Annotated in this window: 49 protein-coding genes, 2 pseudogenes and 2 riboswitches (1 of these 53 running past the window's edge); of the genes and pseudogenes, 27 read left to right on the top strand and 24 right to left on the bottom strand. The window is 73.6% G+C overall.

Translation table 11 applies throughout. From position 1 onward, the window contains the following. The 3 genes from V6U81_RS09425 to V6U81_RS09435 all read left to right on the top strand — a co-directional run. A partial coding sequence (locus V6U81_RS09425; RefSeq protein ID WP_334486807.1) for an ATP-binding cassette domain-containing protein occupies positions 1-2,121 on the top strand: 2,121 nt, incomplete at its 5' end. Further along, positions 2,121-3,017, top strand: a complete 897-nt coding sequence (locus tag V6U81_RS09430; RefSeq protein ID WP_334486810.1) for an ABC transporter permease — start codon at positions 2,121-2,123, stop codon at positions 3,015-3,017. The genes V6U81_RS09425 and V6U81_RS09430, both read left to right, overlap by 1 nt. 621 nt (positions 3,018-3,638) lie before the next feature. After that, positions 3,639-3,872, top strand: a complete 234-nt coding sequence (locus V6U81_RS09435) for a winged helix-turn-helix domain-containing protein (RefSeq protein ID WP_334486813.1) — start codon at positions 3,639-3,641, stop codon at positions 3,870-3,872. 195 nt (positions 3,873-4,067) lie between these two features. Here V6U81_RS09435 and V6U81_RS09440 read toward each other — a convergent pair whose 3' ends face one another. Both V6U81_RS09440 and V6U81_RS09445 read right to left on the bottom strand, forming a co-directional pair. Next, positions 4,068-4,784: a hypothetical protein gene (locus V6U81_RS09440; RefSeq protein ID WP_334486816.1), complete on the bottom strand. Its 717-nt coding sequence runs from the start codon at positions 4,782-4,784 to the stop codon at positions 4,068-4,070. 175 nt (positions 4,785-4,959) lie between these two features. After that, a complete protein-coding gene (locus V6U81_RS09445; protein ID WP_334486819.1) occupies positions 4,960-5,280 on the bottom strand; it encodes an ArsR/SmtB family transcription factor in 321 nt (106 codons plus the stop codon). Positions 5,281-5,371: 91 nt separating this feature from the next. Here V6U81_RS09445 and V6U81_RS09450 point away from each other — a divergent pair, with 91 nt between their 5' ends. The 3 genes from V6U81_RS09450 (at position 5,372) to V6U81_RS09460 (ending at position 9,337) form a co-directional block, all read left to right on the top strand. Beyond that, positions 5,372-6,373, top strand: a complete 1,002-nt coding sequence (locus tag V6U81_RS09450; protein WP_334486821.1) for an EamA family transporter — start codon at positions 5,372-5,374, stop codon at positions 6,371-6,373. A 181-nt stretch (positions 6,374-6,554) separates the two neighbouring features. Then, positions 6,555-6,691: riboswitch (SAM riboswitch) on the top strand. Between the two features lie 10 nt (positions 6,692-6,701). Continuing rightward, entirely contained in the window at positions 6,702-7,988 is a 1,287-nt protein-coding gene (gene thrC, locus V6U81_RS09455; protein ID WP_334486824.1) for a threonine synthase, read from the top strand. A 329-nt stretch (positions 7,989-8,317) separates the two neighbouring features. After that, the gene (locus V6U81_RS09460; RefSeq protein WP_334486827.1) at positions 8,318-9,337 is read left to right on the top strand and encodes a GNAT family N-acetyltransferase; all 1,020 of its coding nucleotides are present in this window, start codon (positions 8,318-8,320) and stop codon (positions 9,335-9,337) included. A 9-nt stretch (positions 9,338-9,346) separates the two neighbouring features. Here the strand turns inward: V6U81_RS09460 and V6U81_RS09465 are convergent, their stop codons facing one another. Next, a complete protein-coding gene (locus V6U81_RS09465; RefSeq protein WP_334486830.1) occupies positions 9,347-11,533 on the bottom strand; it encodes a hypothetical protein in 2,187 nt (728 codons plus the stop codon). A 173-nt stretch (positions 11,534-11,706) separates the two neighbouring features. Here V6U81_RS09465 and paaN point away from each other — a divergent pair, with 173 nt between their 5' ends. After that, positions 11,707-13,380: a phenylacetic acid degradation protein PaaN gene (paaN, locus tag V6U81_RS09470; protein WP_334486832.1), complete on the top strand. Its 1,674-nt coding sequence runs from the start codon at positions 11,707-11,709 to the stop codon at positions 13,378-13,380. 95 nt (positions 13,381-13,475) lie between these two features. On the opposite strand, the gene V6U81_RS09475 is transcribed toward paaN, so the two are convergent. Continuing rightward, the gene (locus V6U81_RS09475) at positions 13,476-14,006 is read right to left on the bottom strand and encodes a GNAT family N-acetyltransferase (protein ID WP_334486834.1); all 531 of its coding nucleotides are present in this window, start codon (positions 14,004-14,006) and stop codon (positions 13,476-13,478) included. A 223-nt stretch (positions 14,007-14,229) separates the two neighbouring features. Between V6U81_RS09475 and V6U81_RS09480 the strand changes: the two genes are divergently transcribed. The 3 genes from V6U81_RS09480 to groL all read left to right on the top strand — a co-directional run bounded on the left by V6U81_RS09480 (position 14,230) and on the right by groL (position 17,565). Next, entirely contained in the window at positions 14,230-14,433 is a 204-nt protein-coding gene (locus tag V6U81_RS09480) for a cold-shock protein (RefSeq protein WP_334486837.1), read from the top strand. 96 nt (positions 14,434-14,529) lie between these two features. Next, positions 14,530-15,669, top strand: a complete 1,140-nt coding sequence (locus tag V6U81_RS09485) for a hypothetical protein (RefSeq protein WP_334486839.1) — start codon at positions 14,530-14,532, stop codon at positions 15,667-15,669. Between the two features lie 273 nt (positions 15,670-15,942). After that, positions 15,943-17,565, top strand: coding sequence for a chaperonin GroEL (groL, locus tag V6U81_RS09490; RefSeq protein ID WP_334486841.1), 1,623 nt, complete (start codon positions 15,943-15,945; stop codon positions 17,563-17,565). 62 nt (positions 17,566-17,627) lie between these two features. On the opposite strand, the gene V6U81_RS09495 is transcribed toward groL, so the two are convergent. The 3 genes from V6U81_RS09495 to V6U81_RS09505 form a co-directional block, all read right to left on the bottom strand. Next, positions 17,628-17,837: a hypothetical protein gene (locus V6U81_RS09495; protein ID WP_334486844.1), complete on the bottom strand. Its 210-nt coding sequence runs from the start codon at positions 17,835-17,837 to the stop codon at positions 17,628-17,630. 98 nt (positions 17,838-17,935) lie between these two features. Further along, on the bottom strand, positions 17,936-18,862 hold the full coding sequence (locus V6U81_RS09500; RefSeq protein WP_334486847.1) for a GNAT family N-acetyltransferase: 927 nt from the start codon (positions 18,860-18,862) through the stop codon (positions 17,936-17,938). A 46-nt stretch (positions 18,863-18,908) separates the two neighbouring features. Continuing rightward, entirely contained in the window at positions 18,909-21,431 is a 2,523-nt protein-coding gene (locus V6U81_RS09505; RefSeq protein WP_334486850.1) for a S8 family serine peptidase, read from the bottom strand. Between the two features lie 473 nt (positions 21,432-21,904). Here V6U81_RS09505 and V6U81_RS09510 point away from each other — a divergent pair, with 473 nt between their 5' ends. Further along, entirely contained in the window at positions 21,905-23,722 is a 1,818-nt protein-coding gene (locus V6U81_RS09510; protein ID WP_334487147.1) for a glycerol-3-phosphate dehydrogenase/oxidase, read from the top strand. A 268-nt stretch (positions 23,723-23,990) separates the two neighbouring features. Beyond that, positions 23,991-24,335 (top strand): hypothetical protein, encoded by a 345-nt coding sequence (locus tag V6U81_RS09515; RefSeq protein ID WP_334486853.1) that lies wholly within the window; start codon positions 23,991-23,993, stop codon positions 24,333-24,335. Positions 24,336-24,359: 24 nt separating this feature from the next. Here the strand turns inward: V6U81_RS09515 and V6U81_RS09520 are convergent, their stop codons facing one another. Next, entirely contained in the window at positions 24,360-25,760 is a 1,401-nt protein-coding gene (locus tag V6U81_RS09520) for an FAD-binding oxidoreductase (protein ID WP_334486856.1), read from the bottom strand. A gap of 35 nt (positions 25,761-25,795) precedes the next feature. Between V6U81_RS09520 and V6U81_RS09525 the strand changes: the two genes are divergently transcribed. Further along, positions 25,796-26,077 (top strand): DUF4031 domain-containing protein, encoded by a 282-nt coding sequence (locus V6U81_RS09525; protein ID WP_334486859.1) that lies wholly within the window; start codon positions 25,796-25,798, stop codon positions 26,075-26,077. Here V6U81_RS09525 and V6U81_RS09530 read toward each other — a convergent pair. After that, positions 26,049-26,717 carry an HD domain-containing protein gene (locus V6U81_RS09530; protein WP_334486862.1) on the bottom strand — a complete coding sequence of 223 codons (669 nt, stop codon included), beginning with the start codon at positions 26,715-26,717 and terminating at the stop codon, positions 26,049-26,051. The two genes, V6U81_RS09525 and V6U81_RS09530, sit on opposite strands and share 29 nt — an antisense overlap. A 92-nt stretch (positions 26,718-26,809) precedes the next feature. Between V6U81_RS09530 and V6U81_RS09535 the strand changes: the two genes are divergently transcribed. Beyond that, positions 26,810-28,042 carry an FUSC family protein gene (locus V6U81_RS09535; RefSeq protein ID WP_334486864.1) on the top strand — a complete coding sequence of 411 codons (1,233 nt, stop codon included), beginning with the start codon at positions 26,810-26,812 and terminating at the stop codon, positions 28,040-28,042. A 56-nt stretch (positions 28,043-28,098) separates the two neighbouring features. Here V6U81_RS09535 and V6U81_RS09540 read toward each other — a convergent pair whose 3' ends face one another. Next, the gene (locus tag V6U81_RS09540; RefSeq protein WP_334486867.1) at positions 28,099-29,355 is read right to left on the bottom strand and encodes an aminotransferase class V-fold PLP-dependent enzyme; all 1,257 of its coding nucleotides are present in this window, start codon (positions 29,353-29,355) and stop codon (positions 28,099-28,101) included. Positions 29,356-29,404: 49 nt separating this feature from the next. After that, positions 29,405-29,523: riboswitch (SAM riboswitch) on the bottom strand. A 65-nt stretch (positions 29,524-29,588) separates the two neighbouring features. On the opposite strand from V6U81_RS09540, the gene V6U81_RS09545 reads away from it, so the two are divergent. Next, on the top strand, positions 29,589-31,031 hold the full coding sequence (locus V6U81_RS09545; RefSeq protein WP_334486869.1) for a PrsW family intramembrane metalloprotease: 1,443 nt from the start codon (positions 29,589-29,591) through the stop codon (positions 31,029-31,031). 38 nt (positions 31,032-31,069) lie between these two features. Here V6U81_RS09545 and V6U81_RS09550 read toward each other — a convergent pair whose 3' ends face one another. Both V6U81_RS09550 and V6U81_RS09555 read right to left on the bottom strand, forming a co-directional pair. Next, on the bottom strand, positions 31,070-31,237 hold the full coding sequence (locus V6U81_RS09550) for a hypothetical protein (RefSeq protein ID WP_334486871.1): 168 nt from the start codon (positions 31,235-31,237) through the stop codon (positions 31,070-31,072). 87 nt (positions 31,238-31,324) lie between these two features. Next, complete coding sequence (locus tag V6U81_RS09555) at positions 31,325-31,672, bottom strand: GroES family chaperonin (RefSeq protein ID WP_334486874.1); 348 nt, start codon at positions 31,670-31,672, stop codon at positions 31,325-31,327. A gap of 160 nt (positions 31,673-31,832) precedes the next feature. Between V6U81_RS09555 and V6U81_RS09560 the strand changes: the two genes are divergently transcribed. Continuing rightward, on the top strand, positions 31,833-33,131 hold the full coding sequence (locus V6U81_RS09560; protein WP_334486876.1) for an AI-2E family transporter: 1,299 nt from the start codon (positions 31,833-31,835) through the stop codon (positions 33,129-33,131). A gap of 59 nt (positions 33,132-33,190) precedes the next feature. Here the strand turns inward: V6U81_RS09560 and V6U81_RS29155 are convergent. Beyond that, positions 33,191-33,877, bottom strand: a pseudogene (locus V6U81_RS29155) (ATP-dependent DNA helicase); the annotation flags it as partial. 135 nt (positions 33,878-34,012) lie between these two features. Then, positions 34,013-35,374 (bottom strand): annotated as a pseudogene (locus V6U81_RS29160) (ATP-dependent DNA helicase); the annotation flags it as partial. Positions 35,375-35,494: 120 nt separating this feature from the next. Here V6U81_RS29160 and V6U81_RS09570 point away from each other — a divergent pair. Next, positions 35,495-36,001 carry a DUF402 domain-containing protein gene (locus tag V6U81_RS09570; protein ID WP_334486878.1) on the top strand — a complete coding sequence of 169 codons (507 nt, stop codon included), beginning with the start codon at positions 35,495-35,497 and terminating at the stop codon, positions 35,999-36,001. A 31-nt stretch (positions 36,002-36,032) separates the two neighbouring features. On the opposite strand, the gene sigJ is transcribed toward V6U81_RS09570, so the two are convergent. Next, the gene (sigJ, locus tag V6U81_RS09575) at positions 36,033-37,019 is read right to left on the bottom strand and encodes an RNA polymerase sigma factor SigJ (protein WP_334486880.1); all 987 of its coding nucleotides are present in this window, start codon (positions 37,017-37,019) and stop codon (positions 36,033-36,035) included. Between the two features lie 167 nt (positions 37,020-37,186). Between sigJ and V6U81_RS09580 the strand changes: the two genes are divergently transcribed. The 3 genes from V6U81_RS09580 to V6U81_RS09590 all read left to right on the top strand — a co-directional run bounded on the left by V6U81_RS09580 (position 37,187) and on the right by V6U81_RS09590 (position 39,943). Then, positions 37,187-38,176 (top strand): PPK2 family polyphosphate kinase, encoded by a 990-nt coding sequence (locus tag V6U81_RS09580; RefSeq protein ID WP_334486882.1) that lies wholly within the window; start codon positions 37,187-37,189, stop codon positions 38,174-38,176. 131 nt (positions 38,177-38,307) lie between these two features. Then, the gene (locus tag V6U81_RS09585) at positions 38,308-38,934 is read left to right on the top strand and encodes a DUF47 domain-containing protein (protein WP_334486885.1); all 627 of its coding nucleotides are present in this window, start codon (positions 38,308-38,310) and stop codon (positions 38,932-38,934) included. Between the two features lie 4 nt (positions 38,935-38,938). Further along, positions 38,939-39,943, top strand: a complete 1,005-nt coding sequence (locus V6U81_RS09590) for an inorganic phosphate transporter (RefSeq protein WP_334486888.1) — start codon at positions 38,939-38,941, stop codon at positions 39,941-39,943. 48 nt (positions 39,944-39,991) lie between these two features. On the opposite strand, the gene V6U81_RS09595 is transcribed toward V6U81_RS09590, so the two are convergent. Beyond that, positions 39,992-40,960 carry a Gfo/Idh/MocA family protein gene (locus V6U81_RS09595; RefSeq protein ID WP_334486890.1) on the bottom strand — a complete coding sequence of 323 codons (969 nt, stop codon included), beginning with the start codon at positions 40,958-40,960 and terminating at the stop codon, positions 39,992-39,994. A gap of 71 nt (positions 40,961-41,031) precedes the next feature. Between V6U81_RS09595 and V6U81_RS09600 the strand changes: the two genes are divergently transcribed. Continuing rightward, positions 41,032-41,859 carry an NUDIX hydrolase gene (locus V6U81_RS09600; protein WP_334486893.1) on the top strand — a complete coding sequence of 276 codons (828 nt, stop codon included), beginning with the start codon at positions 41,032-41,034 and terminating at the stop codon, positions 41,857-41,859. A gap of 99 nt (positions 41,860-41,958) precedes the next feature. On the opposite strand, the gene pstB is transcribed toward V6U81_RS09600, so the two are convergent. The 7 genes from pstB to V6U81_RS09635 all read right to left on the bottom strand — a co-directional run bounded on the left by pstB (position 41,959) and on the right by V6U81_RS09635 (position 49,250). Further along, positions 41,959-42,735 carry a phosphate ABC transporter ATP-binding protein PstB gene (gene pstB / locus V6U81_RS09605; RefSeq protein WP_334487150.1) on the bottom strand — a complete coding sequence of 259 codons (777 nt, stop codon included), beginning with the start codon at positions 42,733-42,735 and terminating at the stop codon, positions 41,959-41,961. A 20-nt stretch (positions 42,736-42,755) separates the two neighbouring features. Beyond that, positions 42,756-43,844, bottom strand: a complete 1,089-nt coding sequence (gene pstA / locus V6U81_RS09610) for a phosphate ABC transporter permease PstA (RefSeq protein WP_334486896.1) — start codon at positions 43,842-43,844, stop codon at positions 42,756-42,758. After that, positions 43,841-44,932 carry a phosphate ABC transporter permease subunit PstC gene (pstC, locus tag V6U81_RS09615; RefSeq protein ID WP_334486898.1) on the bottom strand — a complete coding sequence of 364 codons (1,092 nt, stop codon included), beginning with the start codon at positions 44,930-44,932 and terminating at the stop codon, positions 43,841-43,843. Before pstC ends, pstA begins: the two co-directional genes overlap by 4 nt. 44 nt (positions 44,933-44,976) lie before the next feature. Beyond that, complete coding sequence (gene pstS, locus V6U81_RS09620; RefSeq protein WP_334486901.1) at positions 44,977-46,077, bottom strand: phosphate ABC transporter substrate-binding protein PstS; 1,101 nt, start codon at positions 46,075-46,077, stop codon at positions 44,977-44,979. Positions 46,078-46,504: 427 nt separating this feature from the next. After that, positions 46,505-47,431: a mycothiol synthase gene (gene mshD / locus V6U81_RS09625; RefSeq protein WP_334486903.1), complete on the bottom strand. Its 927-nt coding sequence runs from the start codon at positions 47,429-47,431 to the stop codon at positions 46,505-46,507. A 44-nt stretch (positions 47,432-47,475) separates the two neighbouring features. Further along, the gene (locus tag V6U81_RS09630) at positions 47,476-48,360 is read right to left on the bottom strand and encodes a polysaccharide deacetylase family protein (RefSeq protein WP_334487153.1); all 885 of its coding nucleotides are present in this window, start codon (positions 48,358-48,360) and stop codon (positions 47,476-47,478) included. A 176-nt stretch (positions 48,361-48,536) separates the two neighbouring features. Next, entirely contained in the window at positions 48,537-49,250 is a 714-nt protein-coding gene (locus tag V6U81_RS09635) for a winged helix-turn-helix transcriptional regulator (protein WP_334486906.1), read from the bottom strand. Between the two features lie 257 nt (positions 49,251-49,507). Between V6U81_RS09635 and V6U81_RS09640 the strand changes: the two genes are divergently transcribed. The 6 genes from V6U81_RS09640 to V6U81_RS09665 all read left to right on the top strand — a co-directional run bounded on the left by V6U81_RS09640 (position 49,508) and on the right by V6U81_RS09665 (position 54,026). Beyond that, a complete protein-coding gene (locus V6U81_RS09640) occupies positions 49,508-50,557 on the top strand; it encodes a hypothetical protein (protein ID WP_334486909.1) in 1,050 nt (349 codons plus the stop codon). Between the two features lie 110 nt (positions 50,558-50,667). Then, the gene (locus V6U81_RS09645) at positions 50,668-51,456 is read left to right on the top strand and encodes an LmeA family phospholipid-binding protein (RefSeq protein ID WP_334486911.1); all 789 of its coding nucleotides are present in this window, start codon (positions 50,668-50,670) and stop codon (positions 51,454-51,456) included. A 114-nt stretch (positions 51,457-51,570) separates the two neighbouring features. Next, positions 51,571-51,648 (top strand): Ms5788A family Cys-rich leader peptide, encoded by a 78-nt coding sequence (locus V6U81_RS09650; RefSeq protein ID WP_323135737.1) that lies wholly within the window; start codon positions 51,571-51,573, stop codon positions 51,646-51,648. Positions 51,649-51,855: 207 nt separating this feature from the next. Continuing rightward, positions 51,856-52,731: a sulfurtransferase gene (locus tag V6U81_RS09655; RefSeq protein WP_334486913.1), complete on the top strand. Its 876-nt coding sequence runs from the start codon at positions 51,856-51,858 to the stop codon at positions 52,729-52,731. 5 nt (positions 52,732-52,736) lie between these two features. Then, positions 52,737-53,060 (top strand): DUF1416 domain-containing protein, encoded by a 324-nt coding sequence (locus V6U81_RS09660; RefSeq protein WP_334486915.1) that lies wholly within the window; start codon positions 52,737-52,739, stop codon positions 53,058-53,060. Between the two features lie 117 nt (positions 53,061-53,177). Beyond that, complete coding sequence (locus V6U81_RS09665; RefSeq protein WP_334486916.1) at positions 53,178-54,026, top strand: hypothetical protein; 849 nt, start codon at positions 53,178-53,180, stop codon at positions 54,024-54,026. A 22-nt stretch (positions 54,027-54,048) separates the two neighbouring features. Here V6U81_RS09665 and V6U81_RS09670 read toward each other — a convergent pair whose 3' ends face one another. Then, positions 54,049-56,093, bottom strand: the 3' portion of a protein-coding gene (locus tag V6U81_RS09670; RefSeq protein WP_334486918.1) for an amylo-alpha-1,6-glucosidase. The gene runs 10 nt beyond the window's last position; only the last 2,045 of its 2,055 coding nucleotides appear in the window; its start codon lies beyond the right edge, outside the window — the gene reads right to left on this strand; the stop codon is at positions 54,049-54,051.

Below are 56,093 nucleotides of genomic sequence, written 5' to 3' on the forward strand. Positions count from 1 at the left end.
TGGCCTCCGACTTCCAGCCCGCAGCCCGGCGCGGGCCCCGGCACCGCTCCCGGTCGCGCCCCGGCCGGCGCCGCCGACCCGTCCTGCGGCCGGTTCGCCGCGGACGTCTGCGCCGCGTACCTGCGGATCGCCACCACGGGCCGGGCCGACCAGGCGGCGGTGGACCTGCTCCGCCGCTCGTCCCCGGCCGGCGTGCTCGACCGGATCAAGGCGCCGACCCTGCTGGTGCAGGGCGAGGCGGACAGCCTCTTCCCGCTCACCGAGGCGGACGCCAACGCGCGCGGCATCGCCGCCGCCGGCACCCCCGTGCGGGTCGCCTGGTTCACCGGCGGCCACGACGGCGGGACCGGGCCGGCCAGCGACTCCGACCGGGTGAAGTTCCTGACCGCGCAGTGGCTCGACCACTACGTCAGGGGCGGCGGCGAGGCCCCCGGTGACGACTTCACCTTCTCCCGGATCGCCGGCTTCGACGCGCTGAACCGGGGCCTGGTGGCGACCGGCTACTCCACCAGCGACTACCCCGGCGTGGCCGGGGACCAACGGCGCGAGGTCGCGGTGACCGGGCCGGCGCAGCCGGTGGCGAACCCGCCGAACGGCAACCCCGCGGCGATCTCGTCGGTGCCGTTCGCCGGGGCGCTCGGCTCGCTGCTCGACAGGGTGGCCGGCGACATCCCCGGCCAGCACGCCCGGTTCGAGTCCGGGCCGCTGGCCGACGCGGTGGACGTGGTCGGCGCGCCGACCTTCTCGCTGCGGGCGGCGTCGCCGACCGGCGAGGCGGTGCTCTTCGTCAAGCTCTACGACGTGGACCCGAACGGCGCCGCGACGCTCCCCGACGGTCTGGTCGCCCCGGTCCGGCTCACCGGGCTGCCGAGGACGGTCGACGCGGCGAGGCCGGTCACCGTGACCCTGCCGGCGATCGTCCGCCGGTTCGAGGCCGGGCACCGGGTGCGGGTGGTGGTGGCCACCTCCGACCAGGCGTACACCACGCCCGTCGAGCCGACGGTCTACACGGTGGCCGCGGGCGACGGCCCGGTCGGCCTGCCGACGGTCGGCGCCGAGCCGATCCCGACCACCGCCGCCGTCTGGCGCTGGGTGCTGGTCGGGCTGCTCGCCGCCATCGTGGTGGGGCTCGCCGTGGTCGTCCTGGTCGCCCGCCGCCGGCACCGCCGCCAGGACAGCTCCGTGCATCCGGAGTACGCGGGCATCCCGCTCGCCGTCCGCCAGCTCCGCAAGGAGTACGCGGACGGCTTCGTCGCCGTGTCCAACGTGGACTTCGAGGTGCACCCGGGCCAGGTGGTCGGCCTGCTCGGCCCGAACGGCGCCGGCAAGACCACCACCCTGCGGGTGCTGATGGGGCTGACCCAGCCCACCGCCGGCGAGATCTACGTCTTCGGCCACCGGCTGGTGCCCGGCTCGCCGGTGCTCTCCCGGATCGGCGCGCTGGTCGAGGGGCCGGGCTTCCTGCCGCACCTGTCCGGCCTGGAGAACCTGAAGGCGTACTGGCGGGCGACCGGCCGGCCGTGGGAGGACGCGCACTTCGACGAGGCGCTGGAGATCGCCGGCCTGGGTGCCTCGGTGCACCGGCGGATCAAGAACTACAGCCACGGCATGAAGCAGCGGCTGGCCATCGCGCAGGCGATGCTCGGCCTGCCGGAGCTGCTGGTGCTCGACGAGCCGACGGACGGGCTCGACCCGCCGCAGATCGCCGAGATGCGCCGGGTGCTCCAGCGGTACGCCACCGACGGCAGGGCGGTGCTGGTCTCCAGTCACCTGCTCGCCGAGGTGGAGCAGACCTGCACCCATGCCGTGGTGGTCAACAAGGGCCGGATCGTGGCGTCCGGCCTGGTCGGGGAGATCGTCGGCGAGTCGCCGAGCGTGCTGTTCGAGGTGACCGACCCGGATGCCGCGCGGGCCGTGCTCGACCGGCTGGCCGGGGTGCGGGTGCTGCCGGACGGGGACGGGCAGCTGGTGGTGGACACCAACGGCACCGCCCGCAGCGAGGTGGTGGCGGAGCTGGTCCGGGCCGGGATCGGGGTGGACCGGGTGGTGCCCCGGCGCCGCCTGGAGGACGCGTTCCTCGCCCTGGTGGGCGACAACTCTCGGGGAAGCGGGGACCGGTGATGGCGGGTTCATCCATCGACGTGGCGGGCCCGGGGCCGGCCGGTCCCGGGGCGGCGGCGGGTTACCGGCCGTCGGCGACGCTGCCGTTCGCGGCGGAGTTCCGCCGGCAGGCGTCCCGGCGACGGACCCAGCTCGCGCTCGGCTTCATGGTGCTGCTGCCGCTGATCATCCTGATCGCGTTCCAGTTCGACTCGGGCGGCGACGACGACAACGGGCGCAACGAGTTCGCCAGCCTGGTCGACCTGGCCACCTCGGGCGGGCTCAACTTCACCCTCTTCTCGATCTTCGTGTCGGCGTCGTTCCTGCTGGTCGTGGTGGTGGCGCTCTTCTGCGGGGACACGGTGGCCAGCGAGGCGAGCTGGGGCAGCCTGCGCTACCTGCTGGCGGTCCCGGTGCCCCGGGCCCGGCTGCTCACCGTGAAGCTGGTGGTCGCGCTCGCGTACTCGGCGCTGGCGCTGCTGCTGCTCGCCGGCACCGCCCTGCTCGCCGGCACCCTCCGGTACGGCTGGACGCCGCTGCGCAGCCAGGTGGCGGCCGAGCTGGCGCCGGGGGAGGGACTGCTGCGGCTGCTGGCGGTGCTCGGCTACCTGGCGGTCGTCCTCCTGGTGGTGGCCGGCCTGGCGTTCCTGCTGTCGGTGAGCACGGACGCCGCGCTCGGCGCGGTCGGCGGTGCGGTGCTGCTCTGGATCCTCTCCAGCATCCTCGACCAGATCACCGCGCTCGGCGGGCTGCGCGCCTTCCTGCCCACCCACTACAGCACCGCCTGGCTCGGGTTGCTCTCCACGCCGGTGCAGACCGACGACGTGGTCCGGGGCGCGATCTCGGCGGTCAGCTACGCGACGCTCTTCTGGGGGCTGGCGTTCTGGCGCTTCACCCGCAAGGACGTCACCAGCTGATCGTCCCTCCGGCGGCGTCACCGAGCCGTGCAGGGGCCGGGGTGGTCGGCGGCGAGCGGGCAACGGTCGAAGGTGGCGGCGCGGACGTGCTGCGGGAGCGGGCGCTGCCCGGCTCGGTAGATCACGGCTGTCGCCTTTCCTGTGCTGGTGGCATCGGCCCTCGGCCGGGTGCGGCGCCGGGGCGGGCGGGGTCGAGCGGTACGACCGCCCGTGGCGTACCTTCCGGAGCCCGGCACCCGCCCGGGGCCCTTTTCCTGCTCGCGGTCCGCGAGCGGGCTTCAGGCGGTGGTGGGTTCCGCGCCGGACAACACGCGGGTGTACGACGCGAGCGCGACCTGCTCGAACGCCCAGATCGCGCTCGCGGTGGGCACCTCCGTCGTAGTTTCCGACGCTGTCACGTCAGACCTGCTGCTGATGGGGGAGTGGGGTGCCGGGGCGGCGCACGCGAGCCGCCCCGGCAATCCGGGCGTACCCGGAGAGTCGTCCCTGTCTTGCCGACGAGGGCCGCCTCGCCCTCAACATATGATGCCTAGTATCATTAGTGCAAGCCTTGGCACACCAGGAACTTGATGTCATAAGCGAAGAGTGGTCAGATGGTGCTGCCGACGAGGGAGCACCACCATGCGAGTCACGCCGTTCTACGAGCGCATCGCCAACGAGATCCGCGACCGGATCACGTCCGGCGACTTGCAGCCTGGCGACAAGCTCCCGTCAATATCTGAGCTGTGCACCCATTACGGCGTCTCCACCCAGGTCATCCGCTCTGCCATGTTGACGCTGCGCGCCGAGGGGCTGGTCGAAGGCCACCAGGGCCGCGGAGTGTACGTGCGGGACCGTACCCAAGACCGGCGCTGACCGCCGCCGCAGGTCAGGGGTGGGTCGACCAGCAGGCCACCGCCATCCGGTGTCGGCTGTACGTCGTATCTCGGCGGTTGCCGGCGGGCTGGGGCGCTGCAGGAGGCGGTCCGGGAGGAACGCGAGGCGCACGAGGCCCGAGAGGCCGAGTGGCGGCGCCACCACCGCCGCTGAGCGGTGGCGGCGTCGACGACGTCAGGGGGTGTACGGCGCGTCGGTGTGGCCGACCTCGGTCAGGGTGGTGCCGGAGAGCTTGTAGACCGTCGTCCGCTTGATGTCCAGCTCGGCCATGCTCTTGCCGTCGCTACGGGTCAGCCAGACCACCGTGGCCTTCTGCCCGCCCACGCTGATCGAGGTGACCGGGTTGCGGTCGCCCAGGTCGACCAGGGTCCGGTAGGCCGGCTTGCCGGCCGAGTTGTGCCAGACCACCACCGTCCAGAACAGCCCGACGCCGCCGGCCCGCAACGTCACCACGCCGACGGCGTCGGCGGCCCGGTCGCCGTCGAGGTCGCCGATGCCGCACGGCTTTTGCAGCTCGACGCTCGCGCCGTCCTCGCCGTTCCAGATGCCGTCGAGCAGCGGGATGTAGTCCGGGTAGCCGTTGTAGCGCACCTTCGCGCTGCCCAGGTGCGCGCCGAGGAGCTGCTTGCAGGTGAGCGCCGGGGCGACGGGCGCGCTCGGCTTCGGCGCCGGGGGCTTCAGCGGCGCCTTCGTCGTCGGGGCGGGCGCGACCGGTGCGGCGGTCGTGGGCGTCGGGTCGGGCGCGCTCACCGTCGGGGACGCGGCCTCCGGCGTCGCGGCGGCCGGCGTGACCGTGGTGGCCGCGCTGACCGTACCGCCGGAGTCACCTCCGCAGGCGGTGAGCAGGCAGACCAGAGCGAGGGTCGCGAAGCCCGGCGGGGTCCGGCGCATGGGTGGGGGTCCTCTCTCGACGGCAGGTTGCCCGCACCGTACTGAGCCGTCGCCAACGCGGTCATCGTCCCGCCGGCCGGGTCGGGCCGCCGACGGGTCAGGGACGGTACGGGGCGTCGGGGCGGCCGGCCGCCGGTGACCCGGTGGACGGCGGGCCGCCGGTGTCCGCGGTCGTTCAGAGGTCGGCCGGTGCCCCCGTCGGTTCGGCCAGCACGGCGTTCAGCAGGCCGGGGTAGAGCCGGTCCAGCTCGTCGCGGCGCAGCCGCACGTACCGGGTGGTGCCGGCGACCCGGGTCCGGGTCAGCCCGGCCTCGCGCAGCACCTTGAGGTGGTGGCTGCGGGTGGCCTTGGAGACGTCCAGCTCGAAGGTGCCGCAGGCGCGCTCCCCGGCACCGTCGGCGAGGGCACGCACGATCCGCAGCCGGACGTCGTCGGCCAGTGCCGCCAGCACCGCGGTCACCGGTACGTCCCGCAGCTCGGGTTCGTGCAGCTCCATGTGACCAGTGTAACCGTTGTTCGACTTACGTCGAACATCCTCCTAGAGTCGGTGCCGTTGGTTCGAAAGCGCTCGAACAAAGGAGCTGCCGATGCGCACTCGCCACATCGCCTTCCCGCTGGTCGCGGTGCTCAGCTGGGGCGTCATGTTCCCCGTACTGGCCAGCGCGCTGACCCGGGTCGACGCGCTCAACCTGACCGCCGTGCGCTACCTGCTCGCCACCGTCGTCCTGCTCGGGCTGCTGCTGGTCCGCGAGGGCGGCGGCGCGCTGCGGCCCGCGGGCCGGGTCGTCGAGGTGGTGGTCCTCGGCGTGGTCGGCTTCGCCGGCTTCAACCTGCTGACCAACCTCGCCCTCGGGCACGCCGCCCCGCAGCAGATCGCCCTCTTCGTCGCCACCGCCCCGCTGGTCACCCAGCTCGTCCGGTGGGCCCGCGACGGGGTGCGCCCCCGGCCGGCGCTGCTCGCCCTCTCGCTGGTCGCGCTGGTCGGCGTCGGCCTGGTGATCACCCGGGGCCGGCTGGACGGGCTCGGCCAGTTCGGGGTCGGCGGGCTGATGATGGTCGGCGCGGTGCTCGGCTGGGGGATCTACACCCACGGCGCGAGCCGGTTCGGCGGCTGGTCGCCGTTGCGCTACACCACCCTGACGTCGCTCGCCGGCACCACCGCGATCCTGGTCGCCAGCCTCGCCGCCGACCTCGCCGGCTGGCAGCACCTCCCGGCCGGCGCCGACCTCGTCGCGGTCGCCCCGCAGGTGGCGTACGCCGTCCTGGTCGCCGCGGTGATCGCGGTGCTGGCCTGGAACACCGGTGTGCAGCGCCTCGGGCCGGCCAACGCGGCGCTGTTCATGAACCTCGTCCCGGTGACCACCTTCGCGGTGCAGACCGTCCGTGGCTACCGGCCCGGCGCGGTGGAGCTGGCCGGCGCGGCGCTCACCATCGCCGCCCTCGTCGCCGCCAACCTGACCACCCGCCCCACCCCCGCCCCGGCCACCCCCGCCCGCCCCACCCCCGGTCGCCCCGCCCCCGGTCGCGCCCCGGCGGCCGTCACCGACCCCCTCGCGGTGGTCCACCCGGTCGCCACCACCGCTCCCTGACCCACCCCGCGCCGCTCCCATCGGCTGCGCACTTGGACGGAAAGAGTGGCCTCCCGCGACGTGGAGGCCACTCTTTCCGGGAAAGTGGCGGATCTTGCCGGGTGGGAGAAGTGGTTCAGTGGGTGGGATACGACGGTGGCGGGCAGGGTGGGTCACCGTAGACTCGGCGGCACAACTGCATACCTCATCCAGAGGGGCTGAGGGATACGGCCCGACGACGCCCCGGCAACCACCCCGCACGACTCGACACGGAGTCGACGTCGGGGCAGGTGCCAATTCCGTCCCCGCCGCACCGTGCGGTGCGGGGAAAGATGAGAGGACTCTCGACATGACGTCGACGCTTCCCGCCGCCGGCATCGACACCACCGCCAGCCCCGCCCGCGCCCTGGTCTGCCGCGCCTGTTCCGCCTCCTACCCGCTCGCCGCCCAGCACGCCTGTTACGAGTGCTTCGGCCCGCTGGAGGTCGAGTACGACGCTGCCGCGCTCGCCGCGGTGACCCGCGAGCAGATCGAGGCCGGCCCGCAGAACATCTGGCGGTACGCGGCCCTGCTCCCCGCCGGCCAGGACCCGGCGACCCGGGTCACCCTGGACCCGGGGCTGACCCCGCTGGTCGCCGCCCCGCAGCTCGCCGCCGAGCTGGGCATCACCGCGCCGCTCTGGGTCAAGGACGACAGCGCCAACCCGACCCACTCGTTCAAGGACCGGGTGGTCTCGGTGGCGCTCACCGCCGCCCGGGCGCTCGGCTTCACCCGCTTCGCCTGCGCCTCCACCGGCAACCTGGCCAACTCGGTCGCCGCCCACGCGGCCCGCGCCGGGACCCCTTCGGTGGTCTTCATCCCGGGTGACCTGGAGCAGGGCAAGGTGATCACCACCGCCGTCTACGGCGGCGAGCTGGTCGCCATCGACGGCTCGTACGACGACGTGAACCGGCTCTGCGGCGAGCTGGTGGAGACCGACGAGTTCGAGGACACCGCATTCGTCAACGTCAACGTCCGGCCGTTCTACGCCGAGGGTTCCAAGACCCTGGGGTACGAGGTGGCCGAGCAGCTCGGCTGGCGGATCCCGGCCCAGGTGGTCATCCCGATGGCCTCCGGCGAGCTGCTCACCAAGATCGACAAGGCGTTCTCCGAGCTGGTCGAGATCGGGCTGGTCGAGGCGCCGGCCGGGGGCTGGAAGGTCTTCGGCGCCCAGTCGGCCGGCTGCAACCCGATCGCCACCGCCCTGCACGCCGAGAGCGACACCATCACCCCGGTCAAGCCCACCGGCATCGCCAAGTCCCTCAACATCGGCGACCCGGCCGCCGGCCTCTACGCCCTGGAGGCGGTCCGCCGTACCGGCGGTTGGATGGAGTACGTCGACGACGACGAGATCCGCGCGGGCATCCGGCTGCTGGCGCGTACCACCGGGGTGTTCGCGGAGACCGCCGGCGGGGTCACCGTGGCGGTGCTGCGCAAGCTGGTCGAGTCCGGCCGGCTCGACCCGGCGGCGGAGACGGTCGTCTTCAACACCGGCGAGGGCCTCAAGACCATCGACGCGGTTGCCGGTCAGGTCGGCCCGACCCACCGGATCAAGCCGTCCCTGCGCGCCGCCCGCGACGCCGGTCTCCTCTCCTGATCCTGCCCCCGTCGGCCCGCGCGTCGTTCCGGGCCGACCGGACGGGTGGCCGGGCGGAGGAGGGGCGAATCGCCCGGAAGGGGGACAGGGCCGATCCGCCGGGTAACTGGCATTTCGCTGTGAGTGCGGAAAACCCGCCGACAAGGACTTGACGACAGGAACCGGACGGCGCAAGATGCTCCGTGCGGGAGGGCGTTCCGCCGGAGACTTTTGAAGTTCTTACGACCCAACGCCGGAGGCGTTGTGCGGTCGTCCCTCCCGACCAACCTCGGACGGGGCCAGCGGAAAACCGCTGGCCCCGTCGCCGTTCCCGGGGCAGGCTCGCCGGCATGGGCATCGAGATAACGCCGATCGATCCGGCCGACCAGGCCGCGGTCGACGAGGCGTACCGGATCGGCGCGGCGGTCAACGAAGCGGACGTCCCCGACTTTCCGCCGCTGTGCCGGCAGCGCTTCGAGGCGTCGATCCGTCACCCGATGCCGGGCAACGCTCCGCGCTGGGTGCTGGCCCGGCTGAACGGCGTGCCGGCCGGCTATCTCTGCCTCGACCTGCCGCAACTCGACAACACCGACAACGCCACCGCCGACCTCGTGGTGCACCCGGCGTACCGGCGGCGGGGGGTCGGCCGGGCCCTGCACCAGCACGGCCTCCGGCTGCTGCGTGACCTGGGGCGCAAGCGGGTGCTCGGGATGGCGACGTCGGCGCTGCCGGGTGGACCGGCCCGGCCCGCCGCCGGCGCCGCCTTCGCCACCGCCGTCGGGGCGCGCCCCGCGCTGGTCGAGGTGCGCCGGCGGCTCGACGTCACCCGGCTCGACCTGCCCGGCCTCGACGCCATGCTGGCCGAGGCCCACCCGCGGGCGACCGGCTACCGCCCGGTGCGCTGGCGGCAGCACGCCCCCGAGGAGTACCTGGCAGACGTGGCCTACCTCGACGGCCGGCTCATGACGGACGCGCCCCTCGGCGACGTGGAGTGGGAGCCGGAGAAGATCGACGCCGAGCGGGTCCGGGCCACGGAACGCGCGCTGGACGCCCGGGGTCGGCGCCGCTACCACCACGGGCTGCTGCACGAGGCCTCCGGCCGGCTGGTCGCCTGGACCCTGCTGGACGTCACCCCGAGCAGCCCGTGGCACGCCTTTCAGCAGATCACCATCGTCGACCCGGCGCACCGAGGGCGCCGCCTCGGCCTGATCGCCAAGATCGAAAACCTCCGGTACGCGCGAGCGCACGAGCCGGAGCTGTCCGCCGTCGACACCTGGAACGCGGCAGAGAACGCCCACATGATCGACATCAACGAGCGGCTCGGTTTCCGCCCGGTGGACGCCTGGACCGACTGGCAGCTGACGCTCTGACCCGGCCCGCTACCGGGCCAGCCGGTCGGCCAGCTCCCGGACGGCCTGGTAGAAGTCGTCGTCCGGGGTGAACCGGTGTCCGCGGATCGGCGGCGGGACGGTGTCGCCCGGCAGGATCGACAGGCCCGTCGGGTCGCGTACCCGCCGGTCCACCCGGCCGGCCGGGTCGTCGGGGTCGCCCGGATCCGGGCCGAAGGCGTACCCGCCGATCGCGTCGGTGAGCCGCCACAGGTTGATCCATCGCCAGTCGAGCCCGTCGCCCACCACGCGCAGCACCGCCGGGCTGAAGTACCTCGGGAAGGCCCGGGCGTAGAGCCGTCCGAGCGGGGTGGCGTAGGTCAGCAGCGCGACCCGCTCCCGGCAGGCGGCCGGGAGTTGCAGGACCGTCGCGACGGCCAGCACGCTGCCGTGGCTCTGCCCGGAGAGCACCACCCCACCGTCGACGGTCAGGCGGACGATCCGGCGGGTCAGGTCCGGCACCGCGCGCTCGGCGTAGCACGGGGCGCCGAAGGGGTGCGCCGCGCGCGGCCAGAACGTCGCCAGCTCCCAGAGCACCCCGACCAGCCGGACAGCGCTCGACCGGTAGGCGAACAGTCCGGCCCCGGCGACGAAGAGCACGAACAGGCCGATGAGCAGACCGCCCAGGTCGGTCACGAAGCTCACCGGCCGGGCCAGGGACTCCCCGCCCAGCCGGGCGGCGACCGCCTCCGGCCCCTGGTGCAGCACCGCCAGCCCGGCCGCGCCGAGGGTGAACACCGCCAGCACGGTGTAGCCGGCCGACAGCAGCGGACCGAGCCGGTCGGCGAGCATGGCCCGGGCCACCACGTCGCGGACGGCGCGTACCCGCTCCCGGGGCACCCGGGACGCCTCGGGGAAGTCCCGCCGGACGGCCTCTTCGGCCATTCGTCGCCGCCGGGACCGGTGGTACCGGCTGCCGAGCAGGGCCACCACGGCCATCACCACCAGCGCCGCCGAGAAGCCGAGGGTGGACCAGCGGTAGGCGACCGGTGGGGAGAGCGGCGGCGCCCCGGGTGGCAGCGGTCGGGCCGGAGTCGGGCTCGAGCCCCGGTCCAGGTACTCGGCGACGCCGTAGCTCAGCGCCGACGAGTACGCCACGGCCAGGCCGATGGCGGCGGAGACGATGACCGGCGCGCCGAGACCGCGCAGCAGCACCCCGTCCCGCACCCCGGGCCGCTGGAGCAGGACGACGCCGCCGAGGGCCAGGAGCAGCCCCATCTGGCCGGCGAACACTCCGGCCACCAGCACGTCGTACCCGGGCATGCCGCCCTGGGCGGACCAGGGTGGGCGGGGGACGGCCGCGTACCCGACGGTGAGGCCGGTCAGCGCGGTGCTGCCCCAGCGGAGGCCGCCGCTCACCATGCGGGTCCGGCGGGCCACGCCGCGTCGGTCCAGCCGCGGCAGGCAGAGCGCCGCCATGCTGGCCGCGAGCAGGGCGCCGACCGCGGCGAGCAGCGCGTACCCGGCGGGCCACCGGTCGTGCGGGACGAGGACGAGGAGCAACGCGAGGTCGATCGTGGTCAGGGCGACCGCGACGTGCAGCGACCGCAACCGGCTCAGCACGGCCCGGTTGTCCCAGAAGGCCGGGGTGTCCAGGCGGTCCGCGCCGATGCCCTGCGGCACCGACGACGTGTCCTCCGGCAGCTGCCAGGTGCGGCCGCCCAGCCGCCAGACCAGGGCGACGGCGAGCAGCGGCAGCAGCGAGAGCAGGGCCAGGCGCTGCCCGGGCGGCACCCCGCCGAGCCAGGAGATCTCCCGGCGGCCCTCGAGGCAGCGCGGGTACGCCGCGCACTGCCAGGCGATCAGGTCCAGGGCCACGCCCACCGCCGACAGGACGTACATCGCGGTCACGGTCGCCGAGAGCAGCCGGCAGAGCGCCCGGCCGACCGGGGTGGCGCGACTGGCCGGCGGCAGCATCCAGATGGCGATGTTCGCCAGCATGAAGGGCAGGAGCAGAACCAGCGAGAAGGTCCGGGTGGCGGTGCCGCCGGTGAGCCCGCTCCAGCGGTACGCCTCGAGCGTGCTCCCGCCCGGGCCCTCCGGATCTCCGAAGCCGGGGCGGACCCGGTAGAAGCCGGCCTCGCCGTCACCCGCCACCCGGCTCACGATCGGCCGGTCCAGCACGGCCTCCGGGCCCTTGTCGGCGACCCCGTGCACCCGGATCTCGGTGGTCCGCACCCGCCGCCGTCCTCTCCTGTCGCCGGCCGCGCGGTTACCCCTCCCTGGTCGGGTCAATCCACTCGGAGGGCCGCACCGGTGCCCGGGCCGTCACCGATCCGACATCCCGGGCAACGGTCGACGAACGGATCGACCCTTACGACCTTCTTCGCGGCTGTTGCATGATGGCGGGCATGACGGAGACCCCGCACCCCCTGTACGACAGGCACGCCGACACCCTGAACCGTGCGCTGACCGCGATCACGGAGCGGGGGTACTGGTCCGCCTATCCCGAGTCCCCCAGCCCCCGCGTGTACGGCGAGAACGCCGCCGCCGACGGCAAGGCCGCGTTCGAGGCGTACCTGAACGGCGACTTCCCGCTCGACCAGCCGGGCGACGGCGACACGGTCGCCACCGAGACCAGCCCGTTCGGCGTGGAGCTGAACGTGCGCTACCCGCACGCCGCCGCCGACCAGCTGGTGGGCGCCGCCACGGTCGCGCTGCCGGCCTGGCGCGACGCCGGCCCGCAGGCCCGGGCAGGGGTCTGCCTGGAGATCCTGGACCGGCTGCACAAGCACATCTTCGAGCTGGCCAACGCGGTGCAGTTCACCAGCGGCCAGGCCTTCGTGATGGCCTTCCAGGCCGGCGGCGCGCACGCGCTGGACCGCGCGCTGGAGGCCGTCGCCTACGCGTACGCGGAGATGACCCGGCACCCGGGGACGGCCGGCTGGGAGAAGCCCGCCGGCAAGGGTGACCCGCTGCGGATGACCAAGACGTTCCACGTGGTGCCTCGCGGGGTCGCCCTGGTGATCGGCTGCAACACCTTCCCGACCTGGAACTCGTACCCCGGCCTGTTCGCCTCGCTGGTCACCGGCAACCCGGTGATCGTGAAGCCGCACCCGCGCGCGGTGCTGCCGCTGGCGATCACCGTGAAGTACGCCCGGGAGGTGCTGGCCGAGGCCGGCTTCGACCCGAACCTGGTGCTGCTCGCCCCCGAGGCGTCGGGGGAGAAGCTCGCCTCGACGCTGGCCCTGCACCCGGCCGTGAAGATCGTCGACTTCACCGGCTCCACCGAGTACGGCGACTGGCTGGAGGAGAACGCCCGGCAGGCGTCGGTCTACACCGAGAAGGCCGGCCTGAACACCGTCGTCATCGACTCCACCGACGACTTCGCCGGGATGTGCCGCAACCTCGGCTTCACGCTGACCCTGTACAGCGGCCAGATGTGCACCACCTCGCAGAACATCCTCATCCCCGCCGGCGGCATCGAGACCGACCAGGGCCACAAGAGCTTCGACGAGGTGGCCGGCGGGATCGCCGCCGCGGTCGGCAAGCTCACCGCGGACCCGGCCCGGGGCGTCGAGCTGACCGGGGCGATCGTCAACGACGGGGTGCTGGAGCGCCTCGACGAGGTCACCAAGGTCGGCGAACCGGTGCTGGAGTCGCGTACCGTCGCGCACCCGGCGCTGCCCGGCGCGGTGGTGCGGACGCCGACCATCGTGAAGCTGGCGGCGGACGACACCACGACCTACGGCAAGGAGTGGTTCGGGCCGATCTCGTTCGCCATCGCCACCGACTCCACCGCGCACAGCCTGGAGATCATGCGCTCCACGGTCGGGGAGAAGGGCGCGCTGACCGCTGGGGTCTACTCCACGGACGAGGCGGTGCTCGACGCCGTCGAGGCCGCCGCGGTCGAGGTGGGCGTGCACCTGTCCTGCAACCTGACCGGTGGCGTCTTCGTGAACCAGTCGGCGGCGTTCTCGGACTTCCACGGCAGCGGCGCCAACCCGGCCGCCAACGCCGCGCTCACCGACGGCGGGTACGTGGCGAACCGGTTCCGGATCGTGCAGAGCCGCCGGCACGCCTGAGGTTGCTGTCGGGGTTTCCGGGGCGGCCTGCCCCGGAAACCCCGGCGGGGTGCGCCGCGACCGGGCGGCTCAGGTCGAGCCGGTGGTGAGATCGATCAGGCCGGGCGGCGCATCTGGAGTTCGCGCATGGCCGGCACGGTGGGGTGCGGGACGCGTACCCCGGTGTCGGTGAAGCCGAGCTTCTGGTAGGCGCGGAACGCCCGGTCGTTGCCGACCACGACCTCCAGCATCAGCTCGGGGCGGCCGCAGGCGCGTGACCAGGCGCCGACGGCGTCGATCAGCGTGCTGAGCAGCCCGCTGCCGCGCCAGGACGGGGTCACATAGACGGCGTAGACGACGGTCAGCCCCGGTTCGTCCGGGGCCACCGTGCCACCCGCGTGCCCGACCAGCCGGCCGCCGGGGTCGGCGACGAACTGGGCGGTCCGGCCGCCCTCGGCGACCTGGGCGATGCGGGCCGCGTACTCCGCGTGCGGACGGGCGGCGGCCTGGGCGACCGTCTCCAGGAAGGCGAGCGGCGTGTCGGCCAGCATCTCCAGCCGCAGCGCGCGCATCCGGGCGGCGTCCTGCGGACGGACCCGGCGGACGCGGGCCGTCCGGGCGTCCGGTGGGGCCGGGGCAGATGTCATGTCCGCATGCATACCGCAACGACGGCGGCCGATGGCTCGAACGGTGCACCGAGCGCCGGAATGTACCGATTTGTGGTCGTGCGGCGTCGTCACTCCTCGTGTAGCGTGCGATTTCGGTCACCCGATTCAGTGGTCGTCGCCGATCGCCGGAACGGTGGTCCTCCGGTGCCGTCCCCGTCGGTGCCGGGGTCGTGGAACGCCGTGCAGAGTGAGGAAGTGCACCGTGGCACAGGGCACCGTGAAGTGGTTCAACGCCGAGAAGGGTTACGGCTTCATCGCCGTCGACGGCGGCCAGGACGTCTTCGTCCACTTCTCCGCCATCGAGATGGACGGCTACAAGGCGCTGGACGACGGTCAGCGGGTGGAGTTCGACGTCGCCCAGGGCCAGAAGGGTCCGCAGGCCGAGCGGGTCCGCGTCATCGCCTGACCCGCGCCGCACGCCGACCCCGGTCCGGGGCAGCGCCGCCCGTCGGCGCCAGGGAAGATCATGAGCCGTTCCAGGCGTCGTCGCTGAGGAGGCTCCATGTCCGACCAGTCCCCGCCGGGTCCGCCGGATCCCCACAACCCGTGGGCCGCACCCGGCCAGCCGGTCCCCGGCGAGCCACCGCCCGGCGCCTTCCCGCCCGGCCAGCCCTACCCTGGCCAGCCCTACCCTGGCCAGCCCTACCCTGGCCAGCCCTATCCCGGCCAGCCCTATCCCGGCCAGCCGTGGCCCGGGCAGCCGCAGGGTTGGGTCTTCCCGCCGACCGGCGGCTTTCCGCCCGGGGCCGGCCCGTACGCCGGCTTCCCGCCGGGTCAGCAGCCCTACGGCTGGCCGGCCGCGACCGGTCACGACCCGAACGACCCGCTGGTCAACCCGCCGTACGCCGGAATCAACGGCTGGTTCGCGCGCTGCACGGGCGCACTGCGCCGGGGCTGGCGGATCCTGCTGCCGCTGATGCTGCTCACCCAGGTGGTTCCCGGCGCGGTCTTCTCGCTGCTCTCCCTGGGCCTGGGCCCGTCCGATGAGTCTGTGGCCGCCGACGGCTCGCTGCCCGACGGCTACCTGACCGACATCGCGGTCTTCGGCGGCGCGGTGCTGGTCGCCGTCCTGCTCGTCGGCTTCATGCAGAGCCTCGGCTGGGCCGGCGGCACCTGGGTGGTCGCCCGGCAGGCGGCGGGCGAGCCGGCCGACCTGGCCGGTGCGCTCCGCTACGGCCTGCGTCGGGCGCTCGGGCTGTGGGGCTGGACCCTGGCGGTCACCGTGCTGATCACGGTCGGGTTCTGCTTCTGCCTGCTGCCGGGCGTCTACCTGGCCTTCGCGCTCGCCCTGACCGGCCCGGTCTACCTCTTCGAGCGGGAATCCCCGATCGGCCGGTCCTTCCGCTTCTTCCACGACCGGCTCGGCATGGTGCTCGGCCGGGTCGCGCTGGTGGCGGCGGCGGTGATCCTGGGCAGCCTGGTCGGCGGGGTGCTGGAGTCGGTCGGCACCCTGCCGTTCGGCACCGACCCGCTGGCGTCGCCCGGCTCGGCCGTCGGCGCGGTGCTGGTGGTCGTGCTGAGCGCGGTGGTGGTCGTCCCGGTCTACCTGGTGCAGCTGGTCGGGCTGGTGGTCACGTACGCCGAGCAGCGCGGCCACGAGGCCCCGGTGAACGCCGCGCGACTGGCCGCGGAACTCGGCTGACCGGCCCCATCGTGCTTGCACTCGGCAGGTGAGAGTGCTAAACAAGTCATTGGCACTCGCATACCGTGAGTGCCAATGGTCGGGACGGTGGGGCCAAGGTTCCAGCGGCGTTGGAGACGCCGGTGGGGCACATGGCCGGTCGTCGCGGGCTATCCGGCCCGGCCGAAGGACGTCGTCGTCGCCAGGTGGCGACGTCCCAAGGTGCGTACACCAGGCGGCCCATCCGGGACTCACACTCGGGTGGCCCGTGAGTGTCCAGGAGGACAACGCCGTATGGCCAAGATGATCGCGTTCGACGAAGAGGCGCGCCGCGGCCTCGAGCGGGGCATGAACCAGCTCGCCGACGCCGTAAAGGTGACCCTCGGCCCCAAGGGCCGCAACGTCGTGCTCGAGAAGAAGTGGGGTGCCCCCACCATCACCAACGATGGTGTGAGCATCGCCAAGGAGATCGAGCTCGAGGACCCGTACGAGAAGATCGGCGCTGAGCTGGTCAAGGAGGTCGCCAAGAAGACCGACGACGTTGCCGGTGACGGCACGACGACGGCGACCGTCCTGGCCCAGGCCCTGGTTCGCGAGGGCCTGCGCAACGTGGCCGCCGGCGCCAACCCGATGGCCCTGAAGCGGGGCATCGAGGCCGCCGTGGCCAGCGTCTCGGAGGAGCTGTCCAAGCTCGCCAAGGACGTGGAGACCAAGGAGCAGATCGCCTCCACCGCCTCCATCTCGGCCGGTGACAGCACCGTCGGCGAGATCATCGCCGAGGCGATGGACAAGGTCGGCAAGGAAGGCGTCATCACCGTCGAGGAGAGCAACACCTTCGGCCTGGAGCTTGAGCTCACCGAGGGTATGCGCTTCGACAAGGGCTACATCTCCGCGTACTTCATGACCGACCCGGAGCGCATGGAGGCCGTCTTCGACGACCCCTACCTCCTGATCGTCAACAGCAAGATCTCGTCGGTCAAGGACCTGCTCCCGATCCTGGAGAAGGTCATGCAGTCGGGCAAGCCGCTGCTGATCATCTCCGAGGACATCGAGGGCGAGGCCCTGGCCACCCTGGTCGTCAACAAGGTCCGGGGCACCTTCAAGTCGGTCGCCGTCAAGGCGCCGGGCTTCGGTGACCGCCGCAAGGCCATGCTGGCCGACATCGCCATCCTCACCGGTGGCCAGGTCATCAGCGAGGAGGTCGGCCTCAAGCTGGACGCCGTCGGCCTCGACATGCTGGGCCGCGCCCGCAAGGTCGTGGTGACCAAGGACGAGACCACCATCGTCGACGGTGCCGGCGACGCCGAGCAGATCCAGGGCCGGGTCAACCAGATCCGGGCCGAGATCGACAAGAGCGACTCCGACTACGACCGCGAGAAGCTGCAGGAGCGGCTGGCCAAGCTGGCCGGCGGCGTCGCGGTGATCAAGGTCGGCGCGGCCACCGAGGTCGAGCTCAAGGAGCGCAAGCACCGCATCGAGGACGCCGTCCGCAACGCGAAGGCCGCCGTCGAGGAGGGCATCGTCCCGGGTGGTGGCGTCGCGCTGGTGCAGGCCGGCAAGACCGCCTTCGACAAGCTGGACCTGGTCGGCGACGAGGCGACCGGTGCCAACATCGTCAAGGTCGCGCTGGACGCCCCGCTGCGGCAGATCGCCGTGAACGCCGGCCTCGAGGGCGGCGTCGTGGTGGAGAAGGTCCGCAACCTCGAAGCGGGTTACGGCCTCAACGCCGCCAACGGCGAGTACGTCGACCTGCTGGCCGCGGGCATCATCGACCCGGCCAAGGTGACCCGCTCGGCGCTGCAGAACGCCTCGTCGATCGCGGCGCTCTTCCTCACCACCGAGGCCGTCGTGGCGGACAAGCCGGAGAAGACCCCGGCCGCCCCGGCTGGCCCGGGTGGCGGGGACATGGACTTCTGAGTCCAGTTCCACCAGTACGCCGGAAGGGGCGGGCCGCGCGAGCGGTCCGCCCCTTTCCGCGTCTACCGGGGCAGCGGGCGTTGGTTGCGTCGTTTCGCCGCCCGGTCGTACGGCGGGCGGACCGGGACCGGCTCGTCGACCACGGTCACCGGTTCGTCGGCGTCTGGTTCGTCGGCTCCGGACATCTCCGCCAGCTGCTCGGCGTCGCCGTAGTCCCGCCGGTCGAACGGCACCGCGGCGGGCCGTTCGGTCTGCTCGTCGTCCGTGGTCATGGCCGCCTCCTCTACCGAAACGGTAGGGGGCATCGATCATCCGTGCGGGCAAATGGCGTTATCCGGGTCTATGTACCATTTGCCCCGCCGTCGATCCGTCAGAGCGTTCGGCGGTACAGGAAGAAGACCCGCTCGATCCGCGCGCCCGCGCTGCCCGAGTAGAACGGCACCGGCCCCACCCAGCCGATCTGCGCCGCCGCGACCCCGGCGTCCCGCTGGTCGGCCAGGCAGCGGCGCAGCAGCACCCCGCCGATGCCCGACCCCTCGGCCGCGGGCGCCGTGCCCATCGGCCCGAACCAGCTCGGCCGCGACGATCCCCAGGCGGCGAAGCCGAGCAGCTCCCCGTCCCGCTCCGCCAGGTGGCAGCCGGCGCCCTCCCGGCCCACCGAGCCGGCCAGCTCGGCGTGCCAGAGGCCGCCGAAGGTGGACCGGGCGAACTCCGCCAGCGCCGGCAGGTCCGCCGGCTCCGCCCGGCGGACCACCACCCCCTGACCGGCCAGCCGCCGCTCCGCCGGCTCCGTCGTGCGCAGCGCCGGCGATCCGTCGTACGACAGGTCGGCGGTCATGTTCCACGCCGTGTCCTCCTGCCGGTAGCCGAGTGCCATGGCGAGGCAGACCGCCGGGGTGTACCGCACGTCGATACCGGGCCAGGCGTAGTACGGCGGGTTGCCGGCGAGCAGCACCTCGGCCGCGCCGAGCTCGGCGAGCCGCCGCTCCGCCCCGGCCAGCAGTGCCCGCCCGACACCCCGGCGCCGCCGGGCCGGGTCCACCGCCAGCAGGTCCACGTGCCCGACCCGCGGGTCCCGCGCCGAGAGCGACCCGATCAGCACCCCGACCAGCTCGTCCCCCGCGTACGCCCCGAAGGCGACCACCGTCCGGTCGGCCGCGGCCCGGGTCCAGAGGGTGTCCACCACGGCGTCCGCCTCGGCGGCGTCCTCGGGCAGGTCCAGGGCGCGCCGGCAGAGCGCCACCACGGCGGGGACCCGGTCGGCGGGCAGGTCGGCGAGGGTGAGGTCGGGCTCCATGGTCGCCGACCCTAGATCAGCCACCACCGGTCGGCGCAAGACCCGGTCAGCCCCGGGCCGCCCGCACCGCCGCGTACGCGTCCACCAGCCCCGCCCCGGTGATCGCCGCATCCCCGCCACAGGTGTCGACCGGGTTCCGCGACCGGTGGGTCGGTCGCACCGGGGTCGCCGTCTCCCGCAGGATCCGCCGGGTCCGGTCCAGGTCGCCCACCAGCGCGGGATTGGCCGACCACATCAGCGCCACCACGCCCGCCACCTGGGGGGTGGCCATCGAGGTGCCGTCCAGGGTGGCGTACCCGCCGCCCGGCATCGCGGAGAGCACACCCTCGCCCGGGGCGACCAGATCCGGTTTCGACGCGCCGCCCGGTGCCGGCCCCCGGCTGGAGAAGTCCGTGACCTGTCGGCGCTGGTTCACGGCCCCGACGGTCAGCACGTCGGCGTACGGTGCCGGCGGGTCGGCGATCGACCCGCAGTACGGCCCGGTGTTGCCGGCCGCCGCGACCACCAGGATGCCGGCGGCATCCAGCGCGGCCGTGGCCGGGCGCAGCGCACCGGCGTCGCAGCCCTCCAGCGGCGGGCAGCCCCACGAGTTGGTCAGCACGTCCGGCGCCCGCTCCGGGCGACCGTCGGTGAACGGGTCGCCGCCGGCGGGAAAGGGGGCCAGCATGAACTGGAGGCAGTCGAGATAGTGCGCCGGGCTGCCCAGGTTCCGGTCCAGGTTGACGCAGCCCACCCAACGGGCGTCGGGAGCCACCCCGATCCCGCCCCGGCCGACCGCGCTGCCCGTTGTGTGGGTGCCGTGTCCACCCTGGTCGGTAGGGCCGCGGGTGCCGTCCCACGGGTCGTACCAGGAGTCGTCGCCGCCCCGGAAGCCGGCGGCGAGCGCCGGATGCGCACCGTCCACCCCGGAATCCGAGCTGCCCACGACCACGCCCGAGCCGGTGACCCCGAGCTCGGACCAGACCCGGTCCGCCCCGATCATCCGGACGTTCCAGGTCGGCCCGCCGGGCGCCGGCAGGTCACCGCGGGTGGTGGGCGCGGCCTCCGGCAGCGGCCGGACCCGCTGGCTGAGCAGCACCCGGGCCACCTCGGGACGCCCGGCCAGCCAGGCCCGCACCGCCGGACCGCCGTCGGTCTCGATCGCGTTGACCAGGTAGTACGGCGTGGGGCGCAGGCCGAGCCGGGACAGGTCCCGGCGCAGCCCGCCCTGGGTGCGCTCGGCGGTCGCCACCAGTCGGCGGTAGACCTCGGCGGCCCGGGCGTCGCGGCCGGCCCGGCCCGGGGTCCCGGCGGGGATGCCGGCGAGGTCGGCCTGCTCGCGGAGCACCACCAGCAGCCGCTCGCCGTGCAGGCCGGGCTGGCCGGGACCGAGGTCGACCACCCCGACCGCGACGAGCAGGACGCCCGCGGCCAGCGCGGCGACCCGGCGGCTCGGGGTGCGTCCGTGCCGGCGGGCCAGCAGGACGCCGTACCCGATGGCGAGCAGGAGCGCGACGGCGAGCCCGGCGCCGGCGGCGACCGCCACCCAGAACGGCACGTCCCGCCCGGCGACCAGAACGACGGAGATCTCCTCGGGATCGGCGAAGGCCAGCGGCCCGAAGAGCGCCAGGCCGACCAGCCAGCGGACCGGGGCGGCCCCGGCCGGTGTGCCGCCGCGCCGTGCCGCCACCTGGAGCGCGCCGAGCGCGAAGCCGACCGGTGGCAGGACGAACAGCGCGGGCAACTGCGCGCCGGACTGCCCGGTGCCGGCGGCGAGCAGCAGCAGGACGACCCCGCAGACCAGGCCGCCGACCAGCGTCAGCCGGGCCGGGTGAGCCGGCCGTCCCCGTCCCGCCACCGCGGACGGCTGCGCCGGTCCGGCGGTCACACCTGGTCCGGCAGCCCTCTCCGGCTCGTCGCCCGTGAAGCAGGACCAGAACCGGTCGTTCAGCAGTACACCGGCCAGCGACCCGACGGCAGCGGCCGCGAGCGCGGCGAGCGCGGTCTCCAGCAGACCGCCCAGCGCCCCGAGCCAGGCCCAGGGGAGTAGCAGCGTCAGGCCCGCGGCCACCGCCAGCAACGTCGTCGGTGTCCAATTCCACTTCTTCGGCCCCGTCTTCCGGTCCGCGGCGGCGATCGTGGACTCGGCGTCGGTTCGCGGGAGGACGCGGGCCGCGGCCATGGCGAGCAGGACGGCGGTTCCGGCCAGCGCGGCCAGATAGAGCTCGTGGTGGGCTGCCGGAAGTGCTCGCAGGCAGGTGAGCACGCCGAGCGCGAGCACGCCGGCGAGCCAGCCACGGCCGGTGGCCCGGACGGCGGCCGACCGGGGCAGCAGGGCAACCAGGAGGGCGGGCAGGCCGACCAACGCGGTGGTGGTCAGCGCCAGCACCGGCCAGAGCCACACCCACCGGTCGAGTCCGCTCTCGGTCTGCAGCTGTTCGACCACCCACCCGGTGGCCTGGAGCAGGGCGGTGACCGGCACGGTCCAGACGCCGAGGAAAGACGCTGCCACCACCGGCCACGGGCCTGGAGGACGGGCGGCTCCGGGCGGGAGGGGGTGATTCGACGGAGGGGGTGGGTAGGCCCGCATCCGGAAACCCTACGACGCTGTTGTGGGCCCGGTGCTCTGGCCGGGCCCGCGCGCCAGCCGGTCGATCCATCCGCCGAACTCCCGAGCCGGGTGGCCGGCCAACAGGCTCACGCCGGGTAGTCATCTGCGCTGAATCCGCCCGACCCTCCCCTCCGCTTTGCTCTGCTGCCCTCCCGGCAACACTCACTCCCGGTAGCTGTTGCGTAGGGGGCAGCAGAGCAAAGGGAGTGGAGGAGTGACGGGGATGTCGGCGGGGAAGGCGGAGGACGAACTGCTCAACCGCGTTCGAGGGCGGTGATGACGCCGCTGCCGGCGGTCCTCGGACCCCCGCAAAGGTCACTGAGAGTGGCCGATGTCCGGGGTTCGGCCCGCTTACTCCGGGTGACCGGCCGGAGGTGTGCCGAGTCTGACCCGGCCAGGGCCTGCTGTGCGACGCCCCGGACAGTTACCGTGGACGGGTGCGCGACCCCAACGTGTCCCGATCCGCCGCCGGCCAGCTTTCCCCGGAGCGTCGGGCCGCCGACCTGCGCCGGCTGCGCGCCGAGCGGTTCGACGTCCTGGTCATCGGTGGTGGGGTGACCGGGGCGGGGGCCGCGCTGGACGCCGCCTCCCGCGGGCTCAAGGTAGCCCTGGTCGAGGCCCGCGACTTCGCCGCCGGCACGTCCAGCCGGTCCAGCAAGCTGATCCACGGCGGCCTGCGCTACCTGGAGCAGTTGGAGTTCCATCTCGTCCACGAGGCGCTCACCGAGCGCGGCCTGCTCGCCACCCGGCTCGCTCCGCACCTCGTCCGGCCGGTCCCGTTCCTGGTCCCGCTCCCCACCAACGACGGGCTGCGCGACCTGCCGGCCCGGCTGTTCCGCCGCTCCTACTACGGCGCCGGGGTGGCCGCCTACGACGCCTTCGCCGGGCTCTTCGGCGGCGGCCGGGGCATGCCGCTGCACCGGCACCTGACCCGCGAGGGCGCCCGCCGGACCTTCCCCAGCCTCAAGGCCGAGGGCCTGGCCGGCGCGATCCGCTACTACGACGGCCAGGTGGACGACGCCCGGCTGGTGACCACCCTGGCCCGCACCGCGGCCAGCCTCGGCGCGACCGTGGTGACCAGCGCCCGGGCCGTCGGCCTGATCCGGCAGGCCCGCGAGGTCACCGGGGTCCGGGTCCGCGACCTGGAGGCGCGCCCCGGCTCGCCGGACGCCGAGTTCGAGGTGAGCGCCCGCACCGTCATCGCCGCCACCGGCGTGTGGAGCGACGACATGTCGCGGATGCTCAACGACGTCGGGCTGCGCCCCGGCATCCGGGTCCGGGCCTCCAAGGGCGTGCACCTGGTGGTGCCCCGCTCGGCGATCACCGGCGAGACCGGGCTGATCCTGCGCACCGCCACCAGCGTGCTCTTCGTCATCCCGTGGGGCGGGCACTGGATCATCGGTACCACCGACACCGACTGGCGGCTCGACCGGTCCCACCCGTCCGCCTCCGCGCGGGACATCCAGTACCTGCTGGACCAGGTCAACGCGGTGCTCGACCGGCCGCTCTCCACCGCCGACATCGAGGGCGTCTACGCCGGGCTGCGCCCGCTGCTGGCCGGCGAGGCCGACTCCACCTCCAAGCTCTCCCGGGAGCACGCGGTCTTCGAGCCGATGCTCGGGCTGCTGCTGGTCGCTGGCGGCAAGTACACGACGTACCGGGTGATGGCCTCGGACGTGGTGGACCAGGCGGCCCGCCGGCTCGGCGGCGCGCGCCCCTCGCGTACCGCCGACCTGCCGCTGCTCGGTGCCGACGGGTACGCCGCGATGTGGCGGGACCGGGCCGACCTGGCCCGCCGGCACGGGGTGCCCGTCGGGGTCGTCGAACACCTGCTGGAGCGGTACGGCACGCTCACCGTGGAACTGCTGGCGCTGATCGACGTCGATCCGCTGCTCGCCTCCCCGCTGGCCGGGGCCCCGGAGTACCTCGCCGCCGAGGTGACGTACGCGGCCCGCGCCGAGGGGGCGCTGCACCTGGAGGACGTGCTGACCCGGCGTACCCGGATCTCCTTCGAGACCACCCACCGCGGCCTGGAATCGGCCGGGCACACCGCGGAGCTGATGGGCGCGGTGCTCGGCTGGGACGCGGCCACCCGGGAGCGGGAGGTCGCCCACTACCGGGCGCGGGTGGAGGCGGAACGCGAGTCGCAGTTGATGCCCGACGACGCCACCGCCGACGCGGCCCGGCTCGGCGCGCCGGACGTCCGCGGCTTCGCCGCCGACCGGGGCGTCGACGACGACAGCGTTGAACTGCCCACCTCGTCCCGCTGACCGACCCCTAGTGCGGTTCCGCCCACCCCTGGTGGTCCGGTCGGCTGGTTCCGAGCGCTACCTACGGTGGGGTAGGTTGCGGCGCGTGGTTCCCACTAAGTGGTCACGCACGTTGGCCCTCACCGCCGTCGCCGTCCTGATTTCCACAGTCACCGGTTGCGCGGTGTTCGGCTCCGACGACGCCGGATCCACAGCGGAGCGTCCCGTCGGGGGCGCGACCGGGACCGCGGGCGGTTCGGCCGGTACGAGCGCGGGTCGGGTCAGTCTGGTGCAGAAGCTCGGCCAGGACGGACCACTCCGGTCGCTCAACGTGGAGCCCGACGGCCGGTGGGAGTGCGACGACTGCGCGGGTGACGGCGTGACGTCGACCGGCGCGCTGGACGACGAGCAGGTCGCCCGCCTCCAGGGGCTGCTGGCCGACCCGCGGCTGGCCAAGGAGACCGACCAGGCCCGCCAGTACCGGGTGAGCTGCATCGACGCCCTCACGTCCAGCCTGCTCACCTCGGCCGGCCTGATCACCTCGCAGGACTGCCCGGGCGAGGAACGACCGCCGGTGGCCAACGAGATCCTGCTGCTGCTCACCCAGGCCACCCCGGCCGAGCCGGCGGCCTGACCGCCCCCGGGCACCCGGCCCGGCTCAGAACACCTTGCCCGGGTTGAACAGTCCCGCCGGGTCCAGCGCCGCCTTGATCGACTGGTGTACCCGGATCCCGACCGGCCCGATCTCGCGGGCCAGCCAGTCCCGCTTGAGCAGCCCGACGCCGTGCTCTCCGGTGCAGGTGCCGCCGAGGTCGAGGCCCAGCCGCATGATCTCGTCGAACGCCCGCCGGCCCCGCTCGAGGCTCGCCGGGTCGGCCCGGTCGACCACGATGTTGGGGTGCATGTTGCCGTCCCCGGCGTGCCCGACCACGCCGATCGGCACGTCGCACTCCTTGGCGATCCGGGCCACCCCGTCCAGCAGCGCGGCCAGCGACCCGCGCGGCACCGCCACGTCGTCGATGACCAGGCCGCCGTTGCCGCCGGGGAAGGCCTCGGCGGCGAACTTCTCCATCGCCGGATGGGCCAGCCGGCGGGCCTGGAGCAGTGCCGCCGCCTCGACCGCGTCGGTGGCCGCGTACACCTCCTCGGCGCCGGCCGCCTCGCACACCTCGGCGATCCGGGCCAGGTCGTCCGCCGCCCGGGCGCCGGTGTCGGTGGCGGCCAGCAGCAACGCCTGCGCGTCGGTACGCAGCCCCATCGGCCGGTACGCCTCGATCGCCCGCAGGTGGGTGCGGTCCAGCAACTCCAGCAGGCTGGGGGTGAGCCCCTTCGCCGCGATGTCGGCCACCGCCGCGCCGGCCTCGGCGGTGGAGCCGAAGACCGCCACCATGGTGAGGGACTCCTCCGGGGCGGGGCGCAGCGACACGGTCACCTCGGTGATCACCCCGAGGGTGCCCTCGGAGCCCACGAAGAGCCGGGTCAGGTCGTAACCGGCGACGCCCTTGGCGGTGCGCCGGCCGGTGCGCAGCACCTCGCCGGAGGCGAGCACCACCTCCAGGCCGAGCACGTACTCGGTGGTCACCCCGTACTTGACGCAGCACATGCCGCCGGCGTTGGTGGAGACGTTGCCGCCGATGGTGGACGACTCCCAGGAGCCCGGGTCCGGCGGGTAGTAGAGCCCGTGCCGGCGGACCGCTCCGGCCAGCGTCGCGTTGACCACGCCGGGCTGCACCACCGCGATCCGGCTCACCGGGTCGATCTCCCGGATCTCGTCCATCGCCACGGTGCTCAGCACGACCGCGCCGTCGACCGCGTTGGCCGCACCGGCCAGCCCGGTCCGCGCCCCCTGCGGCACCACGGGTACGCCGTGCCGGGCCGCCGCCCGGACCACGGCGACCACCCCCTCGGTGTCGCGCGGACGGACCACCACCAGCGGGACGCCGGCCGCGCACAGGTCGGCCTCGTCGCGCTGGTGCACGCGGAGCAGGTCCGGGTCGGTGAGGACGGCGTCGTCACCGAGCGCGGCCCGCAGGTCGTCGAGGAGGGGGGTTCCGGCCATGGGGGAGAGGCTAACCGGCGGCTAGATTGGCCGCCATGCTGTACGTGGACCGGCCCGCCTGGCCGTGGCGGGGGCGGCTCTGGTCCCATTTGATCAGCGACGTCTCCCACGCCGAGTTGCACGCCTTCGCCGAGGCGCTCGGCGCCCCCCGCCGCGCCTTCGACCGGGACCACTACGACATCCCGGCCGAACGCTTCCCGGCGGCGGTCTGGCTCGGCGCCCGGGTCGTGCCCAGCCGGGAGATCGTCCGCCTGCTGCGCGACTCGGGCCTGCGCCGGCCCAAGCACCTCAGCGCAGGGCGGCCAGTTCGCGGCTGAGGTTGGCGCGGGCGCGGGGTTCCCACTCCCGGGCCAGCGGGGGCAGCCGGTAGAGCGCGGGCAGGGCCAGCAGGGACGCCAGCACCCGGGCCCGGCCGTCCCGGAAGTCCGGCTCGGCCACGTGGGCGTACTCCTGGCGGACGGCGGCGGCGTACGCGTCGTACTCCGGTGGCGGTGCGGCCAGGACGGCCAGGTCGGCGTCGCAGAGCAGCGCGCCGTCGGGGTCGCCGGCGGCGACCGCGTGCCCGGCGGTGAGCAGCACCAGCCGGCGGACCTCGGCCACCGCGGCGGCCGGCGTCCCGAGCCCGGTCAGCAGGGCACCGGCCAGTTCGGCGCTGTCCCGCTCGTTGGCGTCCCCGGCGGCCCTCGGGTCGTAGACCGCGTCGTGGCACCAGGCGGCCAGCCGGACCAGCTCCGGCCGCGGGGCCAGCCCGGCGTACGCGTCGACCACGTCCAGCACGGCGGTCAGGTGGTCGACGGTGTGGTAACGCCGGTGCGGCTCCCGCCACCGGGCCAGCAGTTCCGCGCCGGCGGCCGTCAGCGCCGTCCCGTCGGTCGCCCCGGCGGCCGTCAGCGCCGTCCCGTCGGTCGCCCCGGCTTCCCGCGCCGCGGCCCGCCAGCGGTCGATCAACTCCGTCACCCCGTCGAGTCTGCCCGAGTCCCGAGGATTCACCTTCGCCGGTCCGGGTAGTCCCCGCCATGGCCGTGGCCCGGGACCGACGACCGTCGTTGATGCGGCGTGTCGTCCTGCGCGACGGCGCGGGGGACGTCGACTCCGCCCGGATCGCCGAGGCGGTGGAGGAGTTGCGGCACAAGAGCAAGGCCACCCTGCACGACCGGCTGCACCGGGTCCGGATGGCGCTGGGGCTGGCCGTGCAGGCCGGGCTGGCCGCCGCGCTGTCCTGGATCGTGTCGCACGACTTCCTGCACAACCCGCAGCCGGTCTTCGCGCCGATCTCCGCGGTCGGCACCCTGGCCGCCTCGGTCGGCCAGCGGCTGCGCCGGACGGTCGAGCTGATCATCGGGGTGGCGGTCGGGGTGGCCCTCGGCGACGGGCTGATCTATCTGCTCGGCACCGGCGGCTGGCAGCTCGGCCTGGTGGTGACCGCGGCGATCCTGCTGACCATCTTCTTCGGCGCCAGCGTGGCCATCGTGATCCAGGCGGCGGCCACCGCGGTGCTGATCGTCACGCTCAGCCCGTCAACCCAGAACCTCGAACTGCCCCGCTTCGTCGACGCCTTCATCGGCGGCGGGATCGCGCTGCTGGTGACGGCGATCCTGCTGCCGCTCAACCCGCTGCGGGTGATCAACCGGGCGGCCCGGCCGGCGCTGGACCTGCTCGCCGTTCAGCTCGACGTGACCGCCGAGGCGCTGCGCAAGCGGGACCGCGGCAGCGCCCAACAGGCGCTGGAACGGCTCCGCGAGAACAAGGAGGAGCTGGCCACCTTCAGCGAGGCGATCGAGGGCGCGAAGGAGACCGCCACCCTCTCCCCGGCCCGCTGGCACCGGCGCAGCGAACTCACCCACTACGCGGAGGCGGCTGAGCCGATCGACCGGGCGATGCGCAACAGCGGCACCCTGATCCGGCGCTCGGTCACCATGATCGAGGACGAGGAGCCGATCCCCGAGCCGATGCCCGACGCGGTGGCCCACCTGGCGGAGGCGGTCCGGCTGCTGCGGCACGAGTTCGCCGTCGGCGAGGAGCCGGAGAAGGCGCGGGAGCGCTCGCTGCGCGCCGTCAGCGAGGCCGGCCGGGCGTACGGGCAGGGGGTCGGCTTCTCCGGCAGCGTGGTGATCGCCCAGGTGAGGACCACCGCCAGTGACCTGATGGTGGCCTCCGGCATCGAGCAGGAGGAGGCGAACCGGCTGGTCCGCCAGTCCTTCGGCAACCAGGAGCCGGCGCAAAGTGGCCAGGCCGAGCCGACCGCCGCCCCGAAGCCGCCCACCGCCCCACCGGTGGGCTGATCCGCGGCCGCGCCGCCCGCCGTGCCGTTCGGGGACGGCACGACGGGACCGTCGACTCAGCGCAGCGCGGCGAGGCCGGCCAGCAGCCGGTCCACGTGCTCTTCGGTGCTGCCCAGCCCGACGCTCGCCCGCAGCGCGGTCGGTGGCAGGTCGGTTCGCCCGCTGCGCGCCGCCGCCTCGGCCAGCAGTCGCCGGGCCAGCGGGTGGGCGCAGAACAGCCCGTCGCGGACCCCGACGCCGTCCCGGGCCAGCGCGGCGGCGACCTCGGCGGAGTCCCGGCCGGCCAGCACGAACGACACGATGCCGACCCGGGGCGCGTCCGGGCCGAAGGTGCGCAGCTCCACCGCGTCGGGCAGGGCGGCCAGCCCGTTGCGGAGCCGGGCCAGCAGCCGCTGCTCGTGGGCGTGCAGCGCGGCCCGGTCCGCGCCGGCCAGCGCGGCGCAGACCGCGGCCAGGGCCACCGCGCCGAGCAGGTTGGGCGTACCGCCCTCGTGGCGGGCCGGGCCGGTGGTCCAGCGCACCTCGTGGGTGGCGGCGCCGACGTGGCTGGTCGCGCCCCCACCGGCCAGGTACGGCGGGGCGGTGTCCAGCCAGTCCGCCCGGCCGAGCAGCACCCCGGCGCCGAACGGTGCGTACAGCTTGTGCCCGGAGACGGCGAGGTAGTCGACGTCCAGCGCGGCCACGTCCACCGAAGCGTGCGGGGCGAGCTGGGCGGCGTCGACCACGATCCGGGCGCCGTGCCGGCGGGCCGTCCGGGCCAGCTCGGCCAGCGGCCAGCGTTCCCCGGTCACGTTGCTCGCCCCGGTGACCGCGACCAGCACGGGCAGCGCCGAACCGGCCCCCCGGCGCAGCTCGGCCAGGGCGGCGTCCAACGCCCGGACGGCCGCGCCGGGGCTCTGCGGCACCGGCAGCCGGACCGAGCCGCGCGGCCAGGGCAGCAGGTTGGCGTGGTGCTCCCCGGCGAAGGTGACCACGGTGGTGCCGGCGGGCAGCGCCCGGGCCAGCAGGTTGAGCGCGTCGGTGGTGTTCCGGGTGAAGATCACGTGGTCGCCGGCGCGGGCGCCGAGGAAGTCACCGACGGTCTGCCGGGCCCGCTCGTAGGCGAGCGTGCAGCGCCGCGACAGCGCCCCGGCGCCGCGGTGCACGCTGGCGTACCAGGGCAGCAGTTCGGCCACCGCGTCGGCGGCGGCCCGCGCGCAGGGCGCGCTGGCGGCGTGGTCCAGGTTGACCTGCCCGGGTACGCCGAGCACGGCGAGCGGGTCCGCGACGGCCGGCGCGGGCGCGGGCGCGGGCGGAACGAGGGTGATGGTCATCGGGCACCTCCGGGGTCCAGGGACCCCGGGTGTGGGCACACCGGGACGGGGTCCGCGCTTGCCCAGCACGAGGATCGGGCCGGGCCCGGTCATCACCCGGGGCACCCCACCGCGAACAACGAGGGTTGCCGGCCAGCAAGCCGGGGCTTGACGCTGGCACTCGTGACCTCCCCGCAGCATAACCACCCGCCGAGGGCCCGGCCCAGTGGGTCGCGGATGACTACGCTGACCGCATGGCCGACACCCCGCCCGGCGGGCCCCCGCCGCCGCCGACCGCGCCCGCCGTCCCCTCGTCGGGCGCTGCCGCACCCCGGATGCCGCTGCGCCGACGGGGCTGGCCGCGAATCCTCGTGCTGGTCGGGGTGGTGCTGCTGATCGCCGCCTGCGCGGTCTACATGCTCTACACGCTCGGCTCCAACCTCGGCCTGGACGCGCTGCTGATCGGCGTCGCCGCCGCCGTCCTGCCGGTGCCGGTCCTGGTCGCCTGCTTCCTCTGGCTGGACCGGTACGAGCCGGAGCCACTGAAATACCTGATCTTCTGCTTCCTCTGGGGTGCCTTCGTCTCTACCGCGGCGTCGCTGCGGGTCAACGAGACCGCCGCCGCCCTGTTCAAGGACTGGGGGCTCTCCTCCGCGCTGACCGGCGTGCTGGTGGCCCCGTTCATCGAGGAGCTGACCAAGGCGCTCGGCCCGATCCTGCTGCTGGTCTTCCGCCGCCGGGAGTGGTCCGGCATCACCGACGGCCTGGTCTACTGCGGGCTCTCGGCGGTCGGGTTCGCCATGGTGGAGAACATCCTCTACCTGGGCGGCTACGGCTACGCCTCGGGCGCCGACCAGTGGGGCCCGGCCACCGGCGTCCGGCAGGTCTTCGCCATCTTCATCACCCGGATCCTGTTCTTCGGCTTCGCCCACCCGCTGTTCACCTCGATGACCGGCGTGGGGCTGGGCATCGCCGCCCGGACGGCCGACCGGCGGGTCCGCATCCTCGCCCCGGCCGCCGGCCTGCTGCTGGCGATGATGCTGCACGGCACCTGGAACCTGCTGCCCACGCTGGTCCAGGCCACCGGCGAGCTGGTGATCTTCATGTACGGGATCGTCGGCCTGATGGTGCCGATCTTCTTCGGCATGGTCGGCTTCGCGGTCTGGCTGCGCGCCTGGGAGGGGCGGCTCACCGAGCGCACCCTGCCGGACTACGTCCGGGCCGGCTGGCTCACCCCACCGGAGGTCGCCACGCTGGGCAGTCTGGGGCGTCGGCACGCGGCCCGCACCTGGGCCCGGCGGGTGGGCGGCGATCCCGGGCTGCGGGCGATGCGCGGCTACCAGTTCGCGGCAACCCGGCTGGCGCTGCTGCGCGACGGGATGCGCCGGGGGCTGGACCGCAAGCCGGCCGATCGGGAGCGGACCCTCCGGGAGGAGCGGGAACTGCTGGAGGCGATCGCGGCGTACCGGACGTTCTTCGCCGGGCGGGATCCGCAGGCGCCGGTCGGGGTCTGGGACGGCCAGCGCTACCACCTGCGCTTCCCGGACGGGTCGCAACGGGCCGTCGAGGCGCCCGACTCCCCGGTGGTGCCGGTCCCGGTGGTGCTCGCCCCGCCCGCCCCCGCGCACCCCGGCTACGGTCCGCCCGGCTGGTACGCCCCGAGCCCGGCCCCGCCCTGGCCGCCCGGCCCCGCCTGACCGACGACTGAGCCCGCCCCCCGCCCGGGGTGGCGGGCTCAGCTCATCAGGCTGGTCATGAAGTCGCCGAGCCCCTGGGCCATCGCCATCAGGGCCGCCCCGATCCCCTTGAACATCTGCGCCGCGCCGTCCGGGCGGAACGCCATGAAGTAGATCAGGAAGGCGACGAAGCCCCAGAGCAGCAGCTTCTTCACGAAAACCGGCATCGTCCCTCCCCAGGGCGCTGGACGTGCCTGGCTTCCCGCCGGGAAGCGCCACAAACAGCGCCGCCCGGCGGGTCGGGAACCGGCAGGCTAAAGGTAGAGGCCGGTGTTGCCGGTGGTGTCGGTCTCCACTCGCTCGGCGGCGACGGCGTGCACGTCCCGCTCGCGGAGCAGGACGTACCCCCGGCCGTGCAGCTCGACCTCGGAGCGGTCGTCGGGGTCGAAGAGCACCCGGTCGCCGGCCACGATCGCCCGGACGTGTGGCCCCACCCCGACGGCGGTCGCCCACGCCAACCGCTTGCCGACGGCGGCGGTGGCCGGGATCACGATGCCGGCGGTGGAGCGGCGCTCGCCCTCGTTGCCCTCCACCCGCACCAGGACGCGGTCGTGCAGCATGCGGATCGGCAGGCCGGAGTCGAGGTTCTGGTCGGCGGTCACGCAGAGACGCTACCGCGTGCGGTGTGCCCGTTCGCCTGGTGGTTGAGGGGAGTCGGCGCGGGGCACAGTGTGGCGGAACTGCCCTACGGTGACGGCTGTCGGACATACCCTGTCCGGACCGTCGTCGTGGGCGGCCTGGTTCGTTCCTGAGGAGGTGCGCTTGAGCCGCTTCGAGCGGGTACGCGGTCGGCTCCGCCACGCGTACGAGTCCGGACGGGAGTCGGTGCGCGCGGGTCGCGCCGACCACGCCGACGTTCCCGAGGAAGCCGGTGTCGCCTCGCCGGCCGTGCCCGGGCCGGAGGCGCCCCCGTCGGCGACCGTGGTCGGCGCGCCGCCCCCGGCGGCCATGCACAACTCCACCTCCAGCCGGGACGACGCCGACGTCCCGCACGCGCTGCGGATCGCCGCCGCGTGGTCCTGGCGGCTGATCGTCATCGGCGTGGTGACCTGGGCGCTGCTGAAGATCGTCGGCACCATCAGCATCGTGATCATCCCGCTGGCGGTGGCGCTGCTGCTGTCGGCGCTGCTGGCGCCGGCGGTGGGCTGGCTGCTCAGGGCGCGGTTTCCGAGGTCGTTGGCGACCGCGGTGGTGCTGGTCGGCGGGCTCGCCGCGGTGGTCGGCACGCTGACCCTGGTGGTGAACGAGTTCATCCAGGGCGTGCCCGAGCTGAGCAAGAAGTCGTCGGAGGGCGTCCGGCAGATCCAGGACTGGCTCAAGACCGGCCCGCTGCACCTCTCCGACAGCCAGCTCAACCGCTACATCGACGAGGCGCAGGGCTGGATCAACGGCAACACCGAGAAGTTCACCAGCGGGGCGGTCTCCACCGCGGCCACCCTGGCCGAGCTGCTGACCGGCACGGTGCTGGTGCTCTTCGCCACGTTCTTCTTCCTGCGCGACGGCAACAGGATCTGGCGGTTCCTGGTCCGGCTGCTGCCGGTGGCGGCCCGGTGGAAGGTGGACGACGCCGGCCGGGCGTCCTGGGCCACGCTCGGGGCCTACGTCCGGGCCACCGTCCTGGTGGCCTTCATCGACGCGGTGGGCATCGGCATCTTCCTGGTCATCTTCGACGTCCCGTTCGCGTTCCCGCTGGCCGCGCTGGTCTTCCTGGGCGCGTTCATCCCGATCGTCGGCGCCGCGCTCTCCGGTGTCGTGGCGGTGCTGGTGGCGCTGGTCGACAGCGGCCCGGTGACCGCGCTGATCATCCTGGGCGTGGTGATCGGTGTGCAGCAGGTGGAGGGGCACCTGCTGCAGCCGCTGATCATGGGCCGCGCGGTGGCCATCCACCCGCTCGCGGTGATCATCGGGATCGCCGCCGGGGTGGTGCTGGCCGGCATCACCGGCGCGCTGGTCGCCGTCCCGCTGATCGCGGTGCTCAACACCGCCGTCCGTCGGCTCGCCGCCCGGACGGTCCCGGACACCCCGCCGGACGCCGTGGTCGTCGCCTCCCAGGCGCCCTGACCCGTTCCACCTCGTCGAGATCCGCGCGGCCCACTCAGGGGCGCGCGGATCTCGCGCGTTCAGGCCTTGGCGAGGCGTTCGAGCGCGCCGCGGGCCACCTCGGGGCGGGTGGTGTACCAGAACGGGGGGAGCGAGCGGCGCAGGAACGGGCCGTAGCCGCGGGCCGTCTCCAGTCGGGAGTCGAGCACCGCCACCACGCCCCGGTCGCCGGTGGCTCGGATCAGCCGGCCCACCCCCTGGGCCAGCCGGACCGCCGCGATCGGCACGCTCACCGCGGCGAAACCGGAGCCGCCCCCGGCGTCCACCGCCGCCGCCCGGGCCGCCGCGAGCGGCTCGTCGGGGCGGGGGAAGGGCAGCCGGTCGATCACCACGAGCTGGCACGCGTCGCCCGGCACGTCCACCCCCTGCCAGAGCGACATCACCCCGAACAGGCAGCTGGACCGCTCCTCGCGGAACCGGCGGACCAGCAGCGGCAGCGCCTCCTCGCCCTGGAGCAGCACCGGCAGGTCGGTCCGCGCCCGGAGCAGCTCCGCGGCCTGCTGCGCGGCCCGTCGCGAGGAGAAGAGCCCGAGGGTACGACCACCGAGCGCGCCGACCAGCCCCAGCAGCTCCTCGCCGGCCGCCTCGGGCAGCCCCGACACGCTGGGGCGGGGCAGGTGCGCGGCGACGTAGAGGATGCCCTGCCGGGCGTAGTCGAACGGGGAGCCGACGTCCAGCGAGCGCCAGCCCGGCCCCTCGGTGGCGGGAACCACCCCGGTGGCGGCCCTGCTGCCCGCAGTGGTGGCCACCGCGCCGGCGGTCGGCGTGTCACCACGCGGCACCGCGCCGGTCGACCGGCCGGCCGAGGCGGTGGCCATCGCGGCGGCGGCCGGGGACGGCGGTGCGGGTGCGGGCGCGTCCAGCCCCAGCGCCCGGGCCACCGTGTCGAACCGCCCGCCCAGCGCCAGGGTCGCCGAGGTGGCCACCACGGTGCGCTCGTCGTACAGGTGGGTGGCGAGGGTCCCGGCGACCGAGAGCGGCGCCACCACCAGCGCCCGACGGCTGCCGTTCTCCGGCTTCTCCACCCAGGCCACGTCGTGGTCGCCCTCCTCCAGCAGCCGCTGGGCGGTGGTGGAGAGTTCGTCCAGCGCCGCCTTGGCCTGCTGCTTGCGCACCGGGTCCGGGTCGTCGGACTTGATGTCGCCGATCGCCTCGAGCGCGGCCCGGGTGGCGGCGTCCAGCAGGGTGCACGCCTCGCGCAGCGCGGCCGGCAGCCCGCCGGTGAGCCGCCCGGCGGGCGCCTCGGCCAGCCCCACGGCGAGCGCGTCGCCGGCCTCGGTGAGCCGCTCGGCGACGTCCGGCCGCAGCAACGGCCGGGCCCGCCGGGCGGACCGGTCGATCAGCTCCGGGACCAGCTCGGCCTGGGCGGCGGAGGAGACCCGGTCGGCCAGCTCGTGCGCCTCGTCGACGATCAGCAGCTTGTGCGGCGGCACGATGTGCCGGCCGGCGAGCATGTCCACCGCGAGCAGGCTGTGGTTGGTGACCACGATGTCGGCCTCCCGGGCCCGGGCCCGGGACGCCTCGGCGAAGCACTCCTGGCCGAACGGGCAGCGGGTGGCGCCGACGCACTCCCGGGCCGGCATGGAGACCAGCCGCCAGGCCTGGTCGTCGACGCCCGGGTCCAGCTCGTCGCGGTCGCCGGTGGCGGTCTCCTCCGCCCAGTCGCGCAGCCGCTGGACCTGCTTGCCGAGCCGGCCGGCCTCGCCCAGCCACTTCGTCTGACCGGCGGGCCGGGCGGCCGGGGCGTCGAAGAGGGTGTCCTCCGGCTCCTCCTCGGTGGAGTTGTCCAGCCGGGCCAGGCAGAGGTAGTGGTGCCGGCCCTTGAGCACGGCGAAGGTGGGTCGGCGACCGAGCAGCGGCTCCACCGCGTCGGCGAGCCGGGGCAGGTCGTGGTCGACCAGCTGGGACTGCAACGCCAGGGTGGCGGTGGAGACCACCACCGGCCCGTCCACGGTCAGCGCCGGGGCGAGGTACGCCAGCGACTTGCCGGTGCCGGTGCCGGCCTGGACCAGCAGGTGCTCGCGGGTGGCGACGCTGCGTTCGATCGCCTCGGCCATCTGCTGCTGACCCGGGCGGGCGGCCCCGCCGGGCACCGCGCCGACCGCTGCGGTGAGCAGCTCGCTGCCGCTGGGCCGGTCGCCCCGACGCCGGCCGGAGCGAGCCGACGGGGTGGCGGAACCGGTGGCGGTGCGGGGCGGAGTCACCGTGAGACGGTACCCGCCGCGGCCGACAGCGGGCGCGCCGCCGCCCCGCGCGGAATACCCGATCGTGACCGGTTGCGACCGTGCGGCGACGCGTGGGCGGAATCGGTTAGGGTGCGACTCATGCCGAGCGATGTGGTCCGAGTGATCTACCGCAAGTACGACGGCAGCGCCCACCGCGACTACCCGGCCCGCCGCCTCGCCGAGGACGACCTCGGGGTCTGGCTGGGCGTGCCCGCCGGCACCGAGTCGGTCTACCACGGCCGGCCGTCGGTCGAGCAGATCCCGTTCGTCCTGCTGGTGCCGCACCACGGCTGGTGGACGGGGATGTTCAACCCGCCCCCGCGGACCAGCGAGGTCTACTGCGACATCGCCACCCCGGCCCGCTGGGAGGGCGACGACACGGTGCACCTGGTCGACCTCGACCTGGACGTGGTGCGCCGGCGGGCCACCGGCCTGGTCGAGCTGCGCGACGAGGACGAGTTCGCCGAGCACCGGGAGCGCTTCGGCTACCCGGACGACGTGGTCGTCGAGGCCGAGCGGGCGGCCGGGTGGCTCTTCGGCGCGCTCGGCGACGGCACCGAGCCGTTCGCCACGTCGTACCGGAAGTGGCTCGCCCTGGTGGTCTGAGCCGGCGCTGGGCCACCCGGCCCGTCGGTGGTCAGCCGTCGACCCTGTCGAACTGTGGCAGGTCGTGCAGCTTGTCCGGGTTGAGCTGGTTGAAGATGCCGGTGATCCGCCCCTCGTGCACCGCGAAGGCGGTGACCAGCCGCAGTACCCGACCGTCGGGGTACGCGCCCTCGAACTGCAGGCCGAGCGCGCCGTTCACCAGCACCGGCCGGGCCCGGACCGGCTGGTCGTACCGGCCGGCCCGGCGGAACAGGCCGAGGGTGAAACGGGCCACCGGGTCGGCCCCGGTGACCGGCCGGCGGGCCGCCGGGAAGTGCCCGCCGCTGTCGCCGATCAGCACCACGTCCGGAGCCAGCACCCGCATCAGGGCGGCCAGGTCGCCCGACTCGGTGGCGGCTACGAAGGCGGCCACCACCCGCTGCTGCTCGGCGGCGTCGGCGGTGTGCCGGGGAGCCTGCGGGGCCTGCACCGCCCGGCGGGCCCGGGAGGCGAGCTGCCGGGCCGCCTCCGGGGTGGTCTCCAGCGCCTCGGCGATCCGGGCGAACGGCACGGCGAAGACGTCGTGCAGGACGAAGGCGACCCGCTGCTCCGGGGTGAGTCGTTCCAGCACCACCAGCAACGCGGTGCCGACCTGGTCGCGGCGGACCGCCCGGTCGGCGGGGTCGGGGGCGAACCCGTCGGTGGCGGGGGTGGCGCCGGGCAGCGCCACCAGCGGCTCCGGCAGCCACTGCCCGGGGTACGTCTCCCGGCGTACCCGGGCGGAGCGGAGCACGTCCAGGCAGATCCGGGCGCAGGTGGTGGTGAGCCAGCCGCCGAGGTGCCGGACCTCGGCGCGGGCGGCCGGGTCGGCGAGCGCCCCCGCGTACCGCAGCCAGGTCTCCTGGACGGCGTCCTCCGCCTCGCTGCGGCTGCCCAGCATCCGGTACGCCACCGCCATCAGGCGCCCGCGCTCCGCCTCGAACTCCGCCCCGAACTCCGTCGCCAGCTCCACGGTCGTCCCACCCTCCCCGTCGGGCACACATTCTCCCCATTGCACAAGACGTCTCGGCGCCCCGAAACGTGACACCGTCGCCCGCGCCCCTCGCCCTTTTCACGATCCGCGCAACTTCCCGGCGGCGGGGGTGGGAGGGGAGGGTGGGGCCGCCTCGGGAGGCGGGGGTGGGCGGGGTGGGTGAGGATCGGGGGATGGGCACTGTCGAAGGATCGGAGTTCGTGGCGCCGAGGGGTGGCACGATGCGGGACCTGCTGCGGGTCCCGGCGGACGGCACCGCGGTGGACCTGGGGGCGATCGACCCCCGGTCGACCCCCGGCCTGCCCGGCGCGGCCGGGAAGGGCGGCGAGCGCAAGGCCTGGGCGCGGGAGCAGGTCGCGTTGATCGGCGCGGAGCTGGGCCGGCAGCAGGAGATGCTCTTCGCCACCGCCAAGGCGGCCGCGGAGCCCGAGGCCCCCGCCTCGGCCCCCACCTCGGGTGGCCCGGAGCTGGACGGGGACCGGCCGAGGCGGGTGCTGCTGGTGCTCCAGGCGATGGACTGCGGCGGCAAGGACGGCACGGTCAAGCGGGTGGCCGGCGCGATGAACCCGCTCGGCCTGCACATCCGCTCGTTCGGCCCGCCGACCGGGGAGGAGTTGGCGCACGACTTCCTCTGGCGGATCCGGCGGGCGCTGCCCCCGCCCGGGTACGTCGGCGTCTTCAACCGGTCGCACTACGAGGACGTGCTGGTGGCCCGGGTCGGGTCCCTGGTGCCGGAGGCCACCTGGCGGGCCCGGTACGACGAGATCAACGCCTTCGAGCGGGAGCTGGCCGACGGCGCCCTGACCGTGGTCAAGGTGATGCTGCACATCTCCCGCGACGAGCAGGCCGCGCGGCTGATGGAACGGCTGACCGACCCGACGAAGCACTGGAAGTACAACCCGAGCGACCTGGACTCGCGGGCCCGTTGGGACGACTACCAGGCGGCGTACGCGGAGGCGTTGGCCCGGTGCGACACGGACGCCGCGCCCTGGTTCGTGGTCCCGGCGGACCGCAAGTGGTACCGGGACTGGGCGGTCGCCCACCTGCTGCGGGAGACGTTCGAGGGCCTTGATCTGGGGTATCCGGCTGCCGGTTTCGACGTGGAGCGGGAGCGCCAACGGTTGCGGAGCGGGGATGAGCGGGCCAAGGTGAACGGCGGGTGAACGACCGGTAAACCGGGTCTGACCTGGGGTGGGCCGATCGATGCCCGATTCCGGGGTGTACCTAGCATGCCCTTCAGCGGACGTCTCGACGGCGTCGGCCACCCTTCCACCGACACGACGAGGTCCGTGCTGTGAAGTTTTCCTTCCGTCCCACCGAGGGCGCCTTCTACGAGCTCTTCACCAGGGCCGCGCAGAACCTGGTGAAGGGCACCGAACTGCTCAACGAGCTGGCCCTGCCCGGCGTCGACGTGCAGTCGGTGAGCGAGCGGCTGACCGAGGTCGAGCACGACAGCGACCAGATCACCCACGAGCTCTACAAGAAGATCAACTCCACCTTCATCACCCCGTTCGACCGGGAGGACATCTACCGTCTGGGCTCGCTGCTCGACGATGTGATGGACCACCTGGAGGCGGTCGGCAACCTGCTCTACCTGTACGGCCTGACCAAGCTGCCGGCGCTCCCGCGGGAACTGCACGAGCTGGTCAACGTCCTCGACCAGCAGGCCAAGCTCACCGCGGACGCGATGCCCCGGCTGAAGTCGATGAAGGACCTCGAGGAGTACTGGATCGAGTGCAACCGGCTCGAGAACGACGGTGACCAGGCGTACCGGATGCTCCTGGTCCGGCTCTTCTCCGGCGAGTACGACGCGCTGACCGTGCTGAAGATGAAGGAGGTCGCCGACGAGCTGGAGGCCGCCTGCGACGCCTTCGAGCACGTGGCCAACACCGTCGAGACCATCACGGTCAAGGAGTCCTGAACCCGTGAGTCCCGAACTCATCGCCGTCCTGGCGGTGATCATCGCCGCGATGGCGTTCGACTACACGAACGGTTTCCACGACGCCGCGAACGCGATCGCCACCAGCGTCTCCACCCGGGCCCTGACACCCCGGATCGCCCTGCTGCTGGCCGCGGTCGGCAACTTCATCGGCGCCCACTTCGGCGCAGGCGTGGCCAAGACCGTCGGCGACGGGCTGGTCACGCTCCCAACCGGGGTGGCCAGCCTGGGGGTGGTCTTCGCCGGGGTGCTCGGCGCCATCGCCTGGAATCTGATCACCTGGTACTTCGGCCTGCCCTCGTCCTCCTCGCACGCCCTCTTCGGCGGGCTGGTCGGGGCGACGCTGCTGGCCACCGGCGGCGTGGTGCAGTGGGCCAACATCGGCCAGAAGGTCATCCTGCCGATGGTGCTCTCGCCGATCGTCGGCCTCACCCTCGGTTACCTGCTGATGCTGGCCATCCTCTGGGCGTTCCGGAAGGGGCAGCCGGGCAAGCTCAACCGGGGCTTCCGCTGGGCGCAGACCGCCTCGGCGGCGGCCATGTCGGTCGGTCACGGTATGCAGGACGCCGCGAAGACGATGGGCATCATCGTGCTGGCCCTCTACACCGGTGGCTACCAGGACGACAAGACGCACATCCCCGGCTGGGTGTTCTGGACGTCGGCGACCATGCTGGCGCTCGGCACCTACTCCGGCGGCTGGCGGATCATCCGTACCCTCGGCCGCAAGATCATCGACCTGGGCCCGCCGGAGGGCTTCGCCGCCGAGACGGTGGCCAGCGCGGTGCTCTACTTCAACGCCCTGGTGCTGAAGGCGCCGATCTCCACCACCCACACGATCACCTCCGCGATCATGGGTGTGGGCGCCACCAAGCGGCTCTCCGCGGTCCGCTGGAACGTCGCCGGCAACATCGTGATCGCCTGGATCATCACGTTCCCGGCGGCCGCGCTGATCGCCTGCCTCGCCTACCTGCTGGTCCGGCCGCTGTTCTGAGCGTCCGCACGCCGGCACGAGGGGTTCCCCGCCACGGCGGGGGACCCCTCAGGGGTACTCGACCCCGATCTGCTCCCGGATGGCGTCCAGCAGCGCCAGCACCTCCAGCGTCACCGAGTGCGGCACCAGCGGGCTCTCCGTCAGCCCGGCGGCCAGGCAGCGCTGCACCTCGGCCGCCTCGTGCTGGTAGCCGCCGCCGACCAGCTCCGCGGTGATCGTCTCCGGCTCGGCGTCGGCCCGGTGCAGCACCGCCGCGGCGGGCCGGTAGAACGGCTCGGGCAGGTCGATCCGGCCGGTGGTGCCGGTGACGGCGGCGGTGACCGCGGTCGCCCCGACCATCCCGCAGCTCAGCGTGGCCACCTCCCCCGAGTCGTAGCCGAGGACGATGCCGGTGTTGGCGTCCACGCCCTCCGGGGTCAGCTTCGCCCAGGCGTGCACGTGCTCGGGCACCCCGAGCAGCAGGTGGGCCAGGCTCAGCGGGTAGACGCCCAGGTCCAGCAGGGCCCCGCCGCCCAGCGCCCGGGCGCGCATCCGGTGCTCCGGCGGGAACGGCCCGGCCGCCCCGAAGTCCGCCCGGACGTGCGTCACCTCGCCGACCGCCCCGTTCGCGACAAGCTGAAGGACCTGGCGGATCATCGGATCACATCGCATCCACATGGCCTCCATCAGGAAGACCCCGCGGGCCCGGGCGAGTTCGACCAGCTCCGCGCCGGTGGCCAGGTCGAGGGTGAACGGCTTCTCCACCAGCACCGCCCGGCCGGCCTCCAGGCAGACCCGGGTCGCCTCGTGGTGGGCCGCGTGCGGGGTGGCCACGTAGATCACGTCCAGCTCGTCGTCGGCGGCCAGTTCCGACCAGGAGCCGTACCACCGGGCGGCGCCGTGCCGGGCGGCGAAGCGCTCGGCGCTCTCCGCCGTGCGCGACCCGACCGCCGCAAGCTCGGCCCCCGGCACCAACCGCAGGTCCTCGGCGAAGCGGCCGGCGATGTGTCCGGTGGCCAGGATCCCCCAACGCGTCATGCCGGCACGCTATCCCGGGCGACCCGGCGGCCGGTCGGGCAGCTCCACCCCTCGGGATCTAGGCTCGCGGGATGACCTTCGACGGCTTCGCCGCACCCCCCGCTCTGGTGGAGCACGCCCGCCGCTTCCGGGCCGAGGGCGGCGTCCCGGCGGTGCCCCGGGTCGCGGCCACCGTGCTGCTGCTCCGACCGGCCGGCGCCGACTTCGAGGTGTACGTCATCCGCCGGGTCGCCGCGATGACCTTCGGCGGGATGTACGCCTTCCCCGGCGGCGGGGTCGACCGGTCCGACTCGGAGGCCCACCTGGACTGGGCCGGCCCGACCCCGGCCGACTGGGCCGGGCGGCTGGGGCTCGCCCCGGACGCCGCCCAGGCCGTGGTCTGCGCCGCCGCCCGGGAGGTCTTCGAGGAGGCCGGCGTGCTGCTGGCCGGCCCGGACACCTCGACCGTGGTGGGCGACGTCAGCGGCGACGAGTGGGAGGCGGCCCGGCAGGACCTGGAGGGGCGCCGGGTGGGCTTCGCCGACCTGCTCGCCGGTCGGCGGCTGACCCTCCGGTCGGACCTGCTGCTGCCCTGGAGCCGGTGGATCACCCCCGAGTTCGAGCCGCGCCGCTTCGACACGTACTTCTTCGTGGCCCTGCTGCCGGAGGGGCAGCGGACCCGGGACGTCTCCGGCGAGGCCGACCACACCATGTGGATCCGCCCGGCGGACGCCCTGGCCCGGGCGGAGGCCGGCGAGCTGACCATGCTCCCGCCCACCCTGGTCACCCTGGCCCAGGTGGTCGCCGCCGGCGACCTGGCCGCGGTGGCGCGCGCCGCCGCCACCCGGGACGCCGCCACCCCGGTGACCCCCCGCCTCGACCTCCCCGAGACCGGCGAGCCGCGGTTCCTGCTCTCCTGACCCGAGGCAGGGGACGATCTTCGGCCGCACCCGTCGCGGACACGCCGAGGGGCGCCGGTCAGGTCGACCGACGCCCCTCGCGGACCGGGCACCAGCGGCTCAGCCGAAGCGGCCGGTGATGTAGTCCTCGGTCTTCTTCACGCTCGGGTTGCTGAAGATCTTCTGGGTGTTGTCGTACTCGATCAGCCGGCCCGGGTCGCCGGTCTTCTCGATGGAGAAGAACGCGGTCCGGTCGGAGACCCGGGCCGCCTGCTGCATGTTGTGGGTCACGATGATGATCGTGAACTTGTCCTTGAGCTGGAACATCAGGTCCTCGATGGCCAGCGTGGAGATCGGGTCCAGCGCCGAGCAGGGCTCGTCCATCAGCACCACCTGCGGCTCGACCGCGATGGTGCGGGCGATGCAGAGCCGCTGCTGCTGACCGCCGGAGAGGCCGGCGCCCGGCTTGCCGAGGCGGTCCTTCACCTCGTCCCAGAGATTCGCCGAGCGGAGCGCCTTCTCGGCGGCCTCCTCCAGGATCGACTTCTTCCGGACCCCGTTGAGCTTCAGGCCGGCCACCACGTTGTCGAAGATCGACATGGTGGGGAACGGGTTGGGGCGCTGGAAGACCATGCCGATCATCCGGCGGACGGCCGTGACGTCCACGTCCCGGTCGTAGACGTCCTGCTCGTCGATGGTCAGCCGACCCTCGACCCGGGCGCCCGGGAGCACCTCGTGCATCCGGTTGATCGACCGCAGGAAGGTCGACTTCCCGCAGCCCGACGGGCCGATCAGGGCGGTGACCGTCTTCGGCTCGACGGTCAGGTTGATGTTCTCGATCGCCTTGAAGTTGCCGTAGTAGGCGCTGACGTTCGAGGCTTCGACGCGCTTGGCCATGGTGGTGGTACCTCCGGTGATCATCGGCTCAGCCGGTTGCGGCGGGCGAGCAGCTTCGCCGCGATCGTCAGGATCAGGACGAGGGCGACTAGGGTGAGGGCGGCGGTCCAGGCCCGGGCCGGGGAGTACTTCGACGCGTCGCCCGCCTGCTGGTAGACGAAGAGCGCCAGCGAGGACTGGTTGTCCTCGAACGGGTTGGCGTTGATGGCGGCGGTGCCGCCGGCGACCAGCAGGACCGGCGCGGTCTCGCCGGCCGCCCGGGCGATGGCCAGCATCACCCCGGTGACGATGCCGGGCAGCGCGGTGGGCAGGACCACCCGCATGATGGTCTTCCACTTCGGCACCCCGAGGGCGTACGACCCCTCGCGCAGCGGCGCCGGCACCAGCCGGAGCATCTCCTCGGTGGAGCGGACCACCAGCGGCAGCATCAGCACGCTCAGCGCCAGGGCGGCCGCGAAGCCGGAGTACCCGGGCTGGCCGGAGGCGGTCAGGTGGGGCGAGACGACCAGCACCCAGAACGCCAGCACGAAGAGGCCGGCGACGATCGACGGGATACCCGTCATCACGTCGACGAAGAACCGGATCGCGAAGGCGAACCGGCCCCGGCCGTACTCCACGACGTAGATGGCGCAGAGGATGCCGAGCGGCACCGTGATCAGGGCGGCGATGCCGACCTGCTCCAGCGTCCCGAGGATGGCGTGGTACGCGCCGCCCTCCGGGTCGCGCGGGCCGATGTTGTTCATCGAGGTGCCGAAGAAGTTGCCGTCGAGCCGCTCGGTGCCCTTGCTGACCAGCGTCCAGACCACCGAGATCAGCGGCAGCGCGGCGAGCACGAAGGCGGCGTGGATCAGCGAGCTCCAGGTGCGGTTGCGCGCCTGCCGGCGGCCCTCGACGGCCGTGCTGGCCGCGTGGACGCCGCCGAGGTGGAGCAGCAGGGCCACCACGACGACCAGGACGGGGCCGCCGATGCCGGTGCCGTAGACGATCGCCGCCGACAGGGCCAGCGCTCCGGCGGCGATGCCGAGGACGGCGAGCAGCGGAAGCCGCCGGCTCCGCAGCGTGAGCGGCTGCGCCGGCGGTCGGGTGCGGTGCGAGGTGATGGTGCTCATGCGGCGGACTCCGTGAACTCCCGGCGGCGGTAGATGATCGCCCGCGCCGTCATGTTGACGATCAGGGTGATGACGAAGAGCACCAGGCCGGAGGCGATGAGCGCGCCCCGCCCGACGTCGTTGGCCTCGCCGAACTTCACCGCGATGTTCGCGGCGATCGAGTTGCCGCCGTTCTCCAGGATGTTGAAGGAGATGTTGTAGATGAAGCTCAGGGTGAGCGCGAGGGCGATGGTCTCGCCGAGCGCCCGGCCCAGGCCGAGCATGACCGCGCCGATCACGCCGGGTCGGCCGTACGGCAGCACGGCGGTGCGGATCATCTCCCACTTGGTGGAGCCCAGCGCCAGCGCGGCCTCCTCGTTGGCGGTCGGCGTCTGCAGGAAGACCTCCCGGGACAGGGAGGTGACGATCGGCAGCACCATGATCGCCAGCACCAGCGCGCCCAGCAGGACCGAGCGGCCGAAGGGCCCCTCGCCGCCGAAGATCGGGATCCAGCCGAAGTACGTGTTGAGCCAGACCGACAGGTCGGTGACCGGCCCGACGAGGTAGTCCCGGCCCCAGAGGCCGAAGACGACGCTCGGCACGGCGGCCAGCAGGTCGACCAGGAAGCCCAGGGCGGTGCCGAGCCGGCGCGGCGCGTAGTGGGTGAGGAAGAGCGCGATGCCCAGCGCCACCGGCACGGCGATCAGCAGGGCGATGGTCGCCGACAGGACGGTGCCGAACGCGAGCGCCCCGATGCCGAACTTCGGCTCGGGGTCGTTGGGGAACCAGCCCTCGAAGCTGAAGAAGTTGACGGTGTTGGCCCGGAGGGCCGGCACCGCCTTGGTGACGAGGAAGGCCGCGATGGCCACGATGGTGATCAGCACCACCGAGCCGGCGGCCATGGTCAGCAGACGGAAGACGGTCTCGGCGCCGAACTTCTGCCGCCGGGGCAGCGCTCCGCCGCCGCCGATCGGGCCGCGCGAACCGCGGCTCGTCGGGGTGGCTGAGAAGTCGGCCGCAACCGCCGAACCGGCGGGTCGGGCGTGACGGTCTGTCACGCGCGACCCGCCGGTGCCGGCGTCGGCCGAGCGGGGTGGGGTGTCGCCCATCTGCTCGCTCGCTCCGTTACGAAGGGGTCAGGATCGGATCAGTTTCAGGAGAGCTTGCTGACGACGTCGGCGACCTTGGTGCGGACCGACTCCGGCAGCGGGGCGTAGCCCAGCTCGGTGAGCGCCTGCTGGCCCTCGGCGCTGGAGGTGTAGGTCAGGAAGCCCTTGACGGCCTTGGCCTTGTCGGCCGGCAGGCCCTTGGTGCAGACGACCTCGTAGGTCACCAGGACCACCGGGTAGGCGCCGGCCTCCTTGGTGGCGTAGTCGATCGACAGCGCGAGGTTGTCGCCCTGGCCGCTGACCTTGGCGCCCGCCACGGCCTTGCCGGCGTTCTCGGCGGTCAGCTCGGCGAACTCGCCGGCGCCATTCTGGATCTTGGCCACGCCCACGCCGGCGTTCTCGGCGAACGACCACTCGGTGTAGGTGATGGAGCCCGGGGTGCTCTTGACGAAGTTGGTGACGCCGTCCGAGCCCTTCTGGCCGGTGCCGCCCGGGGCCTTCCACTCCTTGGCGTTGCCGAAGGTCCAGTCGGCCTCGGAGGTCTTGGTCAGGAACTTGGTGAAGTTGTCGGTGGTGCCCGACGAGTCGTTGCGGTGCACCGTGGTGATCGTGGTGGACGGCAGCGTGGCGTTGGCGTTGTCGGCCTTGATCGCCGGGTCGTCCCACTTGGTGATCTTGCCGGCGAAGATCTTGGCGACGGTGGCCGGCTTGAGCTGGAGGCCCTCGACGCCCTGGAGGTTGTAGGCCACCGCGATCGGGCCGGTCACCATCGGCAGGTCGACGGCCTGGCCGCCGGCGCAGCGGGCGTCCGCCTTCGGCTTGGCGTCCTCCTTGAGGGCGGAGTCCGAGCCGGCGAAGTCGGCGGTGCCGGCGGTGAACGCCTCGATGCCCGCGCCCGAGCCGGTGCCCTCGTAGTTGATGGTCAGGCCGGAGCACTTCTGCTGGTAGGCCTTGATCCACTCGGCCATCGCGTTCTTCTGCGCGGTCGAGCCCTGCGCGTTCAGGGTGCCGGTGCCACAGTCGGCGGCAGCGGAGCCGGAGGCCGACGGGGTGGTGGGCTCGTTGTTGTCCGAGCCGCAAGCGCTGAGACCGAGCATTGCGGTAAGGGCGAGGCAGGCGATGGCGCCGTGCCGCTGGAGCTTCACCTGAGGGGTTTCCCTTCACGTCTTGAGGAGCCGACCGGTCGGTGGCTCCGGCGCCGGCCACTGACCGGCTGATACGAAGCTAGGAGGGCCAGGTGGCCGGTTCGCCGGTCGCAAATGAACGGAAGGTGAACACCCACGGCCGGACGCGTGGCCGCTGGCTGAGGGACGGTTGACCGTTAGGTGAACTGCCGTCCCGCTATAGCTATAAATCCGATTTATCCGGCCAGTCGTTATCGCGCCGGTACACTGCCGTTATCGCTGCGTGACCGGGTGGGGTGCCCTCAGGCGAGCCGGTCGACTGTTGCTGGGCCCGCGGCTCCCGCGCGTACCCCAGGAGGGACCGGCGTGTCGTCGGGCAGGTTCGGGCGGCGCGGCCCGGCCGGCGCGGGCAGCAGCGCACCGCGCGCGCCCGCGGGCGCATCCCCGGTCAGTCCAGCCGATAGTTCACGTGCCCGCACCAGCGAGCGAACCCGAGCCGCTCGTAGAGCGCCACCGCGCGGGTGTTCGACTCGTCGACGTAGAGCATCACCCGGTCCAGCTTCCGCTGGTCGCGAAGGTGGGCGAGGCCGGCGGTGGTGAGGACCTTGCCGAGGCCGCCGCGATGCGCGTCCGGGTCCACCCCCAGCACGTAGACCTCGCCGATCCGGGCCGAGCCGGGACGCTCGTGCACCTTGGTCCAGTGGAAGCCGAGCAGCCGGCCGGTCGAGGTCTCCTCGGCGAGCAGGAAGCCGGCCGGGTCGAACCACGGCTCGGCCAGGCGCACCCGCAGGTCGTCGGGGGTCCACCGGCCCTGCTCGGGGTGCTCGGCGAAGGCCCGGGTGTTGAGCGCGAGCCAGGCCGCGTCGTCCTCGCCGGGGCGGAATGCGCGCAGCGCCACCCCCTCCGGCAGCGGCTGGTCGGGCAGCGGGGCGGTCAACGACCGGCGCAGCTGCCAGAGCACCCGGGCCCGGGCGAAGCCCAGGTCGACCGCGAGGGCGGCGGCGGACGGGTGGTCGCCGTGCGCCCAGGCCCGCAGCGGTCCGGAGGCCGCCGCCAGCACCCCCCGGGCCAGCGCCCGGCCGGTGCCCCGCCGTCGGTACGCCGGGTGGACCGTCAGCTCGACCCCGATCCCGTCGGCCGGATCGGTGGTGTCCAGGTGGGCGTACCCGGTGAGGGTGCCGTCGGCGGCCCGCGCGGTCAGGTGCACGGCGGGCGCCTCCGGATCCCGCAACCGCAGCAGGGTGTGCTCGTCGAAGGGGTCCGCACCGTCGGCGTCGCCCGCGAGGCGGGCCAGGGCCACGGCCTCGGCCACCTCGGCCGGGGCGAGTCGGTCGGCCCGGGCCACCCGGTCGATCGTCGGTTCCGCGCTGCTCACCCCGTCACCGTAGCCGGATCCGTCGGGGCGGTCCGGGCGGCCGCTCAGGTCGCCCCGTCGGTCGGCAGGGCCTCCAGCCGGAACCGGCTGGTCAGGTCGGGCAGGATCCCGTGCAGCGCGTCGACGGTGCCCTGCCGGTCCCCGCCGGCGTCGTGCATCAGCACGATCGAGCCGGCGGCGGTGTCCCGGGTGACCGTCGCGGTGATCTTCGCGGGGCCCGGCGCCTTCCAGTCGTCCGGGTCGACGGTCCAGTGCAGCGGGGTCATCCCCAGCGCCTCGGCGACGGAGACGACCGGGTACGTCCATGCTCCGCCCGGCTGCCGGAAGTACACGATGTGCGCGTTCGGCACGGCGGCCCGGATCGCCTCGTTGGTCCGGAGCAGGTCGGCGCGGATCGCGTCGGGGGAGCGCTTGCCGAGCAGCACGTCGTGGTTCCACGAGTGGTTGCAGAGGGTGTGCCCGTCGGCCACGATCGCCTGGATCAGGTCGGGGTGGTCCCGGGCGTTCTCGCCGACCACGCAGAAGGTCGCCTTCACCTGGTACTGGCGCAGCGCCTCCAGCACCTGCGGGGTGTACTGCGGGTCCGGTCCGTCGTCGAAGGTCAGCGCGACGTCGGGCGAGCCGGTGCTGACCCGGGCGCCGAAGAGGGTGCTGTCCGCGCCCGCGGCCATCCGGCGCTCCTCGGCCTGTTGACCGGTGGACGGGGTGTCGGGATTCTCCGGCGTGGGGGTCGTAACACCGTCGTGCCGGGTGCCGTGCTCGGGCGCCTGGTCGGCGTACTCGGCACCGTGGACGCCGGTGGCGACGCCGCCTCGGGAGCCGGGCGGGTCGGGCACCAGGCTGCGACCGAGCGCGTACGCGGAGCCGAGCAGGGCGGCGACCACCAGCGTGACGATGCCCACGGCGCGGCCGGTCGACCCGGCGCGCATCAGTGCCACCGTCCGAGCGGACCGCCGAACCGACCCTTCGTCGCCCCCCTGGTCAGTGCACGCACCGTCGCCCCCTTCGCCCTGTTGCCCGCAGATCAGACTAGAGCCGGCAACAGGTGCAAAAAGGGCGTATCGGAAACAGTCGTTCGGTGGGGGTGGAGCCGGGACGGGTGGCGTCAGACCGGCAGCGGGGCGTGCTCCGACTCGGGCAGCGACCGCGACGGCGGGACCACGAACTTGTAGCCCACCTGGCGGACCGTGCCGATCATCGACTCGTACTCCGAGCCGAGCTTGGCCCGCAGCCGCCGGACGTGCACGTCCACTGTGCGGGTGCCGCCGAAGTAGTCGTAGCCCCAGACCTCGCGGAGCAGCTGGTCCCGGGTGAAGACCCGACCGGGGTGCTGGGCCAGGAACTTCAGCAGCTCGAACTCCTTGTAGGTGAGGTCGAGCGGCCGGCCCTTCAGCTTCGCCGCGTAGGTGTCCGGGTCGATGGTCAGCTCGCCGGCCCGGATCGAGCCGCCCGCCCCGGCGGTGGCGTTGCTCAGCCGGCCGACCGCGAGCCGCAGCCGGGCCTCCACCTCGGCCGGCCCGGCGCCGGCCAGGATCACGTCGTCCACGCCCCAGTCGGCGTTCAGCGCGATCAGGCCGGCCTCGGTGACCACCGCCACCAGCGGCACGCCCAGGCCGGTGGCGTGCAGCATCCGGCAGGTCGCCCGGGCCTCGCTCAGCTCGGAACGGGCGTCGACCAGCACGGCGTCCGGGCTCGGCCCGGAGACCAGCGTGCGGACGTCGCGGGGCGCCGTGCGGACCGAGTGCGGCAGCAGGTCGAGCGCCGGCAGCACTGCCGATGGCTCACCTGCGCGCGCAGTCACCAGCAACAGGATCTCCACACGATCACCTCCGTCCCGGCGGCGCGGGGCCGCTGGCGACCAGCGGCACGAGCCCTGGGATCGGGCGTGGCGCTGAGAACTTGCGTGGGTCCCGGCGTCGCTGACGGGCGGGTAACGGCTTGAGCGTAACTGATCGCCCAGCTGAGGCCCGGGCGTCCTTTCCCGTTTGCCTGTTCTGTCCACGAACGCTCCGCAGGTTTTAACGTTGCCGAAACCGTGACCTCCGCCGGAGCGCCCTGGTCTGGCACGATCGGGGCGTGTTTCCCTCGAACTCGCCCGAGACCGGTCGCGACCGGTGGGCCGACGACGCGCACCCGGCCCCGGCCGGCCCCTCCCGCGGCTACCCGCCGGGTCCGCGTACCGGCCCGCCCGACGACGGTGAGCAGCGGCGCGAGCGCGGCGGGCCACGCCGGGCCCGCAAGGGCGGCTCGCCCCGCCGGCCGGACGACGAGCCCGAGGAGCCGGAGGAGGAGCCGGTCGAGCCGGTCGAGATCCGCAAGCCGCTCGCGCTCACCGTCGCGGGCTTCGCCGCGCTGCTCGGCGTCGGCCTGGTGCTCGGCGCGCAGACCGCCGGCCCCGGGCACCGGCTGCCGTTCGCGTTCATCGTCTTCGGCGTCCAGCTGCTCTTCGTCCTCGCCTGGACGATGGCCATGCGCCCCCCGGCGCTGCTGCTCGTGGCGGTGGTCAGCGCCGTGGTCGCGGCGGTCGCCGACACCGCCGCCGTCCAGTCGGACATCGCCGGCCTGGCCCCGCTGGGCTACGCCGCCGCGGGCGGCTTCGTCCTCGGCGTGCTCGGCCAACTGGTCCGCCGGGTCGACCGGATACGGGTGACCGACTCGCTCGGCAGCACCCTGCTGATCGTGGTCGGCGTGGTCGCCTTCGCCACCCTGATCACGCTGAGCCGGATCCCGGCCGGCACCCAGGCGATCACCGTCTGCCTGGTCGCCAGCGGCGTGGCCATCACCGTGGCCCGGCTCACCGACGCGGTCCTGCCCTGGCCCCGGCTGGCCCCCCAGGTGCCCAGGGGCGCGGCCGGCGTCGTCGGCGGGGCGATGATCGGCACGTTGACCAGCGCCGTGCTCGGCAGCTACCTGGTCGGCTTCACGCCGACCAGCGCGGCGGTGATCGGCCTGGTCACCGCGGCCACCGCCGTGCTGGCCGACCTCGCCGTCGGGTACGCCGAGGCGGGCCGGCTGATGGCCGGCGAGCCGCCCACCCTGTGGATCGCCCGGCACCTGCAGGGTCCGCTCGGCGGTTTCGCGCTCGCCGCGCCGGCCGCGTACGCGATGTGCGTGCTCTTCCTCTGACGGCACGGTTGAGCGTTCCGGCGCTCGGGTAGTAGCGGTGCGCCGTACCGTGTCGTTGGCCAGGAGCCGGTGACGTGGACACCCGACGGCGACGAGACACAGGAGGCGGCGTGGCTGAGGCGTACCCGGCGTACGAGGAGCGTCCCCGGCGGCGCGGGCGAAATCTGCTCGTCGCGCTGGTCGTGCTGCTGCTGGTCCTGGCCGGCCTGCTCGTGGTGGCCGACCGGGTGGCGGCCGGCGTGGCCGAGCGGGCCATCGCCGACCAGGTGAAGCAGGAGGTCGCCAAGCAGAACGCGCAGTCCTCCGCGCCGAAGGTGGACGTCGGCGGCTTCCCCTTCCTCACCCAGGTCCTCGACGGCAGGTACGAGCGGATCTCCATCGTGCTGACCGACGTGCAGGGCTCGGTGCAGGGCGACGCGGTGAGCCTGCCGCGGCTCGACGTGGACGCGCGCAACGTGCGGGCCTCGCTCGACACGCTCCGGTCCGGCCAGGGCGACGTGGTCGCGGAGTCGGTCCACGGCACCGGCACGGTCACCTACGACAGCCTGGCGAAGCTGCTGGACCGGCCGGGCCTGAAGCTCGGCGAGCAGAACGGCAAGCTGGCGGTGACCGCCCCGCTGGACGTCCTCGGGCAGCAGCTCACCGTCACCGGCACGGCCGACGTGACGGTCGCCGACAACGGCAAGGTGTCGCTGCGCTTCAACGACCTGAACGCCGAAGGGCTGCCCGCGGTGCCGCTGGCCCGGACGCTGCTGAGCAACTACGCCCAGGGCATCTCGGTCGACGTGCCCCTGCCGGAACTGCCGTTCCAGCTCAACGTCCGCAAGGTCGAGCCGAAGCCGGAGGGGCTGATGGTCACGGCCGACGCGAAGGACGTACCCATCAACTCGGCCGGCTGACCCGGTCCCCGCGTCCGGCCCGGCTCCGGCCGGGCCGTCGGCGTTCCCGGGGCGCGTCCCGGATGCTGGTCGGTCCGGTGGCAGGCGCGAAGGCGGCTGGTAATGTCCGTGCTCATGGGGACGCACCTCACCAAACGGCGCGCGGTCGACCTGTGCCGCGTGGCCACCTGCCTGTGTCGCTCCGTCATCTGACGGCGGGGCTGTCTCCGGCCGCCTAGCGGCCAACCGGCTTCAGGGTCCACGTACCCTCCCGGTGCTCTCCCACCGAAACGCCCGGCAGCGGCGCCGTCGCACGAACCCGTGATCCGTTCCTCTATGGGTCCCGCGCGTGGTGCGACAATCACCAATCTCGATCCACCCGCGCTGGCTCACCATCCATCCTCACCAGGGAGTGATCTGATGAGTCGCGACACCGCACTCGTCTCGGCCGAATGGGCCGAGAAGAACATCGACGCCCCGGGCGTCGTCTTCGTCGAGGTCGACGAGGACACGTCGGCCTACGACACCGGCCACATCGCCGGTGCCATCAAGCTCGACTGGAAGACCGACCTCCAGGACCCGGTCCGCCGGGACTTCGTCAACAAGGCCCAGTTCGAGGCGCTCCTCTCCGAGCGCGGCATCGGCAACGAGGACGCCGTGATCCTCTACGGCGGCAACAACAACTGGTTCGCCGCGTACGCGTACTGGTACTTCAAGCTCTACGGCCACCGGGACGTCAAGCTGCTCGACGGCGGCCGCAAGAAGTGGGAGCTGGACGCCCGCCCGCTGGTCACCGACAAGGTGGAGCGCCCGAGGACGCAGTACGTCGCGCAGGAGCCGGACACCTCGATCCGGGCCTTCCGCGACGAGGTGGTCGACGCGATCGGCACCAAGAACCTGGTCGACGTGCGCAGCCCCGACGAGTACGCCGGCCGGCTGCTCGCCCCCGCCCACCTGCCGCAGGAGCAGGCCCAGCGCGCCGGTCACGTGCCCACCGCGATCAGCGTTCCGTGGTCCCGGGCGGCCAACGAGGACGGCACCTTCAAGTCCGACGACGAGCTGCGCAAGATCTACGCCGACGCCGGGCTGGACGACGGTCGGGAGACCATCGCCTACTGCCGGATCGGCGAGCGTTCCTCGCACACCTGGTTCGTGCTGCAGGAGCTGCTCGGCCACCAGAACGTGAAGAACTACGACGGCTCCTGGACCGAGTACGGCTCGCTGGTCGGCGTGCCGGTGGCGCTCGGCGACACGCCCGGCGAAGCCGGGCCGGCCAGCACGGTGGGGAAGGCGTGATCACCATGACTGCTGTCACCACCGCCGCGGGCTGCGCCGCTCCGGACCAGGCCGCGCCGCTGCCGGCCAGCCTGGACCTGGAGAAGGAGACCGTCATCACCGGCCTGGTCAAGGCCGAGTCCGGCGAGGCCGTGCCGGGCGCGTACGTGCGCCTGCTCGACTCGACCGGTGAGTTCACCGCCGAGGTGGTCACCTCGCCGGCCGGCCAGTTCCGGTTCTTCGCCGCGCCGGGCAGTTGGACGCTGCGGGCGCTGTCCCGGCACGGCAACGGTGACACCGCCGTGACCGCCGGACGGGGCATCAACGAGGTTTCCGTCACCGTCGCCTGACCCACGCTCTGATCGGCCCGGGGCCGGTCACCCCGCCGGGGTGACCGGCCCCGACCGCGTGCGGTGGCGCCGGCCACCGCGGACGGCGCGGCGGACGGCGCGTGACACGATGAGCGGGTGAGTACCGTCCAGGCGGGGTGGGCCCCGCCGAGTGGTCCGCCGGAGCCGGCGCCGAAGCGGCCCTGGCTGCGCTGGCTGCTGGCCGTGACCGTGGCGTGGGGGCTGCTGCTCGCCGGGCTGACCTGGTGGTCGGTCCGGCACGACCCGCCGACCGTCCGCGAGCAGCGCACCCTCGCCCAGGCCGTGCCGGTGCTCAACCGGGCAATGGGTCAGCTGGTCACCGCGGTCGGCGACGGCGCCTGGGCGCTGACGCCGGAGACGGTCGAGCGGGGCTGCCGGGTCACCCCGATGGCCGACGGCGTGTCGCTGAGCCGGGGTCTGGACGTGCTGGTTCCCGCAGGCGGGGAGCGGGCGCTGCTGGAGCGGGTCGCGGACCGCCTTCCCGCCGGCTGGCGGGCCGGTGTCCGGACCAGCACGGACGGCCCCCGGCTCCGGGCCGACGCCGGCGAGTTCGTGGCCGTCGAGGGGCGGGTGGTCAGCGGCGGTCGGGTCCGGCTCTCCGCCGACACCGGATGCCGCCGGGCCGACGTCGAGATCGGCACGCTGCTGCCGGGGTACCCGGGGGAGCAGGCCCTGGACGAGGCGCTGCGCGCCCTCGCCCGGTCGGCCACCGGCCCCACCGAGCGGGCCGGCGCCACCTGCCCGGGGGGCGGCGCCGCCCGGACCGTCACCGTCCCGGCCGGCCCCGCGCCGGTGTCGCTGGCCGCGCTCCGGCCGCTGGCCGCCGGCGCACCGGTGGTCGACACCCCCGAGGTGTACGCCTACCGGCGCGGCCCGGTCGTCGTACTGGCCGACGCGACCGGTGAGCAGCTCCGGCTGAGCGCCTCCACCGGCTGCGCCGGCTGACCGGAGCCCGCCGTCGGGTGCGTCAGTGCCCGCGGGTCGAGTCGTGCGGGGTGCGGCTGCGGCCCAGGGCGTCCACCCGCCCCCACCGGCCCGGGATGTCCAGCAGCTCCACCCGGCCCATGCCCTCCGGCACCGCTGGGTCGATGATCAGGTGGTCGCCCTGCGGCTCCAGCCCGAGGATCACCCGCAGCAGCAGCAACGGGGTGCCGGCCGACCAGGCCTGCGGGCTGCACGCGGTCGGGTACTGGACCGGGTAGTCGGTGAGGCCGCGCTCGTACCCGGCGAACGCCTCGGGTAGCCGTCCGTGGAAGAACCGGGAGGCGCTGAGCATCGCGTCGCAGATCCGTCCGGCCTCCTCCCGGAAGCCGTACCGGGCCAGCCCCCAGGCGATGAACGCGTTGTCGAACGGCCAGACCGTTCCCACGTGGTAGCCGATCGGGTTGTAGCGGCCCTGCTCGGTGGCGAGGGTCCGCACCCCCCATCCGGAGAAGAGCCGTGGGCCGAGCAGGTGCTCGGCGATCCGGGCGGCCCGGGACTCGTCGACGATGCCGCTCCACAGCAGGTGGCCGATGTTGGAGGTGAGCGCGTCGACGTGCCGCCCCTCCGGGTCGAGGGCGAGGGCGAAGTAGTTCTTCTCCGGGATCCAGAAGTCGCGGTTGAACCGTTCCTTGAGCGCCGCCGCCTCCCGTTCCAGCCGCTCGGCGTAGGCGGGGTCGTTCCAGAACTTCCGGGCCATCCGGGCGCCGCGCACCTTCGCGTCGTACGCGTACCCCTGGATCTCGCAGGTGGCCCGGGGGAACGCCGGGAACCGGCCGTCGGCGTACGAGATGGAGTCCCAGGAGTCCTTCCAGCAGTGGTTCTCCAGGCCGGTCTCCGAGTTGCGGGTGCGGTACCAGACGTAGCCGGTGCCGAGCAGGTCGCCGTACGAGTCGATCCAGGCCAGGGCCGACCGGGCGGCGAACTCCAGCTGCTTGACGAGCATGGCGTCGCCGGTCCAGCGCTCGTACTCGTCGAGCAGGATCACGAAGAGCGGGGTGGCGTCGGCCGAGCCGTAGTAGGGGGAGTGCGGCTGCTCCTCGAAGCCGGCCGTCTCGCCGTAGCGCAGCTCGTGCAGGATCTTGCCGGGCTCCTCGTCGCGGAAGTCGTCCAGCCGGTGGCCCTGGAGGCCGGCCAGCATCAGGATGGTCGGCGGGACGAGGTCCGGCAGGAACGGCAGCAGCTGAAACGAGGTCAGGATGCTGTCTCGGCCGAAAAGGGTCATGAACCAGGGCAGCCCGGCGGCGACCAGCCGGACCCCGAGTGTGATCGACTCGTACCGGAGGGCGGCCAGGTCGTTGAGACTCTGCCGGTACGCCCCGGCGAGGGGCTCGCAGTCGCAGCCCAGCGTCGGCGCCCGGTCGAGGAGTTCCTGCTGCTCGGCCCGGATGGCGGCGACGGTGCGGCTGCCGCCGAGCGGGGTGGTGGCCCGGACGTCCTCGCCCCGCGCGCCGTAGATGACCGTCGCCACCTGCAGCCTGGTCTTCCACTCGCCGTGCGGGCCCACCGTGATGGACCAGGTCATCCCGGCCTGGTCGACGTCCGCGGCCGCGGTGCTGGTGATCACCGCCTCCCGGTGGAACGCCTCCCGCCGGTAGGTCAGCCGCAGCTCGTTCTCGCCGGCGACGGCGGTGGTCCGGCCCTGCTTCCGCCGCTTGTGCTTGATCTCGAAGAGGTCGGCGAAGTCAGAGCCCATGTCCATCCGGAGCCGGAACCCCATCTCCCGGCCGGAGTGGTTGATCACGGTCAGTTCCTCGCTGAGGCTGCCGCCGATGTCCCGCCGGCGGATCACCGACACCTTCGCGTCGAGGTAGTGCGTCGGCTCGCCGGGGACCAGGAAGAAACGGGTCTGGTATGAGTTCGCGTCGTCGATGGAAAGTTCGTGCAGCCGCTCGCCGTCGAGGGTGAGCAGCCAGGTGGAGAGGAAGCGGGTGTCGAAGGAGAAGAGCCCGGTGGGGAAGTCGTACGACGGTTCGATGTCCCCCCGGCGGTCGCTGACCACGAACGTGTTGCCGTCGAGGATGCTGACCA

This window comes from Micromonospora lacuserhaii, from assembly GCF_036902735.1.
In the GTDB taxonomy this organism is placed as follows: Bacteria; Actinomycetota; Actinomycetes; order Mycobacteriales; family Micromonosporaceae; genus Micromonospora.

What these genes read in the sequence shown, in the direction of transcription:
- V6U81_RS09430 (WP_334486810.1), top strand. Translation starts at nt 2,121, where the DNA reads ATGGCGGGTTCATCCATCGACGTGGCGGGCCCGGGGCCGGCCGGTCCC.
- V6U81_RS09435 (WP_334486813.1), top strand. Translation starts at nt 3,639, where the DNA reads ATGCGAGTCACGCCGTTCTACGAGCGCATCGCCAACGAGATCCGCGAC.
- V6U81_RS09440 (WP_334486816.1), bottom strand. Translation starts at nt 4,784, where the DNA reads ATGCGCCGGACCCCGCCGGGCTTCGCGACCCTCGCTCTGGTCTGCCTG.
- V6U81_RS09445 (WP_334486819.1), bottom strand. Translation starts at nt 5,280, where the DNA reads ATGGAGCTGCACGAACCCGAGCTGCGGGACGTACCGGTGACCGCGGTG.
- V6U81_RS09450 (WP_334486821.1), top strand. Translation starts at nt 5,372, where the DNA reads ATGCGCACTCGCCACATCGCCTTCCCGCTGGTCGCGGTGCTCAGCTGG.
- thrC (WP_334486824.1), top strand. Translation starts at nt 6,702, where the DNA reads ATGACGTCGACGCTTCCCGCCGCCGGCATCGACACCACCGCCAGCCCC.
- V6U81_RS09460 (WP_334486827.1), top strand. Translation starts at nt 8,318, where the DNA reads ATGGGCATCGAGATAACGCCGATCGATCCGGCCGACCAGGCCGCGGTC.
- paaN (WP_334486832.1), top strand. Translation starts at nt 11,707, where the DNA reads ATGACGGAGACCCCGCACCCCCTGTACGACAGGCACGCCGACACCCTG.
- V6U81_RS09475 (WP_334486834.1), bottom strand. Translation starts at nt 14,006, where the DNA reads ATGACATCTGCCCCGGCCCCACCGGACGCCCGGACGGCCCGCGTCCGC.
- V6U81_RS09485 (WP_334486839.1), top strand. Translation starts at nt 14,530, where the DNA reads ATGTCCGACCAGTCCCCGCCGGGTCCGCCGGATCCCCACAACCCGTGG.
- groL (WP_334486841.1), top strand. Translation starts at nt 15,943, where the DNA reads ATGGCCAAGATGATCGCGTTCGACGAAGAGGCGCGCCGCGGCCTCGAG.
- V6U81_RS09495 (WP_334486844.1), bottom strand. Translation starts at nt 17,837, where the DNA reads ATGACCACGGACGACGAGCAGACCGAACGGCCCGCCGCGGTGCCGTTC.
- V6U81_RS09500 (WP_334486847.1), bottom strand. Translation starts at nt 18,862, where the DNA reads ATGGAGCCCGACCTCACCCTCGCCGACCTGCCCGCCGACCGGGTCCCC.
- V6U81_RS09505 (WP_334486850.1), bottom strand. Translation starts at nt 21,431, where the DNA reads ATGCGGGCCTACCCACCCCCTCCGTCGAATCACCCCCTCCCGCCCGGA.
- V6U81_RS09520 (WP_334486856.1), bottom strand. Translation starts at nt 25,760, where the DNA reads ATGGCCGGAACCCCCCTCCTCGACGACCTGCGGGCCGCGCTCGGTGAC.
- V6U81_RS09525 (WP_334486859.1), top strand. Translation starts at nt 25,796, where the DNA reads ATGCTGTACGTGGACCGGCCCGCCTGGCCGTGGCGGGGGCGGCTCTGG.
- V6U81_RS09535 (WP_334486864.1), top strand. Translation starts at nt 26,810, where the DNA reads ATGCGGCGTGTCGTCCTGCGCGACGGCGCGGGGGACGTCGACTCCGCC.
- V6U81_RS09540 (WP_334486867.1), bottom strand. Translation starts at nt 29,355, where the DNA reads ATGACCATCACCCTCGTTCCGCCCGCGCCCGCGCCCGCGCCGGCCGTC.
- V6U81_RS09545 (WP_334486869.1), top strand. Translation starts at nt 29,589, where the DNA reads ATGGCCGACACCCCGCCCGGCGGGCCCCCGCCGCCGCCGACCGCGCCC.
- V6U81_RS09550 (WP_334486871.1), bottom strand. Translation starts at nt 31,237, where the DNA reads ATGCCGGTTTTCGTGAAGAAGCTGCTGCTCTGGGGCTTCGTCGCCTTC.
- V6U81_RS09570 (WP_334486878.1), top strand. Translation starts at nt 35,495, where the DNA reads ATGCCGAGCGATGTGGTCCGAGTGATCTACCGCAAGTACGACGGCAGC.
- V6U81_RS09580 (WP_334486882.1), top strand. Translation starts at nt 37,187, where the DNA reads ATGGGCACTGTCGAAGGATCGGAGTTCGTGGCGCCGAGGGGTGGCACG.
- V6U81_RS09595 (WP_334486890.1), bottom strand. Translation starts at nt 40,960, where the DNA reads ATGACGCGTTGGGGGATCCTGGCCACCGGACACATCGCCGGCCGCTTC.
- V6U81_RS09600 (WP_334486893.1), top strand. Translation starts at nt 41,032, where the DNA reads ATGACCTTCGACGGCTTCGCCGCACCCCCCGCTCTGGTGGAGCACGCC.
- pstB (WP_334487150.1), bottom strand. Translation starts at nt 42,735, where the DNA reads ATGGCCAAGCGCGTCGAAGCCTCGAACGTCAGCGCCTACTACGGCAAC.
- pstA (WP_334486896.1), bottom strand. Translation starts at nt 43,844, where the DNA reads ATGAGCACCATCACCTCGCACCGCACCCGACCGCCGGCGCAGCCGCTC.
- pstC (WP_334486898.1), bottom strand. Translation starts at nt 44,932, where the DNA reads ATGGGCGACACCCCACCCCGCTCGGCCGACGCCGGCACCGGCGGGTCG.
- V6U81_RS09630 (WP_334487153.1), bottom strand. Translation starts at nt 48,360, where the DNA reads ATGCGCGCCGGGTCGACCGGCCGCGCCGTGGGCATCGTCACGCTGGTG.
- V6U81_RS09650 (WP_323135737.1), top strand. Translation starts at nt 51,571, where the DNA reads ATGGGGACGCACCTCACCAAACGGCGCGCGGTCGACCTGTGCCGCGTG.
- V6U81_RS09655 (WP_334486913.1), top strand. Translation starts at nt 51,856, where the DNA reads ATGAGTCGCGACACCGCACTCGTCTCGGCCGAATGGGCCGAGAAGAAC.
- V6U81_RS09660 (WP_334486915.1), top strand. Translation starts at nt 52,737, where the DNA reads ATGACTGCTGTCACCACCGCCGCGGGCTGCGCCGCTCCGGACCAGGCC.